Consider the following 57,671-nt stretch of genomic DNA (forward strand, 5'->3'; position numbering starts at 1 on the left):
AGAACAGTAAAGTTAAGAATCATCATGGCAAGTTGGTACAGATTAAAGAGTTATTGCGCCATGTTAGCCATCAAGAAACATATCGACATGGACGAATACTGACTGTCGATGGTTGTTTGGTTCGAGTATTTGCCAAGCGTGATAAAGACTACGGTTTAGTGATTGTCGCAACCAATCAACTAGAAACAGTGGATGCGATGACAAGCTATGCTAAGCGTTGGGAGATTGAGACTTTATTTGCTTGTCTAAAGGGCCGTGGCTTTAATCTTGAAGATACCCACTTAACCCATCTTGATCGGGTCAGCAAATTAGTCGCAGTGAACGCCTTAGCATTTTGTTGGGCTTATCATGTCGGTATTTATAAAGACAAAGATAAGCCGTTAAAACGCAAGTTGAAGTCAAACGCTCGACCTCAAGCCAGTTTGTTTGCGCTTGGACTGGATGTGTTGATTGAGGGCCTTCGCTTGGTGTTCTTTAACAATGATAAGACTGTACTTCGACAGTTAGTTAGCTTTTTAACCCCTAAACCTATGAAAATCGGGGGGGGGATGATTTTTTTGTCGTGTGCAGAGAAATCTTTTAAAGTATTAATAACCTATCAATCTTTAACACTCATCCCTTAGTAAGAATGCAACTCCCTACTTAAGTTATAAACCAACTGCCGCACTTGTGCAAGCCACGAATCTAACTTTGCCGTTTAAATGCTTTAGCCGTGCATAACAGCTTTGACGGTGCAATAAATATGCCACGATAAATGCTTGGCGATAATTGGCTCATGCATAGCAACTAGAGCAACTGTTTTAAAGAACAAGAATTATAAACTGACATCTTGCAGCGGATAGCTAATATTAGTAAGAATTTTTTTATTCATGATGCTGCTTTGGATGTCGGCACTTTGACCAAAATAGGCGCGCAGACGTTGCGCCTGAATCATAAAATCCATATGTTGGCGTAAGTCATGGTTAATCAACAAGGTTTTTTTCGGCAGCTGCACGCTAATGGTAATGTTGACCCGATGCTGCAACCAAGTGACTTTTATATCAATATAAATGGTTTCGGTGGTCATCCTAATGACGTTCACTAGCATTTTTTCAATCACGCTTTGTAAGGTTAAAGCGGTAATCACCATGTCATACATGACGTCTTCTTTTGGCAATTGCCAGTTTACTACCAATTTATCTGCTAAGCGGATGGATTCAATGGCCAAATAATGCTCACACAGGGCAATCTCTTCTTCAAAGCTGATCTCACGCGCGCCATTAAAACTGGCACGAAAGAGCGCTGAGACGTGCTGCAATAAAACAGCGGCGCGCTGCGGCTCAGACTCAATCAGCGACATCAAAGTATTGATAGTATTAAAAAAGAAATGCGGCGCTAGGCGAGCTTTTAACACATCATTTTGGGCTCTCAATTTTTGCTCAAATGAGTGCTTTAGTGCATTTAGCTCACGATAACGGCGTAAAAAAAACAGCAAGGCGGCAATGGTAAATCCGGCGGCAATCACCGTATTAAATACAATGATTGAGATAAAGTCCGCCAAGTTATAGTTAAACCAGCCAGCGTTTATCATAATTAGCAAGGCCAACGCGACGGTCACCGCCGTGGCAGTGGTCAAAATGAGTAAAACATACATACTGACGGTCGTTACGCGTAAGCCTTTAAAAACTGGACGTAGATAATCGATGAGATAAAAAGAAGGAATCAAGGCCAAGCTGGTTTGGATAAATCTTGCCATAAACTTGATGATAAACTGCGTTTCATTGACCACGCTATGCCGATCGACAATCGCCACAAACAGCGACCAAAAAAAGATTGCCAGCAGCCATTGCCAAGGCTTCATCATCTCCATGAGCTTGGGCATAAAAAACTCTAAGCGCTCCGCTAGTAAGGCAACCTCATCATTTGCTATACTTGAGTTCTTATTCTCTTGACTTGTCTTGAACTGATATGAACGCCAACTCTTCAAATAGTATTAATCCTAATTCAAATAAAAATTCATCTACTCCTGATTCTAGCATAGATGCTTCTATAACCAACACTCCTGCGCTGCAAAGCGCTACAGGTGGTCAAGGTCAGCAGATGTGGGGCGGGCGCTTTAGTGAAGCGACTGATAGCTTCGTTGCCGCCTTTACTGCATCCGTCGGCTTTGACCAACGCTTTGCGCGTCACGATATCCAAGGCTCAATCGCCCATGCAACCATGCTGAAAGAATGCGGCATTTTAAGTGCTGATGAGGTTGCGACCATTATCGATGGCTTACAGCAGGTGCTGCGCGAGATTGAAGCTGGGGAGTTTAACTGGTCGATTGCGCTCGAAGACGTGCACATGAACGTCGAATCGCGCTTGACGGATATCGTCGGTGCGGTTGGCAAAAAACTACATACTGGCCGTAGCCGTAACGATCAGGTTGCGACCGATATTCGTCTATGGTTGCGTGAAGAAACCGACAATATCATCGCGCTACTGGTACGTTTGCAAAGCGGTTTACTAGATTTAGCCGAACAGCATACCGACACCATTATGCCGGGCTTTACCCATTTGCAAACCGCGCAGCCAGTGAGCTTTGGTCATCACGTGATGGCATGGTTTGAGATGCTCTACCGCGATACCGAGCGTCTGGTCGATGCCCGTCGCCGTATCAATCAGATGCCGCTTGGTAGCGCTGCCCTTGCTGGCACGACCTTTCCAATCGATCGTACCATCACGGCCAAATTGCTAGGTTTTGAAGGTATTTGCCAAAACTCGCTCGATGCCGTCTCAGACCGTGATTTTGCCATTGAGTTTACCTCGGCAGCTTCTATTTTGATGATGCATATGTCGCGTATGAGCGAAGAGGTTATCCTATGGATGTCAGCGCAATTTAACTTTGTGCAAATACCAGATCGCTTCTGTACTGGCTCATCTATTATGCCGCAAAAGAAAAACCCTGACGTACCAGAGTTGGTACGCGGTAAAGCGGCGCGGGTTTTTGGCCAATTGATGACATTATTAAGCCTGATGAAAAGCCAGCCACTTGCCTATAATAAAGACAACCAAGAAGACAAAGAGCCGCTATTTGATTGCGTCGATACTTTGACGGGTTCGCTACTCGCTTTTGCTGATATGCTACCGAATATTACTCCGAATAAGGAAAACATGCGCGCTGCTACCATGAAAGGCTATGCAACGGCGACTGACCTAGCCGATTATTTGGTACGCCAAGGGGTGGCATTCCGTGATGCCCATGAAGTGGTCGGCAATGCCGTTGCTTTGGGCATTCGTGAGGGCGTTGATTTAAATGACTTATCACTGGCACAGCTTCAGCAATTTAGCGACGCCATTGGTGATGATGTCTTTGACTTCTTAACGTTAGAAGGCTCATTGGCTGCTCGTGACCACTTAGGTGGCACCGCGCCAAATCAAGTCAAACAGGCGGTGGTTAATGGACGTGCGCGCCTAAAATCGTTTGCTTAAAAGCCTTTTTTAAAGCTGAAGCTAGCAATAAAACTGTGCTTTAAAACTAGCGCTTTTCTCTAACACCCGCCATTGTGCGGGTGTTTTTTTGTCATGCCTGATTTTGCCAGCACTGGATATAGTCAAGGAATTTTAAAATCGCTACAAGGCGATCTACCGCAGATAGTACACTGAGTACATCTAGGGCGAGCAACACCGTAGCGGTTTAAAAGTACGCCGACTATAGATTTGATGTTACCTTCTCTACACCTGATACGCTTTGCTAAATCGTGCAAGCGCGTTATGATAGATTACCAATATTCGACACGATAATTTAATACCACTAATTAATGAGGATTGCCTGATGACTGAGACTTTTAATCCACAAGCCAATACCGTATTTTGCCGCAAATATAAGCAGGAATTGCCAAAAATGCCGCATCCGCCATTTCCTAATAAAAAAGGTCAAGAGCTACAAGAAACCGTTTCTGACAAAGCTTGGAAAGAATGGCTTGAGCAGCAAACCATGCTGATTAACGAAAACCATCTCAGCATGATGGACCCTGAAGCCAAAAAGTTCTTAACTGAGCAACGCGAGAAGTTTTTGGACAATGAAGTCTACGAGCGCGCGCAAGGTTGGACACCAGAAAAATAATACGCACGGTGATTTTATTAATTAAAAAGAATGTCATTAATTGAAAAGCTGTCATTGATTAAAAGACAGTGATTACATTAATAACAGCAAGATTGCCTCTCTACTAACAAACGGCAAATGACTAGGCATCATCCCTATAGTTTGTTAGTATGAGACTGATTTACAACACTGACAGACTCGGGGTGCGGTGTATGACAAGCTTAGTTTAAGCTATTTCATACATTCGCTGAGAGATCACCCGCCGAACCTGATGCGGTTAGTACCGACGCAGGGAAGTCTTAAGACTATGTTTTATATACAAAGGGCGCGCAGAAATGCCTTTTTATTATTGCTCATACTTCATGTGCTAGCGTTTTTACGCGGCCATGAGGAAAGCAATAAAAAGCGGCGCCTACCAATCATTTAACAACGGCATTAGATTCATTTTCAATGAAAGTTGAATTTAATAATAGTGCAGACGTTTAATGATTGAATTTGTCTATCTTGCATCGTCTTGCCCCGCAGCTACTGGCGGTGTTGCTTTTATTCAAAAACCAACACGCTAGGACAGCATATGAACCTCACACAAAATACTTCAACTCCTATTGCCAAAACTTCTGACAAAAAAGCCGACGCTCTAAAAACGCCTGCCCATCGTACCGCAAATGATGCGCGTTTTGAAGAAGACGCTCGCGACTTACACCGCATCTTACCAGCTTCTAAAAAAGTCTATATCGGGGGCTCACGGCCCGATATCCAAGTACCGATGCGCGAGATTACCCTTGACCCTACCCCTATCCAAGGGGTAAGCGAGTACGATTGGGAGCAAAACCCACCATTTTATGTCTACGACACCTCAGGCGTTTACACCGATCCCAATGTCGAGATCGATTTGACCAAAGGCTTACCAAAGCTGCGTGAAGGCTGGATTGCTGAGCGCGGCGATACTGAACAGTTAAAAGGTTTATCTAGCTCATACGGACAAGCGCGCGCCCGTGATATCAGTACTGCTAACTTAAGATTTGCGCATATTGATAGACCACGTCGCGCCTTAGTAGGAAAGAACGTCACGCAAATGCATTACGCGCGTCGCGGTATTATCACGCCTGAAATGGAATATATCGCCATTCGTGAGACGCAAAAGCAGCACGAACTGACCGATATGCGCCAACACGATGGCGAAAGCTTTGGTGCCAATACGCCAAAAATCATCACCCCTGAGTTTGTCCGCAGCGAAGTTGCCGCAGGCCGCGCCATTATCCCCAATAATATCAATCACCCTGAATCTGAGCCGATGATTATCGGGCGTAATTTTTTAGTGAAAATTAACGCCAATATCGGCAATTCAGCGCTCGGCTCATCTATCGATGAAGAAGTATCAAAAATGACCTGGGCAACGCGCTGGGGCGCCGATACCATTATGGATTTATCGACCGGCAATCATATCCATGAAACCCGTGAATGGTTGATTCGTAACTCACCAGTGCCAATTGGTACGGTGCCGATTTATCAAGCCTTAGAGAAAGTCGATGGCGTTGCCGAAGACTTAACGTGGGAGATATTCCGCGATACCTTGATTGAGCAAGCCGAGCAAGGCGTTGATTACTTTACCATTCACGCTGGCGTACTGCTACGTTATGTACCGCTAACCGCCAATCGCTTGACGGGCATCGTCTCGCGTGGCGGCTCTATCATGGCGCAGTGGTGTTTGGCCCATCATAAAGAGAGCTTTTTATACACGCATTTTGAAGATATCTGCGAGATTATGAAGCAGTATGATGTGGCATTTAGCTTAGGCGATGGCTTACGTCCGGGCTGTTTGCAAGATGCCAATGATGAAGCGCAATTTGGTGAGCTACGTACCCTAGGTGAGTTGACGCAAGTCGCATGGAAGCATGATGTACAGGTGATGATTGAAGGCCCTGGACACGTGGCGATGAACCGTATTAAAGAAAATATGGACTTGCAGCTTGAGCTATGTAGCGACGCACCTTTTTATACTTTAGGGCCATTAACCACTGATATTGCGCCTGGTTATGACCATATCACCAGTGCCATTGGCGCAGCGATGATTGGCTGGTTTGGCACGGCGATGCTCTGTTACGTAACACCAAAAGAGCATCTCGGTTTGCCCAATAAAAAGGACGTCAAGGACGGTATCATCACTTATAAAATCGCCGCTCATGCTGCCGACCTTGCTAAAGGCCATCCGGGCGCACAAGCACGTGATAATGCCTTGTCCAAAGCGCGTTTTGAGTTCCGCTGGGATGATCAGTTTAATCTGGCGCTTGACCCTGATACGGCGCGTGAATATCATGACGAAACACTGCCAAAAGATGCGCACAAGTCTGCGCACTTTTGCTCAATGTGCGGACCGAAGTTTTGCTCGATGAAAATCACTCAAAACGTGCGCGAGTATGCTAAAGGTTTAGATGCAAAAGAAAACGGCGTTCAGGCTACTAGTGCGATGAGCCGCGCTGATATTAAAAAAGGCATGGACGAGATGACGCAAAAATATCATGCCGAGGGTCGCCAGTTGTATAAAGAGGTTTAAGCGATTAACGTTAATCCTTAATTCATAAAAAAGCGCTACTCATAAGTAGCGCTTTTTATTGCAAACAGTTTTATCTTTATAGTAGATTAAACCTTTGACGCTTCGTAAATCTCTTTAATAGAAGTATTAATCGTATCAGCAAACTCTGCGTCGCTTTGTTGCTTATTTAAGCCTTCGGTAAAAGCGCGCGAGAAGCTCGCAATCATACCGGGGTTTTGTTTAAGCTTTTCACAGGCGTCATGACGACTGTAACCGCCTGATAGCGCAACCACTTTGAGCACTTTTGGGTGATCAATCAGCTCTTGATAAAATCCGTCTTCTTCAGGCAAAGTCAGTTTTAGCATCACTTGATGATCATCGTCTAAAAACTCAAGATTGTGCAAAATACTAGTTTTAAGGATGATTTCGCAGTCATGCTTTTTGCTACTGTTGATATCCACTTCTGGCTCAACGATCGGCATAAAACCTTTAGAAAGAATTTGCTTTGCGACATCAAACTGCTGCTGGACGACAAGCTCGATACCATCGACACTTGGTTCATAAATGACTGAGCGCATCTTGGTGCCAAATACCGGATAATTTTTTGCTTTATCCAGCAACAAGTCTAGATTTGGCATCGGACGCATCACCTGTACGCCGTTCATGTGTTCAGCCAAACCCTTATCTACCTTTAAAAAAGGTACGATATTTTTATCTTCCCATAGGTAATTGGCGGTCGGTTTGCCATTAACCTCGCGCTCCATGGTATCTTCAAATAAAATCGCCCCGAGTACACGCTCATTATCAAAGGCATCACAAGTCATAATACGGGTGCGCATTTCATGCACCAAATCAAACATCGCTTCATCATTGTCATAAGCATCGCCGCTGACGCCATAGTTCTCTAATGCTTTTGGCGTGCTGCCACCACTTTGGTCAAGCGCGGCGATAAATCCTGAGCCATTTTTTATATGCTGTAGTTGTTTTTCGTATTCCATTGAATGGGTATCCTATCCTAATTAATAAGGGTCAAACGTTATTATAATAAGTCAATCAGCCCTCAATAGTATGAGCCTGACTGTCAGTTACCTTATCATAGGACATGCCACCTGCCTATTGTTGATAAGTTAAAATTTTACCTATTTCATAGTGGCATTATTAAAGCAAAAACAATACCGCTACACAGCCAATCGCCAATAATAAACCGACGATATTGATACGATTGAGGCGCTCTTTAAATACCCCAACCCCTATCAAGGTTGCCACCGCAATCACGCCGACGTTCATGCCTGTAAAGACGATACTTGGCGACTCAGACAATACTTGATGGGCGCGTACATAAGCATAGATATTGCCCATATTGAGCGCGCCAAGTAATAATCCTGCGCTAAGGGCATTGCCCTGCCAACGCACGCGCGTGCTAAGCAGGTAAACGAGTAGCAGCAAACCTGCCAGCCCAAAGGTCACAAATAAAGTTAAAGGAAACGCCGCGCCTTGCTTGGCAACTTGTTTGAACAAAATATCAATCACGCCGTAACCGAGCCAAACGCCAAATAACCAAAGTGGCGTCTGCTTTGCTTGGCTATTTATAAGCCCGTGCTGCGGACGATAAACCAAAGCAGCGAGTGCTAAAAATCCTAACAACAGACCATATATGCGCGTACCCGTTAATACTTCGCCAAATAATAAAAAAGCAGCAACGATAGGAATGATCAGTGATAAACGCTGGGCGGCATCGGTTGCTACCACCCCGACCGATTCAATCGCCCGCCCAAGAATAACAAACACTGCTGGCAACAAGATACCAAGCGCAATAATGATACCCCAAGCATTTCCAAGTGCGCCGATACTACTAACATCTGGTTTTAATAACAGCCAAGTTAATAAAAATGCCACGGGATATCCCGCCACGATGGTTTGGCGAATATCGATATTTTTTTGGCGTAATATTTTTAAAAGTACGGAAACAGCGACGCTACAGAGCACCGCTATCGTTAAATACATCATCAACTTTATCCTTGTTAAGTCGCAACTTTGCGCGTTTATTATTCGTAGGAGTAAAAGAATACTCATTCATTAGCCGATTTTTCGATTATTAAAACGTATAAATAAAAGGAAGCAACAAACTAGAAGAAATGATGGAATGTAACAAAATATTTCATCCACAGCAATCTAATTATTGTGTGCTCTACCTGTCAGCTTACAATTAGCATGCAGGCATGAGGACGAATTTTGTTAAAATAACCAGCAATCCTAATAACAAAAGTAACGATTCACGATAGCGTTTGACGGCGTTTATCTTGGCGTACTGCTATGAATGCTCTTTGACTGCCTATGAACGCTTTATTTCGCTTTTTTGAAACTCGTCTGCCCGCCTTTCCTGAGACGCCTATGCCGCTGCCCTCGCCGCGCGATGGTATGCTCAAATTTATGTGGGCATGTACCAAAGGGCTACGCGGGTGGTTATTGCTATTTATGATTTTGTCTGCTGGTATCGGTATCTACGAAGCGATGCTATTTGCGTGGATTGGCAATATCGTCGATTGGCTTGGCGTTTATACGCCGCAAAATCTGTGGGCAGAAAAAGGCGATATGCTGCTTTTGATACTGGCCGTGATGATTTTAAGTCCGCTTTGGATTGCCCTATCGTCATTTATCCATTTTCAAACCTTGCAAGGCGTCTTCCCGATGCAGATGCGCTGGCGTTTTCATCAGCGTATGCTTGGGCAATCGATGCAGTTTTATCAAGACGAGTTCTCTGGTCGCGTTTCTGCTAAGGTAATGCAAACGGCATTGGCCGTACGCGATACCGTGATGACGGTCACAGACATGTTTATGTACGTCGCCGTTTATTTTATTACTTCTGGCATTATTTTATTTAATTTAGACAGCTTATTATTGATTCCATTTATTGTGTGGTTTGTCTTGGTGTGGCTGGCGATGTGGTATTTTATTCCCAAACTTAAACAAACGGCGATTGTACAAGCCGATGCCCGCGCGTTAATGACGGGCCGCATCACTGATGCGTATGCCAATATCATGACGGTTAAACTGTTTAGCCACTCGCGCCGCGAGCTCGATTATGCCAAAAACGCGATGGGACAGTTTTTAGGTACGGTCCATGCGCAAATGCGCTGGGTCAGCTACCTTGAGGTATCAACCCACTTAATCAGTGTGATTTTGGTCAGTAGTACGGCCGGTATCGGAATTTATTTATGGCAACAAAGCGCTGTCGGTGTTGGCGCAATTGCCGCTGCCACGGCGATGGCGCTGCGATTAAATGGCCTGACGCGCTGGATTATGTGGCAAACTGCTAGCCTGTTTGAGAGTATCGGGACAGTACAAGACGGGATGCGCACCTTATCTGCGCCGCAAACCATCGTTGATAAGCCAAATGCCGCTATCCTTAAAGTCAGCGATGGTCGTATCGTTTTCGACCATGTTGATTTTAGTTATGAAGGCGAAGACGATGCCACAGGTTTAAACAAGCATAAATCAGACAAGCCTCTAGATAACACGCATGAAGATGCTGTTATTCCTGCTGCGGATTCTGCAGCGGGAACTTCATACGCCAAGCTATTAGATAACTTTTACTTAGATATCAAACCGGGTGAGAAAATCGGTCTGGTTGGGCGTTCAGGCGCTGGTAAATCAACTTTGGTTAATCTACTCCTGCGCTTCTTTGATGTTGATAAAGGCAAAATCTATATCGACGGGCAAGCGATTGACGAAGTTACCCAAGAATCGCTGCGTCAGCAAATCGGTATGGTCACCCAAGATACCTCGTTATTGCACCGTACTGTGCGCGAAAATATCGCTTACGGTCGTCCTGACGCAACCGATGAGGAAATCATTACAGCTGCTAAGCAAGCTCAGGCGTGGGACTTTATTAAAGATTTATACGATGACAAAGGCAATACCGGTCTTGATACACAAGTCGGCGAGCGCGGCGTTAAGCTCTCTGGCGGTCAACGTCAGCGCATCGCTATCTCACGCGTGATGCTAAAAAATGCGCCGATTTTGTTACTGGACGAGGCGACCAGTGCACTTGATTCTGAGATTGAATTTGCCATTACCGAAAGCCTAAACGATATCATGACCGGCAAAACTGTGATTGCAATTGCCCATCGATTATCGACCATTGCCGCGCTAGATAGATTGGTGGTCATGGATAAAGGCCGTATCATCGAGCAAGGCAGTCATGATGAGCTACTGGCGTTAAATGGCGTTTATGCGCGCTTATGGCAGCGTCAAAGTGGCGGCTTCTTAGGCGAAGACAGCTAATTGCAAGTTAACAATAAAATGTAAGATAACGGTTAAAAAACCACCACAAGGAAGTGAAGTTTTTATGGAAACTTTTACCAAACGTATTAATATCAGTGGCAAGCAAGCGCGCTATTATGATTTAGAGCAGTTGAACCAAACTGCAAATCAAGCAGACAAACCGAACCACCATAAACGCCCGCCTGCTCATTTTTATGGTGGTAACAGCTTTACTGTTGGTACTTATGCACCATTATTAAATAAGCTCGCAACGGATTTTGATTTATCGGCGCTGGCGCTACGTGGTTATTGGTATGACAAGCCGCAAGCGCCGCGTCTGACCCGTGAGCAAGATGCCGATATACTGATTGAGTTTTTAGAGAAAACCCAAAACGCGCCTATCGTTGGTATTGGGCATTCGCAAGGCGCAACAGCGACCGCTATAGCAGCAGCAAAACGCCCCGATTTATTCTCGCAGTTATATCTTATCGAGCCTGTCACCTTTACTAAAAAACAAGCAACGCTTTATAACTTACTACCGCGCAAGATATTGCTAAGCCGTGAACCTTTTAAAAGCACCCTAACCAAGCAATCGACGTGGGCAAGTATCGATGACTATTATGAGCATTTGCGCGCGCAACGGGCTTATAAACGTATCAGTGATGAGCACTTAAAAGTATTTGCTGAACAAAGTTTGACGGCCAATAACAATGGCAGCTATAGCTTGATGTTTGCCCCCGAGCAAGAGCTTGCCAACTATTTTGGTGCGCCCCATATCGATGCGGCATTAAAAAAACTCAGCTGTCCTTATACCTTAATCACCGGCAAACCGACTTTGTTTATCAATGATAAAGTACGTAAACAATGGCAAGGATTTGTTCCCGCCGATAGCATTATCTCTTTGCCCGATTACGGTCATCTTTTGCCAATGGAAGCACCTGAACTGTGTGCGCAAATTATTAATGAGCATTATGAAAGCAATAAATAAGCCGAGCGATATGGAATGTAGGATATATGGGATATAAGCAATGAGCGACCTTTTTGTCCCTGCGCCAACCGATAATTTATTGCCTTATGATGGCAAAGTTAATGACTTAGGTATCGTTATCGATTATCCCAGTGCCTTATACTATGCCCTATTAACGACGCTACCTTGGCAGTCTGATATCGTGACATTATTTGGTAAGACGCATGTCACCACTCGCCAAATAGTCTGGATGGGCGACAGTGCTGCCAGTTATCAATACTCGGGGCACAGGCGGCAAGCCATTGAGTGGACAGACTCAGTGTTTCATGTGAAACATCATATCGAGCGGCAACTATTAAAAATCGGTATCAATACCCACTTTAATTCTTGCCTGCTAAATTACTATCCGTCCGGCGACGATGGTATGGGGTATCATGCCGACGATGAAAAAGAACTAGGCAATCAGCCAGTTATTGCTTCTTTGTCACTCGGAGCGACGCGCAAGTTTGTCTTAAAGCATAAAAAAACTCAAGATAAAGTCGAGCTTTATCTTGAGTCCGGTCAGCTTATCGTCATGCATGGTGAGACGCAAAAATGTTGGAAGCATACTGTTACTAAAACAAAAACGGTTTTAGAAGGACGTATTAGCTTAACCTTTAGGCAAATGATATTAGATTAAACTCGCTTAACTTAAATAACCTCGCTTAACTTAAATAACTCTGCCTTAGCTTGCTTTGAGCACAATCTTGCCAAAGGTATCGCCTTTTTCTAGCTCGCGGTGAGCAGCGACCACTTCAGATAATGGATAAGTTTGCTGAATTTGTAAAATTAGCGTGCCGTCAGCGACATCTTGTAAAACCTTTGCCATATCTTCGCCATTTGGCTTTACCGCATAACCATCGACGCTCAAGTTTTTATTACTACCGGCAGCTTTTAGTTTATCAACCCAAATGGTCGGTAACACTTTAACGCGACCTCCAGATTTGAGTGTGCTCAAAGCGCGCACGCCGGCATCGTCACCGACCAAGTCCATCAGTACATCGGCTTGTAAGTCAGGAAAATCTTGGTCTTTGGTATAATCTATCCAACCTTCCAACTTGCTTTTATCTATCAATTTATCAAGTTTGGCGTATTTTTCTGGTGAGCAAATAAGCGTGACTTTGATATTATCTGACGCTACCTTTTTCAGCAAAAACTGAATCGCTAAATGTCCAACGCCGCCCGCTGGCGCGTTTATCACCACATGCTCAGCGTTTTTTATGTTGGCAAATTCTACAAACTGTAGCGCCGTTTGCCCGATACAAGGCAATGCCCCTGCTTGCTCTAATGTCACAGACTCAGGTACTTTTGCCAGTAAATCAGCATCGATCGCCACGTATTCAGCGTAGCAGCTGCCATCAAAACTAAGGGCCGCGACGTCATCTCCAATCATAAATTTATCGCTATTACTTTTGACCACTATCCCTGCAACATCAAAGCCTAAAATAGCGGGCTCGCCTTTATCAAAGTTATTTTTTTGAATCGCATCGGCGCCCCAGCCTTTACCTTGACGGGTTTTATAATCGACGGGGTTGATACCGGCATAAGCGACTTGTATTAATACTTGGTTATCCTTTAATGCAGGCATAGCCACGCCGTCTTGATATGTCATGACTTCAGGTTCGCCAAACTCGCGTATCTGTACGGCGTGCTGCGTCGTTGGTAGGTGTTTATCAGACATGATTTTTCATCCTTGTATTATTCTAATTTCTCTTTTTTGGTTAGTTTCTTACTTGTTATCCATTAACTGATAACAGCAATTCATAACAATGCTAATTCTGCACTTAGCGGCAAATGATCCGATAGTGTTGACCAAGGCTTACCGGTATGTACCCACGCGTCTTTTACCCTTAGATTGCGCACATAGATACGGTCTAGACTGAGCACAGGCAATTTTGCTGGAAAGGTTGGTAGCAATTTGCCATGACAGTGTTTAAAAGCTTCGGTCATCCCCAAGCTTGAAGCGAGCCTGTCACAAGACATTTTTTTCCAGTCGTTAAAATCGCCCGCCAAAATCAGCGGCTGATTAGGCGCAATCTCATTACGCACATAATTGGAGATGGCTTCGTACTGCTTGATGCGGTCGCGCTCAAAGAGGTTTAAATGGGCGCATAATACCACAACCGGCATCTCCCACCCTAGCGGCTGCACTTCACAATGCAGGACACCGCGCTGCTCAAGTTTATTCACCGTAATATTGACGTTATGTTTAGGATCTAGCGGAAAACGACTCAACACCGCATTACCATGATGACCGTTTTCATACTCTGAGTTTTTGCCATAGCTGTTTTGCAGTTGCAAATATTCACCAAACCATTCGTGCTGTGATTGGTCGGGATATTCGTTATATTGCATATTACGCTTGAGGTTTTGACCCTGCACTTCTTGCAGGCAAAGGATATCTGAGCCAATGATATCAAGCGCTTGGGCGATACCCTGTATCTTCACTTGGCGATTCATCGGCGACATGCCTTTATGAATGTTGTAGCTAGTTAAAACGAAAGAGGTGGTATTAGTCATAAATTTATCAGTTATAAACTCAGTATGGATAGCGTAAGGGTGAACAGCGCTTTATTAGAAACTTATCAAATGACACCAGTCATCAGATAAACGTAAACCTAAGTTATTATAAAAAAGAGCATTGATTCATATCGAACCAATGCTCCCATATTATACCTATGTCGTAACGATGGCTAATTCATTAACGAATAGCAGCCATCACTTAGTAGCGTGTTACCAGAGCAATTGGCTGATCTGCACCCATCAGCTCCTGCGGCATGAATACGGCTTTGCCACCATTATGAATGACGTGTTCGATGATTTCACCAACGGCATCATCAGTAACGCCTTGGGCAGTCGCATCATCAGCCATGCTTAGAGTCTGCGCCGCTTCATCGATCATAGCCGGTTGCATGTAACCGCGGCGGACATATAAAGTCTCGCCAACACCTTGGAAGGCGCTGCGGTAAACTTCTTGCAAATCTGTTTGCAGCATATTGGCACCGCGCGCTTTGTCAATTTCACCCATAGCGGCTTGATGTAATGACGAGCGATAATTTTCAACCGCTTCTTGTACGCTATCAATGATATGCTGCGCGCTGCCTTCTTCTAAATTGGTGGCATTTGAAACGGTAGCAATGATATTATCTGGACGATCACAAACATCTTTATAGTAACCGATATTTTTGGCATCGCCAACGATCACTAACGGCATTTTATTCTCGCCCCATAGCTCTTGGACGCTCTTATCTACTTGGTTAAAAAATTCTTTTAGATAGCTACTCTCGTTGTTCGCTGAGCGATCAGAGCCGGCATCACCTGTTGTATATAAACCATTATTTTCTACAGGAAATGGAATGTTTTCCATATTATTTTGTGCATCGGTATCTTGGTCGAACTCTTTAACCACACGGTCGTTAGACGCTTCAATCAAGCGCGCCTTATCACGCGTCAATACCACCGTATAATAATGCACAGCACTAGCCATATCACGCACCAAATCACGTGTTGCAAATCTATCAGAGATTATCACGCGCTCTTTGGTATCAATAGGCATACGGACGATTTGAGCATCGTCAGTGCTAGCAAATATGGCTAAGGTATCTAAGTTATAGTTGTGATTCAGGTCACTGGTTTTATTCTGGATATTTTCTAAAATAGAGGTGGCGGTACTTTTGTCGTACTCGTTGTTTAGGCGCTCTTCGACGACTTTTAATTGATTTTTTAGGGCGATAGGATCTTTTTGATTGTCAGGATGCTCACGGTGCGTTTTGACAAAAATACTGACCGCTGGATTGGCTTTGGTCTCACGTAGACTTTTAAGAGTTGCTTTCATAAATACTGCTCCTTATTTTATTATCATTGGTTGGTATCGCAAAGTTTGTCATAGAATTTGAAAATTATTTTTAACAACTGCCTTGTGTTTAATTTATTATATTAAGTCCTTGTATTACTAAGATGCTAACAACTTGTCCTCACTCCCTGTAGGGTTAATTTGCAAGTAAATGATGACGCTTTGTAAGTGAAACTTAGCAAACTATCAGTCATATCGATAATTAGCGCTAGGTTATTATCCAATTGGACATTTCTAAAAATCCCATTTATAAAATGAACACTCTAAAACCAATTATAACGCTGGCTTGTATTTCAACCGCGTCATACCCATCTTTTAGATAACCTTTACTTTACATAACGTTTTAAACTACGTTTTAAATAACGTTCATAGCACTTTATCTAAATTATAATAATTTATTCATTACTAACAGACCTTGACTAACAGACATTGGATACCTTTCTTTATGAACTCTATTGCTCCAGACCTACACCTTGTTGATTTTTCCAGTACCACACCTGATGCCTTACAAAGCCAGGTCATCAGTGCTATCGATGCTGCCAACCGTTTTTTAGATGAGATGTCGGCAGATAGCAAGCTTAGCGCTGAGCAGGCGTTGGCAGAGGTGATGAGCTTTGACCATATAAATCTGGCGTTAGATCGTAGTTGGGGCATTTTGTCGCATCTTAATAGCGTGATGAGTAGCGATGAGATTCGTCATGTCCATCATGAATTGTTGCCCAAGCTGTCTGCTTATGGCACGCGTGTTGGTCAGCATCAGCCGCTATTTAGTCGCTATCAGACGATCGTCAATGATCAGGCTTTCTTTGCCGAACTAGACCCAGCAAGGGCGCGAGCAATTGAGCTTGCGCTGCGTAGCTTTGAGCTATCAGGCGTTGCGCTACCCAAAGCTGAGCAAGAAACCTTTGCTGCTATTCAAAGTGAGTTATCGACTTTATCAGCGACGTTCTCAGACCATATCTTGGATGCTACTCAGGCGTATGCCTTACCGCTTGAGCAAAGCCAATTAGCAGGGTTAACTGAGAGTGGTTTGGCGCTATTAGCGGACGCAGGCGAACAATATAAAGCTCGCGAGCTTGCCAGCGATAAGCTCACCCAAGCACAAATTGATGCGTTGCCGACGCCTTATTATGTTGCAAGCTTAAACATCCCCGTTTATCTTGCCGTCATGACCCATGCCGATGATCGTAATCTGCGTGAGACGCTGTACCGTGCTTATGTTACTCGCGCCTCTGAGTTTGATGCGCATACCAATGCCAAAGGTGAGTCGCTCAATAATGCCGATATCATGAGCCAAATTCTGCAATTACGCGCGCAAAAAGCCAAGCTATTAGGTTTTGATAATTATGCAGAAGTGTCACTGTCGACCAAAATGGCAGATAGCGTAACGGAAGTGGAAACCTTTTTACGGGATTTGGCGGCGCAAGCGACTCCAGCTGCTAAGCAAGATTTAGCACAGCTACAAAAATATGCGCAGGCTTATGGTATTACTGAGCTACAGCCGTGGGACAGCGCTTATATTGCCGAAAAAGTAAAACAGAGCGAATTTAGCTTATCGCAAGAGGAGATACGTCCTTATTTCCCACTACCGAAAGTGATTAGCGGATTGTTTACGATCGTCGAGCGTTTATACGGTATCAAGGTACAAGAGCACAGTGAGTCTGTATCACGCTGGCACGATGACGTACGTTTTTATCAATTATTTGACGCCGATGATCACTTGCTTGGTGGCTTTTACTTTGACTTATTTGCTCGTAGCGGCAAACGCGGCGGCGCGTGGATGAGCGGTTTTCAATCACGTTATACCTATGCGGAGCAAAACCATCAGCAGCTACCGGTTTGCTTTATGGTCGGCAACTTCACCCCTGCCCTCGATGGTAAACCAAGCCTATTGACTCACGATGAAGTACTGACCTTGTTCCACGAGTTTGGTCATGGTTTACATCACTTATTAACCCAAGTAACTGTTGGTGATGTCGCTGGTGTCAATGGCGTTGAGTGGGATGCAGTCGAATTGCCCAGTCAATTTATGGAAAACTGGGCGTGGGATGCCGAAGGGATTGCTTTAATAAGTAGCCATGTTGAAAGCGGCGAACCCTTGCCAAAAGACAAACTTGCCGCCCTACTAGCGGTCAAAAACTTCCAAAGCGGCATGCAAACCTTACGTCAAATCGAGTTTGCACTTTTTGATTTATTGATTCATGCGCAGACGCCAGCACTTGATTATGATGGTATCTTGGCGACGTTAAACGCCGTGCGCGATGATATTGCGATTGTGCAGACGCCAGATTACAACCGTTTTGCTAATGGCTTTAGTCATATCTTTGCTGGTGGGTATGCCGCCGGTTATTACTCGTATAAATGGGCGGAGCTATTGTCTGCCGATGCGTTTAGTAAGTTTGAAGAAGAAGGTATCTTTAACCCAACTACCGGCAAAGCCTTTCGCGAGACTATTTTATCGGTCGGTGGTAGTTTTCCTGCTAAGACCAACTTTGAGAACTTCCGCGGTCGCAGCGCCAGCATCGATGCTTTACTACGGCATAGCGGTTTTGACAATGCTAAAAATGACATTGCTAAAAATGATGCTGCCGCCACTGCTAAAGCCAATGTTCAAACGACGCGCGAGGTCATCTAAATGCGCTATCAATCATCAACGCCAAAGCGCCGGTTTTTAGCAGGCGTTCGCTGTCCTAAATGTCAGGCGATGGATGCTGTGATGCAAGTAAATATCGTCGTACCCGAACCTGATGAATACATCGAATGTACGCAGTGCGGACATACAGAGCACCGCCCCGATCCTGATACTATCAGTGCTAAAAACCATTTAGAGGACCAGATTGCTCGTGATGCCATGTCGACAGGTACCAGTGGTACAGTCAAATTCAAGCCATAAGAGTCATATTTGATAGTTAACGTTAATTTTTAATAGCACAAAGCCTGTCTAGCAATAGATGGGCTTTTTATTTTGAGTTTGTTATAGTATGGCTACTTATATTTTTGCCAGAAATCGACCATCGTATGAATAAAAAACGTCTACGTCCTTTATCGACTAAGTCAGCGCTGAAAAAGTCTGCCAAATCGCGTCAAAAATGGTGGCTTATTATCATAGTGGCGGCTTTATTGATTGGTTATTTGGTTTGGGAAAACAATTCGCCAGACACTGAAAAGGCGCCGATCGAAAGCACACCACCTACTGCCGATTCTATTGAGCAAGATAGTGCTGAGCAAGCAAATATCCCGTCATTAGATAGTAATGACAATATATCAGATGACAGCCAGCTAACTTTAGAGAGTGATGACTCGGCAATTACAAACAGCCAAATCCCTAATCCCGACGCTATTTTAAATGCGCCCTTGCCGGAAAATGATAGTTTAGCAAAAGAAGAAATAGATCGCTTGGAAGACGAGCGTCAGCGCTTAGCCGAACAAGAGAAGCTGGCCGCTGAGCAATTAGCAATGAATAAGCAGTTGACAGAGATGAAAGAAGAACAAATCGCCCTGCTGGAGGAGCAAATTGCCCAATTAGAAGCTGCGGAAAGCGCGAAAAACAGTGTAAAATAATATTCATTTCACAGAGGGGCAAATAGATAAATGGCAAGTCTACAACTTACCCACGCCCCTATTTTAAATAGCAGCGCCCAACTGCTGATATTGCCGGTGAATAACGCCGGTATCCTGCTAGATCCTATCCTTATGCGCAGCAAAAACTTATATCCAGACAATTACCAACGTTACTTTAGCGCCTGCCGCGAGGGTAGCCTAATGGTTGGTAGCTGTTTAATGCATAAGCGCGCACGTGAGCAAGCTGGGCTTGGCGTCAGTAGCAACGGTAGCCAACCAAGTTATATTGCCAACCTTGTCGTATCGGATCATCCCTATCATTCACCGAGGGCAAGCTGGTTAAGCGCAGCTCTAGTCGATTTACAACAGCAGCTAATACCTTTAATACGTTATCAAGGTATACGCCGGATTGCATTGCTATCGCGCCCGCTTATTGCTCATTATTCGCAAAAAAATTCTGCTCAAAATAATATTGCTGATAACGGTGAAATAACAACGTCAATTGCTTTAGATTGGTCTAGCAATATCTTGCCTCTTGTCACCCATCATCTACAAGATTTACCAAAGCTACGTATCGATATTCATCTTCCTAAAGACATCAATATATAAATCATTTTCTCATTGTCATTATTCTTTGTGCGCATAAAAAAAACCGCCTTGTTTGCCAATATCAGCAACCAAAGCGGTTTTTTTAAATCTAACTAATTCGAAAAACGAAGATTAGTTTTGCTCGATACCTTTCATGGTCAGCTTAATACGGCCACGGTTATCAACATCTTGTACCAATACGCTGACGGTTTGACCTTCTTTTAGGTAGTCAGACACGTTTTCTACGCGCTCATCGGCGATTTGCGAGATATGCACGAGACCATCGGTGTTTGGCAAGACGTTAACGAAAGCACCGAAGTCAACGATACGCGCAACCGTACCTTGATAAGTTTTACCGACTTCTACCTCCGCGGTGATGGCTTCAATTTTGCCGATAGCCGCTTTGGTTGCTGCTTTATTTTCACCAAAGATACGAATGGTACCAGCATCATCGATATCGATAACCGCGCCAGTTTCTTCGGTTAGCTGACGAATCGTTGCGCCGCCTTTACCAATCACATCACGGATTTTTTCTGGGTTGATTTCGATAACCGCATAGTTAGGCGCATGAGCGTTGATTTCCGTACGGCTTGCAGGCAGTACTTTATTCATCGCTTCTAGGATATGAATACGACCAGCGTGGGCTTGCTTAAGCGCTTGCTCCATAATGTCTGGGGTAATGCCTTCGATTTTAATATCCATCTGTAGCGCGGTAATACCGTCTTTCGAGCCTGCTACTTTAAAGTCCATATCACCAAGATGATCTTCATCACCTAGGATGTCAGACAATACCGCAAAGCGCTCGCCTTCTTTAACCAGACCCATCGCGATACCCGCAACTGGTGCTTTTAGCGGTACGCCTGCGTCCATCAATGCCAAGCTTGCGCCGCAAACCGAAGCCATTGAAGATGAACCATTTGATTCGGTGATTTCAGATACCACACGAATCACATATGGGAAGCGTTCGCTATCTGGCAACATCGCTTCAACGCCGCGGCGCGCTAGGCGACCATGACCGATTTCACGACGTTTTGGCACACCTTCACGGCCGGTTTCACCAACTGAGAAATGTGGGAAGTTGTAATGCAACATGAAATGGTCACGAATCGTACCAGCCAATGAATCAATCATGTTTACATCACGGGTGTTACCAAGCGTGGTGGTTACCAATGCTTGTGTTTCACCGCGGGTAAATAGTGCTGAACCATGGGTATATGGCAATACGCCTACTTGTACATCTAGCGCACGAACGGTTTCAAGATCACGGCCATCGATACGCGGCTTACCTGACAAGATATTGTCACGAACGGTGCGGTATTTTAACTCTTCATAAATCTCTTTTAATTCAGATACCGTATCGTTATACGTTTCTGCTTCGGCGTCACCTGCCAATGCTTCGATGATCGCTTGTTTGATTTCGTCAAGTTTGCTGTAGCGCTCTTGCTTATTGGTAATAGTATAAGCATCAGCCACTTGCTCACCAAACTGCTCTTTCATGCTGGTTTCTAACGCTTGATCGCGAACAGGCGCGGTATATTGCTGCTTAGCGGTACCAACCTCTTCTGCCAATGACGCGATATTATCAATGACGATTTGCTGCTGCTGATGACCGTATAAAACCGCACCTAGCATTTGGTCTTCAGACAATTCTTTCGCTTCTGATTCAACCATCAATACTGCAGATTTGGTACCCGCAACCACCAAGTCAAGGTCGCTGTCTTTGAGCTGCTCAAGCGTTGGGTTAAGAACATATTCGCCATTGATAAAGCCAACACGCGCTGCTGCTACCGGGCCATTGAATGGGGCATCAGAAATAGCCAGCGCTGCTGAAGCACCGATGAGTGCCGCGATATCTGCCGACTGAGTTTTATCAGACGAGACAACCGTCGCCGTAATTTGAATTTCGTTCACGTAGCCTTCAGGGAATAGCGGACGAATAGGACGGTCAATCAAACGCGACGTTAAGGTTTCATTTTCGCTTGCGCGGCCTTCACGTTTACCATAAGCACCAGGGATTTTACCGGCTGCATACATTTTTTCTTGATAGTTGACGGTCAATGGGAAGAAGTTTTGCCCTTCTTTAGCATCCGACTTTACTACTGCCGCTACTAGGACAGTCACGCCGCCCATGTGAACCAAAATAGAGTTTGCTTGACGCGCGATACGACCCGTTTCAATAACGACCTGCTGGTCGCCGTACTGGAATTCACGCTTAATGGTATTAAACATTGTCATATAATTTTCCTAATATTGACTGACGAAAGGGATATCAGCATCATAAAAAGCTGATATCTGTCATTAAAAATTCTTGGTAACTGGTTACTCGTGATTGGCTACTAATTGACGTTAACATAATTGGAAACTGGGTCGATTAGAGCAATTTTGTTACCTATTTATTTGATACATTTATTTAAATAACGATTTCACGTTATTTGCTGACTAAAATCTGCTTTGCTAGCCACTGTTTGATAAATAATACTCATCACGATAAACCTTATAAATAATTAATCGAGCGCGAATACTACTCTCAAACTCATAAGGCATTATTTTACAGTGATTTATAGCCATTGACCAATGAAATGCCAAACTGTCTGTTTGCGCATTACCGTTATGAGCATTTCAGTATAAAAAAGTCGGTTAAAATAGGAGTTTGTCACATTAAACGTATGCCGCTAAGGCATAATTTTTTAACAGTCAAACTCATATAAATACGCATAAAAAAACGGCGTGAAACTATTCCACACCGTCTTTAGAGAAAATCTATTTTATCGAGCTTAGCAAGCAAATACCAAGTGGCTTAGCAAAAAATCTAAAATCTTGCCACATTCTGGCATATTCTATATTAGCGACCACTCGTACTATTGTCGCCAAATTAACGACGTAGACCTAATTGGCTAATAAGGGTGGTATAACGACCAAGGTCTTTACCTTTTAAGTAGTCAAGCAGTTTACGGCGCGTGTTAACCATACGGATAAGACCACGACGGCTATGATGGTCCGCTTTGTGCTCTTTAAAATGGTTCTGTAAATCGTTGATACGAGCACTCAATAGTGCTACTTGAACTTCTGGAGAACCAGTGTCGTTTTCGCCACGTTGGTATTGAGCAATGATTTGTTCACGATCAGAATTGGTTAGCATAAATCTCTCCGGCAATGCTAAATGTACTAAGATACTTTCAATTTAAAGCATCTAGGCACAATAGAATAAAAATAAAAAGTTTAACCGTCATTCAGGACAACCCTGCATTACTAGAGTTGACCTAGTGTACGACAAACTTATCAATTAGAACGTTTAGTTAAGAATAAAGCGAAAATTAAACGTGACAGCGATTATAACAAAAAACTGCTGAACTAGCAGCAGTTTTTATAGTAGTTTTACAATTTTTGCAGAGAAAAATTGATTAAGGTCTAAATTTATAAGACTAACGTTTCAGCAACTATTTATCCTTCTTAACGTCGTCCTGCGTAGCATTACCGCCAAGCTCATTATCTTCAAGGGGAGCCGTCGTTGCTTCCGCTAAACTATCTGGAATATTATCTTTTTTAGGATTGATATCTTCGGCTTGTTGTTTAATTTTTTTCTCTTGCGCGTCCATGTTGCCTTTTGAGTCAGTCATAAATACTCCCAGTTATCATTATTTTTGTATATTTTTACTAACTATCTTATTAATAATCAGCAGATTCAATAAATTACGGAGTTAACTATTTTTCTTCTTTAGCATTTTTTAAATTATCAGCAATACGGTCTGCAGCCGCTTCAGTATCTTGCGTATGATTATCTTCTGTTTGACCCTTTAGGGCAGCAGTCGCTGATTCTGAACGTTGTTGCTCAAGCTTGGTATCGTTCGGATTAGGATTTGACATAATAATTTCCTTTTCTGTAGTTATGAATTCTGTAGTTATGATTTTAAAGTTATGGTAATTTCGTAAAATCAATATAAATAAAGCGTTAATAAATAGTAGCTGCTTCTTTTAGGTTAATCTATAAAATTTAATTGGCTTATTAATCTAAGATAGCGCTTTATCAATAGCAGCGACAAAATCGTTAATATCATCTGGATTACGTGAGGTAATTAAATTACCATCCACTTGCACGCTTTTATCGACGAAATTTGCGCCCGCATTTTCTAAATCGGTCTGTAACGAGTGATAAGCTGTTAAGGTTTTACCTTTAGCAATGCCTGTATTGATTAATACCCAAGGCGCGTGGCAAATGACCGCTAATGGTTTACCTGCATCGTTAATAGCATTAATAATACTGTGCGCTTCTTCGTTACCGCGTATGGTATCGGCATTCACCGTGCCACCTGGCAAAACCAGTGCCTCATAATCAGCAACGTTAGCGTCTTTAGCAAATATATCTGCAGTGAAGGTATCACCCTTATTGACGTCCTGCTGCATGCCTTGGACTTCTTTGTCTTTATTGGTCGTAATGAGGACTGTTTTATAACCTTTATCTTTTAATTGGTTGTTAACTTCTTCATATTCAGCTTGTTCGAAGTTATTATGTAATAAGAAAGCAATGGTTTTCATAATAATCCTTATACTTTAGATTTCAACTTTAGGTATGAGTATTTTTAAAATACATTTTTTATTATTAATCTCAGATACTTTTTATATTAGTTAATGTCTTTTTATTTTTATTTATACTGCTTTTTTATAATTCTAATATTTAATAAAATCCCATTTTTATGATTTTTATTTCCTTATATTTTTTATATCCTTGTCACACTTTCCGTAGCTGACTTAACTAAGGTACAAAAAAAGCAGGTTTCACTATAGGTGAAACCTGCAATAAAATGTGATGATATGTGATTAGTGTAAACTCTTAGTAAGTTTTACCCAATTTCAGTTATGGCTACTACCGCTTATTTAAGCATTAACGCTACAACTGGATAAGCTTTTTGGGCTGTAAGCGCCCGTTTAGGCTTACCGCTCCTAAACCTATAAACTGCCCTTGCTCATCTATAAGACGAATATCTACGGGCATTTCATGAGGTAATAAGGTTTCACTATCTTCTTTGTCACCGTCATTTTCATAATGCTGTTGTTCGATAGCCGTTGTAATATAGCTTCGTATATCGTCCGTCAGCTGCTCGGTGACATTTAGGCGCTGTCCCATATGAACACGGGCGCACTGCTCTGTGGTTAAGGTAAGCTCAGTATCAAGGGTGATACAAGCATCAACGGGTAATAGGTGGGTTAGGCGACTCTCAAGCGACAACGCTTCTAGATTGGCCAAACCAATCGCATTATCAATCTTAAAACTACCAACCTTTAGGCGCCGTAAAGCGGTGAGATGCCCTAGCGTGCCAAGGGTTTTAGCGATATCTTCTGCCAATACTCGTACGTATGTACCTTTCGAGCAAGTCACTGTCAACTGAATTTGTTGCGCATCGATTGCGGTTAAATCAATGGCTTTAATGACAATATCTCTTGCGGGCCGCTCAATCTCAATACCTGCTCGCGCATATTCATACAATTTTTTGCCATCTTTTTTTAGCGCCGAATACATCGGAGGAATTTGCTGCTGTGGCCCTAAAAATTGCTGAGCAATGTTTTCTAATATGGCATGATCAAACTGTGGAATAAGTGCTTCAGCAACAATCTGCCCGTCGGCATCACCCGTATCGGTTTGACTACCCAAAAGAATGGTTGCTTGATAAGTTTTATCGGCATCGAGTTGATAGTGACTAAACTTAGTGGCCTCACCTAAGCAAATGGGCAATAAACCCGTTGCCATCGGATCGAGTGTGCCTGTATGACCAGCTTTTTTACTGTCATGGTTGGGTGATTTAAACAGGTATTTCACCTTTGACACTACTTGTTGCGAGGTCATACCTTGCGGCTTATCCACTAATATTACGCCCGAGACTTTGATTTTCTCAGGCGTTTTAAGCGTTTTTGCAGCGGCTAGCGTAGAGGTGTTAGTAGAGGCGGTCGACATAATAGCTATTACTCGTTAATTTCTTGCTCATCAGACTCGTTTTGCTCAGTTTTGGTCACAGCCTTATTGATAAGATCCATCATATAGTTGCCACGCGCCGTCACTTCATCATAATGAAAGCGTAAACGCGGTGTGGTACGCGTTTTTAGACTGTGGCTTAATTCGGTACGCAAAAAACCCGCCGCTTTATTGAGGACCTTGATGCTGTCTTCATGGCTAGATTTGGTCATCGCATCGTTAAGCTCAGGCTCCATGATGGTGACGTAAATATCTGCGTAACCCAAGTCTGGGCTGACTTTAACGCTAGAGATAGTGACAAAGCCCGTCAAACGCGGGTCATTGACTTCATCACGGATAAGGACCGCAAGCTCACGCTGAATCTGATCAGCCAAGCGTTGTAAACGTTGATTCATGTTATTACCTTACTTTAATGTAGCTTATTTTTTATTGATGAGTAGGTTTGCTTAGTAACAAATTTTAGGACTAGCATTTGCTAAAAAAGGCCTAGCAGGGTGTACCTGTTAGGCCTAAGTACAGCTGAATATTAAGAATTGTCAAACGACTGCTTTAGATAGTACGAGCGAATTCTTGGATTTCAAAGACTTCGATTTTATCGCCCGCTTCGACGTCGTAACCACGAACCGCTAGACCACACTCCATACCGGTACGTACTTCATTAACGTCTTCTTTATAACGACGTAATGATTGCAATTGACCCGTAAAGATAACTTGGTCATCACGCAAGACGCGGATAGGTTTGTTGCGATAAATCGTTCCTTCAACCACCATACAACCGGCAGCAGCACCAAACTTACTAGAACGGAATACTTCGCGAACCTCAGCAACACCCAAGATTTTCTCACGATGTTCTGGCGCTAGCATACCACTCATTGCCGCTTTGACATCATCAATCAAGCCATAGATAACGCTGTAATAGCGGATATCCATTTTAGCAGCGTCCGCTTTACGGCGTGCGGTTGCGTCTGCACGGACGTTAAAGCCTAATAATACCGCTTCGCTCGATTCAGCCAATGTCACATCAGATTCAGAAATTGGACCAACGCCTGAGCTAATCACTCGAACTTTAACTTCATCCGTCGATAACTCATTTAAAGCCGCAAGTAACGCTTCAAGCGAACCACGCACGTCAGTTTTTAAGACGATATTTAAGAATGACACATCGCCTTGTTCCATCTGATCAAACATGCTCTCTAGACGCATGGCGTTCTGACGTTCAAGCTGGCGCTCGCGCTCACGGTTGGTTCTAAAATCTGCCACTTCACGGGCTTTTTTCTCGTCGGTTAAGACTAAGAACTCGCTACCAGCAGCGGGTGTTTCAGGTAAACCTAATATCTCTACAGGGATAGACGGACCAGCAGATTTGATTCGTTGACCATTTTCATCGGTCATGGCACGAACCTTACCATAATGCTCACCTGCTAGTACTAAGTCGCCCTGTTTTAAGGTACCTTTTTTAACTAGGACACTGACAACTGGCCCGCGACCTTTTTCAAGTCGTGATTCAATAACAACGCCTTGGGCAGCACCATCTAGCGGTGCTTCTAGCTCCATTAGCTCAGCTTGTAGACTGATAAGCTCTAGTAGCTCATCAATACCGTCACCCGTTTTGGCTGAGATACGCGCCATTGGGGTATCACCGCCCCATTCTTCTGAAACCACTTCTTTAGCAGTGAGTTCATTAAGTACGCGATCAGGATCGGCGCTTGGCTTATCCATTTTGTTGATAGCAACGATGATAGGCGTACCAGCAGCGCGCGCATGATCAATCGCTTCTTCGGTTTGTGGCATCATACCATCATCGGCAGCGACAACGATGACAACGATATCCGTCGCCTGTGCACCGCGCGAACGCATCGCACTAAAGGCGGCGTGACCTGGGGTATCAAGGAAAGTGATAACACCGCGATCGGTCTTCACATGGTAAGCACCGATATGCTGAGTAATACCGCCAGCTTCACCGGTAGCAACTTTCGTTGTGCGGATTTTATCAAGTAATGAGGTTTTACCGTGGTCAACGTGACCCATGATAGTCACAACTGGTGGACGCGTTTGCACGTTACTGCTACGCTCATCTACCGCATCTTGTAGATCGTCTTCAACTTTGGTATCACTAACCGGTACTGGGTTGTGACCCATTTCTTCAACAATCAGACTAGCTGTTGCTTGATCAATAGTGTCGGACTCGCGTGCGATTTCACCCATTTTCATGAGCAATTTGGTCACTTCGCGAGCTTTAACCGCCATACGCTGTGCTAAATCAGAAACCGTAATGTGTTCACTGATTTCAACATCGTAAACGATTTTATCGACTGGTTTTTCAAACTTATGCTGTGAGGCTTGCGTTGAGCGTAAACCGTTTTTACGGTTTTTGATTTCACGCTCGTCTTGATTCTTACGGCGACCACGACCGCGAGCACTGGTGCTACTGGTACCGCGTTTGATTTCGCGACGTTCTTTTTCAAACGATTCTTCTAAAGCATCGCCGACCAAACCTTCGGCTAACGGCTCATCTTTACGCACTTCAGTAGCCGGCTGATCGGTATATTTACCGGCCATTTTACGCATTTGCTCAAGGGTACGCTTTTGCGCTTCTTCGGCTTGCGCACGGCGGGTCTCTGCTTCGATTTCACGCAGACGCGCTTCCTCGACTTCACGAGCTTCGCGAGCTTTACGCTCTGCTGCCGTTTCAACTTTTGGTTTCGTCGCGGCAACTTTTTTCTTCGGCTGCTCTTTCGGTTTAACTTCTACCGCCGCTTTACCGCCTTTTTTCACCACTACTGAGGTTGAGATATCGTCATTCTTATCGTCTGACTTTTTGCTCGAACCTAAGCTTGCACGCATCGCTGCCAACGTAGCCGCTTGACGTTCTTCCGCTTTTTTCTTAGTAGCGGCACGCTCTTCTGCTTCTTTAGTTGCACGCTCTTGTGCTTCAATCATGGCTTGTTCGCGCGCTGCCAATTCTTCCGCCATCTTTTCTGGATCAGGCTTCTCGAATACTTTCTTTTTGCGCACTTCTACATTAACGCTCTTAGATTTACCTGAAGAGCCGGTCACGCGTGCGGTGCTGGTCGTCTTAGATTTCAGGCTAATACGTCGCTTTTCTTGCTGGCCATGACTTTGCTTTAAATACGTCACCAACTTCTCTTGCTCAAGCTCGGTGACTAGGTCATCCTCTGCGCGAGCAGGCAGTCCAGCATCTACCAGTTGCTGTTGTACAGCACTTGCGGTTTTGCCTACCATATCTGCCAGTTCTTTGACGGTCTTATCTGCCATTTATTATCACCTACTGTCTATTATTTGCTATATGTTCAATTCAGTTGTTGGCTACAAATGATTGGGTTAAGGCTAGTATTTGTAACGCATTTGATTGGGTTACGTCATACCAGCCCTTATTATCGATAGCATATCACTAAAAGACAGCGATATGCAGTTACCGCTTATTCATTGAACCAAGATTCCCGAGCTTTCATGATGAGTTTTCCTGCGGTTTCACTATCTAAACCTTCGATATCTTCTAGATCGAAGACGGCTTGTTCTGCCAAGTCATCGACAGTAATGATGTCTTTTTGTGCCATTTTATAAGCCCAACTGACTGTCATTCCTTCAAGATCTTGTAGTTCTTGACTTGGCTCTTTCATGTTCTGTTGTTTGACCAATTCATCGGCAATGACCACTTCTTTGGCACGCTCTTGAATCATGTCAATCGCTTCGTCGTCTAGGCCTTCGATATCATAAAAGGTTTCGACTGGTACATAAGCGACTTCTTCAATACTGGTAAAACCAATATCAACCAGCGCTTGGGCAAGATCTTTATCGACCTCTAAGCGCTCATAAAATAACTCAATAAAGGCCTTGCTTTCGTTTTCTTGACGTTGCTGATATTCTTCCTCTAACATCATATTGAGCTTATAGCCGGTTAACTCAGAGGCTAAACGTACGTTTTGACCTTGTGAGCCAATCGCCCGCGCCAATTGATCATTGGTGCTAAAGATAATATCCGCCGTTTGCGTGTCTTCATCGAGAATAATACTGCTGACGTCCGCTGGCTCTAGCGCACTGATGATAAATTGGGCTGGGTCATCTGACCACACCACCACATCAATACGTTCGCCATCAAGCTCTTGTTGTACCGCTTGGATACGCGTACCACGCATACCAATACAAGCGCCAACGGGATCAATACGATGATCGTTGGTTTTAACCGCTATTTTAGCACGCGTACCCGGCAAACGCGCGACATTGCGAATTTCAATAATTTGTTCGGCAATTTCAGGCACTTCTTTTTGCATCAATGCTGAGAGCATTTCAGGGTGCGTGCGTGATAACAATAACTGGGCGCCGCGGTTTTCGCGGTTAACATGGTACAAAATGGCATTGATACGAGATTTTGGGCGCAATTGTTCACGAGGTAGCATCTGATCACGTGACAAATAGCCTTCAGCGTTGTCACCTAAATCAATGATATAACCATCGCGCGTTTGTTTTTTAACTTCGCCATACATCATCTCGCCAATACGTGGCTCAAAAGCGTCGGCTACTAAATTGCGCTCTGCTTCACGGATTTTTTGAATGATAACTTGCTTGGCTTGCGTAGCTGCAATACGACCAAATTCAATCGATTCAATCTGCTCTTCTTTAATATCACCAATTGACCATTCGTCTTGGTCAAGATCGGTAATCGCCAGCTGACACGCAGGCATCTCATGGTCTTCATCTGCAACCACTGTCCAATAACGATAAGTATCATAATCGCCCGTCGCACGGTCAATAGCAACCCGTACCGCTACTTCTGGCTGATCGGTATAGACTTTTTTCTTCGTGGATACCACCAAAGCATCTTCGATTGCTTCAAAGATGTCTTCAGGATTTAAGCCCTTTTCATTACTGACAGTTTCTACTACCGTTAAGATTTCACGACTCATGCTATACCTGTCCTATCGTTTTATAATTGACTTAAACTTTATCGTTAATGTGTTGACGTTATATTTTCACCATAAGCCAAAGGCTGTTTGGAGAGTAAAATATTCATTTATCAAGCTACTGTTTTTAAACTAAGCATCTTCATAAATCAAGTTGGCTTTGTCAATATTGCTTAATGCAATCTCAAACTGCTCACCATCAGTGGCGGTCAGTTTTAAAGAAGTGTCATCAATACTGTCTAAAGTACCAGTTGCTTTGCGGCGTTTTTTATCGCCTTCACCAATCGCTTGGATCAAACGCAAGCTAACGGTTTGACCGACATAATCACGCATTTGCTCATCTGAGAAAAAGGCACGATCAAAACCTGGCGACGATACTTCTAAAATATACTCACCAGCAATCGGGTCATGAACTTCAAGAATACCGCTCACTTGATGATTTACCGCGGCGCAGTCCTCGATGGTCACTTGCTTATCTTGGGCTTGGTCTTCTGGCAATGCCTCAATATAAATGCGTAACAACGAGCGACGACCTTGTGGCGCAAATTCAATACCCCATAGCGCCACATCACAAGCAGCAACTGCAGGAGCAATAATATTGGTCAGTTCTGTAACTTTTGTCGAAAGCTTCATAATCTATTTATCTTTTCCTATTCACTTCTCGAACATAGCGAGTTAAGTGTTTTTAATTTTATGCATCGAACTTTTATAAGTTCAAAATTTATTAAAAGCGCTTTATTAATCAAAATCTTATGAATCAGAGTCTTATCAATCAAAGCTTTGTTAAGCATTGTCTTATATAGACAAGAATATTACTTCAGCAATAATTATCATTCTATTCTTAAAACGTAACTATTATGCCTGGCCTTATATACTAGGCGTTTTATGACTCGTGCTTTTATATAGGGATGAGCATAAAAAACATCAAGCTCAACCAGACAATGCCTTTATTATTTATAAAGCAGAACTATCGATAAAAGCGTGAGGAGTAAAGGATAGTATGCTTACCAAGCATCGCGCCGGTCGCGGCAGATGATGGTTAGTAACGAATAGCATCGCACTCTATAGAGATAGAGCTTAGCATAAGTAGGATAGATATCGCGATAACACCGACCATCAGATACAAAAAAACCCACAAACATAATGGTGGGCTAATCGTTACTGACAAATTTAGTGTACAAAACATCAGTATAAAAAGTGGTAGCGGGGGCTGGATTTGAACCAACGACCTTCGGGTTATGAGCCCGACGAGCTACCAGACTGCTCCACCCCGCATCAATCTAGAACGCATATTATAGAGAGGTTTTAGAGGGCTGTCAATACTTATTTTAGATAATAATCAAATTAAGCATTAATGACGATGAACCCTGCTTTCTATAATGTTTGAGTACAACAACGTTCAAGTAAAACATCATACAAATAAAGCTTGGTGCGATTGGGGGGACTTGAACCCCCACAGCTTGCGCCACCACCCCCTCAAGATGGCGTGTCTACCAATTCCACCACAATCGCATTTTTCTTACTACTCTGTTTTTGAGCTTTAACCTTTTATAACCGATGCATAAGGAAAGCAACGAAAGTTAAAGACCACTAAAAACAGAGAAGCATTGTAAATCTAACATCTTAAAATAGCAAGTACTGCCTGAATTAAAAGATAACTGCTAAAAATATCTGTCAAAACAATTAAACAGATACTAACGCCAATATAACTACTGAGGATTTTGTGTCAGCGGGCGTGGCGTTTGCGGCGCTGATACTGGCGCATCTAAACGAAACTGGTCTTCTGCTTGTTTACGTGCATGTACGGCAAGCGTCATACTGGTGATAAAAAATATCACCGTTAATACTGCAGTGGCACGCGTCAAAAAGTTTGCAGTGCCGGCGGCGCCAAATACGGTACCTGATGAGCCCGCACCAAAAGAAGCTCCGGCGTCTGCCCCTTTACCATGCTGTATCAAAATCAAGCCAATCATGGCAATCGCCACGATAATGTGCAGGGCTAATATAAACGTAAACATGGTGGCCTCTTTTGCCGCGTAATGACGACTGATAACGTAAAATAAATCGTAGGATTAAATAATGTAAATAACTGGCGTTTAACGATTGACCTCTAATATGGCCAATAACGCCAAACCAGTTGTGTAAATAAAGCAATCATCTAAATAAGGCGCATTGTACACGATTGCAAGGTCACTGTTAAAGCCACTTTTGCCAACTGCGAAAGACATTTTTTGAGCAAAGTTATTGTTCAATATGGATTAAATTGTAATTTTACTGAATACGACTACGCTTTATTGCCGCCAAAAGCCTTAGCAATCGCTAAAAAACTTTCTGCTTTTAGCGATGCGCCGCCAACCAATGCCCCATCAATCATGCTATCAGCAGCAAAACTGTCGGCATTGTCAGCATTGACGCTACCACCGTATAAAACCGTTATGTTGTCTAATTCGCCATTGAAGCTCGCAAGGGTTTGCTTAATATGTTGATGTGTCGCACTTACTTCAGCGACGGTTGGTACTTTGCCCGTACCAATTGCCCAAACTGGCTCATAAGCGATGATTAAACGCTCTGACAAGTTTGTAGCAAGTTCAGGATTTTGTGCAAGTAAATCTTTAATCACCGCTAATTGCGCATCAATGACTGCCAGCGTTTCTTTGGCATCATACTGCGCTTGGGTTTCGCCAATGCAAAATATCACGCCTAAGTTTTGTGTGAGGGCGTGAGCCATTTTTTGCAATAAGCAATCATGAGATTCTTGATGGTATTGACGGCGCTCAGAGTGTCCCAGTATCGTCCATGTTGCGCCAGTATCAGCAATTTGCTGCGCTGAACAATCACCGGTATAAGCGCCGGTACTGGCACTATAGGCGCTTATATCTTGAGCGGCGCTCAGTATTGAACTACCTTTTAGCCGCTCACTGACAGCCGTCAAATGAATCAGGCTCGGGGCGATCATCAATTGACAATCAGCGTTATCAGGCTGCTCTTTTGTGCTAACAGCCATTAATAAGTCATCTAGTAGCGCCTTGACGTCATGGCTCGTCGCTGGATTCTGCTTCCAATTTCCAATTACCCAAGCTTGCATACCTATATACCTTATCTTATCTATTGCTGCCAATATGGCTTATATGCGCGCAAGTATAACAAATATTTCCTAAGTGCTATAGTTATAGTATGAGGCGCTCAAAGTTGGAACTGATTTTGCATAAAATTATTTTAAATAAGTATTTGGCACATTGACGTTTTTAGCAGATTAGTCATCTTATACGCTATATAAAGTCTTTTAACTCTAAAAAATTCCTATATCATTCTATTTATAGAAAATAAAACCAAGGCAATCAATCATTTGTTTTTAGAATAAATGTTACTAATCAATGTAGCGATTATAAATAAGCTACTGGTGTTATATATAGTAGATGCTTTGGTTTCGGTAAAAAATACAGCCCATTTGGTATCACGCATAGAGAGGTCTTAATGTCTATCACAGCCAGTAAATATGGTGGTTTAGCGTAGCAGTTAATTAGCGAAGGCATCGTCAGCGAAGCGCATATGAAAACCGCGCAAACAGAATCACAACAGCAGAAAATGGGCTTGGTTCCCTATTTGGTTGACAATAAGCTGGCCAATGCTTATCAAGTAGCGCAGATGCTATCGCAAGCGTTTGGTGATCCTTTGTTTGATCTTGATGCCTTAAGCTCAGATGTCATTCCAAAAAACTTGGTCGATGAAAAAATCGTACGTAAGTTCAACGCCCTACCACTGTTTAAACGCGGGCAACGCTTATTTGTGGCATTGAGTGACCCGACCCGTATCGATGCCATCGACGCTATTGCCTTTAACTCGCGCCTGTCTATCGAGACTGTCGTCGTTGAAGAAGATAAGCTCAAAAAGCGTATTGAGAATCTGTACGCTGATACCATGCAAAGTTTTGATAGCTTTTCTGACAGCGATTTAAATATTGGCTTTAATGAAAGCGAAGAAGACGAAGGCGAAACCAAACTTAGCGACGGCGTCGATGAAGCGCCCGTGGTGAAGTTTGTTAATAAAATGTTGGTTGATGCCATTCGTATGGGCGCCTCGGACCTACATTTTGAACCTTATGAAAAAACCTATCGCGTGCGCTTTCGTGTCGATGGCGTCATGCAAAAAATGGCCAGTCCGCCGGTACAACTTGCGGGTAAAATTGCCGCGCGTCTAAAAGTCATGTCGCAAATGGACATCTCTGAGCGCCGTGTACCGCAAGATGGTCGTATTAAGCTTAAAATCTCTAAAGACAAAGCCATCGATTTCCGCGTAAACTCCCTACCTACCTTATTTGGCGAAAAGCTGGTTTTACGTATTTTGGATCCATCATCTGCCATGCTTGGTATTGAAGCATTAGGTTATGAGCCCGACCAAAAAGAGATGTTTTTAGAAGCCTTACATAAGCCTCAAGGTATGCTGCTGATTACTGGTCCTACTGGTTCAGGTAAAACCGTCTCCCTTTATACCGGTATTAATATTTTAAATACTGGCGAGACCAATATCTCAACCGCCGAAGACCCCGTTGAGATTAATCTTGAAGGTATCAATCAGGTCAACGTTAACCCGAAAGTCGGTTTAACCTTTGCCAATGCGCTCAAATCATTCTTACGTCAAGATCCTGATATCGTCATGGTCGGTGAGATTCGTGACCTTGAAACGGCTGAGATTGCGATTAAAGCAGCACAAACTGGACATATGGTGCTGTCTACCCTGCATACCAATTCTGCCCCTGAAACCTTGACGCGTTTGCGCAATATGGGAGTTGCCTCATTTAACATTGCAACGTCAGTGAACTTGGTTATTGCCCAGCGATTGGCAAGACGTTTATGCAAAAATTGCAAAAAACCCATCAATATACCGCGCCAAAGCTTGCTTGAGCTTGGTTTTACCGATGCTGATTTAGACAACCCAGACAATGTCATTTATGAACCTATTGGCTGTAATGAATGCCGTGAAGGCTACAAAGGCCGTGTCGGTATTTATGAAGTGATGAAAGTCAGCCCCGATATTTCGCGCATTATTATGGAAGATGGTAACGCCATAGATATCAAAGACGCTGCCCTTAAAAACGGCTTTAGAGATTTACGCCGCTCGGGTATTTTAAAGGTGCTGCAAGGGGTAACCAGTATTCAAGAAATGATGCGCGTGACTTCTGAATAACGACCGTCGAAAAACAAAAAGTTCCAACTCGTGATTTTGAGCCTTTATGTTTATGAATTAGTAATATTGTTTAACAGATATACTTAGATATAAAACAGATATATACTGGCTTTTTTCGCTAGAATAAAGTAAGCCAAAGGGAAAGTTGCTGAAATTATCCTGCTTTTATAGGTTTGCAACTTCTTGTTGATTCTTTCCATGACAAATTACAAGGGTAGTAACATGGCCAAAGCTAAAACCGACATGCTATTAGACTTTGTCTATGATGGAGTCAATCGGCGTGGGCAAAAAGTAAAAGGCGAAACCACCAGTCGTAGCTTGGAGTTGGCAAAAGCAACCTTGCGCAAACAAGGTATCACCGTTAAAGCCATCAAGAAAAAACCCAAGCCTTTATACACCTTTAAAAAGTCTATTAAACCGATTGATATTGCTATTTTTGCGCGGCAGTTGGCAACTATGATGAAAGCTGGCGTGCCATTAACCCAGTCTTTTGAGATTGTTGCTGATTCTCTTGATAACCCGAGCATGAAAGATTTGGTCTTACAAATAAAAGCCGATATTGAAGCTGGTGGTACCTTTGCTTCAGCACTGCGTAAACATCCACGCTATTTTGATGACCTTTTTTGCTCGCTTGTTGATTCTGGCGAGCAGTCCGGTTCGTTAGAGACCATGCTAGAGCGGGTTGCAACCTATAAAGAAAAAAGTGAGCTGTTAAAAGCCAAAATTAAAAAAGCGATGAAATATCCTATCGCCGTTATTGTCGTTGCCATTATCGTCACTATTATTCTACTGGTTAAAGTTGTTCCTGTATTTGCCGATTTATTTGGTTCATTTGGTGCCGAACTACCTGCGTTTACTCAGATGGTAGTAGGGATGTCAGAATGGATGCAATCTTGGTGGTTTATTTTAATCGTACTGATTGGTGGCGCCGTCATTGGCTTTTCAGAAGCTAAAAAACGCTCTAAGAAGTTCCGTGATTTCTTAGACCGTGCGGTATTAAAAGCACCCATATTTGGCAATATTGCTTATCAAGCGGTTATCGCTCGCTTTGCGCGTACATTATCGACCACTTTTGCTGCTGGTGTACCCCTGATTGATGCTTTAGATTCTACCGCTGGCGCTGCAAATAACGTAGTCTTTTATAACGCCATTCAGCAAATAAAAAACGATGTTTCAACCGGTCAGCAATTGCAATTTTCGATACGCTCAACCAACTTATTCCCAAGTATGGCGATTCAAATGGTTGGTATTGGTGAAGAATCAGGTAGCTTAGAAGAGATGCTCGATAAAGTTGCGGTCTATTACGAAAACGAAGTCGATAACGCTGTTGATGGTTTGACCAGCTTAATGGAGCCGTTAATTATGGCGGTGCTCGGTGTATTGGTTGGCGGCTTAGTGATTGCCATGTATTTACCAATCTTCCAAATGGGCTCAGTGGTAGGCTAACAGCCACTGCAAGGAAAACGATTTCATGCAATTTCTTCAGTTATTACAAGAAAATATGACACTCGCTTTAATTATTTTTGGTCTACTTGGCCTCTGTGTCGGCAGCTTTTTAAATGTGGTAATTCATCGGACACCGCTTATGATGTTAACGGCTTGGCGGCAAGAATGTAGCCAGTTTATGGCTGAGCAAGCAGACATGCCACCTGAACATACGCGACCATTATCAGATATCGTCGCTGCTGATACTCCCATCACACTAAGCACACCTGCTTCACGCTGTCCGCACTGCGCCCATAAAATAAAGTGGTATGAAAACATCCCTTTAATAAGCTGGCTTATATTACGCGGGCGCTGCTCAGACTGTAAAGCTGCTATCGGACTGCGTTATCCTATTGTTGAGCTGGTAACTGCTCTGCTATCTATGTTGGTCATTTATCAGTTTGGCGTCAGCGCCGCAGGATTATCAGCATTGATTTTGGTCTGGACGCTGGTTGCTTTAACGGGTATCGATTTTGATACCCAGCTATTGCCTGACCGCCTGACCTTTCCTTTAGCGGGCTTAGGATTGGCGGTAAATTCGCAAGGCTGGTTTGTCTCACCTACGCAGTCAATCTGGGGACTTTTACTTGGCTTTTTATCTTTGTGGGTCGTGGTAAAAATCTTTTATTTCATTACGAAAAAACACGGCATGGGACAAGGCGATTTTAAATTACTAGCCGTCTTGGGTGCTTGGCTTGGGCCTATGATGTTGCCACTCATTATCTTGCTCTCCTCCCTATTAGGTTCTATCGTCGGGATTATTCTGATGAAAAAACAAGGAGAAAGTCGTCCTTTTGCTTTTGGTCCTTATATCGCCATTGCTGGTATCATTGCATTATTATACGGCCCAGATATCGTCAATTGGTATTTAGGAATGTACGCTTAAACCCCTATACTGACGCAAGTAGACGCGCAATTTCTCAAAAATGCGCTTTAACCTGCTAGAATAGGCTATTGGTATATTGTAGCCTCCCTCTTCTATCGGTTAAATAAGTCATTACTATGTCAAATTATGCCTCATCTTCATCTTATTCCTATCAGCCACAGTCGCCCCAATCCAAAAGCAAGACGTTAGTTGTCGGCTTGACCGGCGGTATCGGCAGCGGGAAGTCGGCGGCAAGCGATTGGTTCGCGCAGCAAGGGATTGATATTATTGATGCAGATGTGATTGCTCATCAAGTGGTCGCTAAAGGTAGCGCTACTTTACGTAAAATCAAAAGAAAATTTGGTGATTGGGTATTAAATGATGATGGGGAAATGGATCGCGCCGCCGTGCGCACTCATGTCTTCACCCATCCTGAAGCCTTAATTGAGCTTGAAGCCATCACCCATCCAGCCATACGCGAAGCGGCAAAGCTGCAACTAGCAGCCAGTACGTCGCCATATGTCGTGCTATCAGCGCCACTACTGATTGAGGCAGCAGAAGCGGGCCTTGCCAATTTATGCCAGCGTATATTGGTGATGGATGCCACCGAGGAAACTCAGCTTGCCCGTGCCAGCCAGCGCGATGAGCAAAGCGTGCAAAAGATTAAAGCCATTATGATTAATCAGCTCAGCCGCGAAGAGCGTAATCGTCATGCAGATGATGTGGTGCTTAACGAGAGCGATCTTGCGGCGCTATATTTACAGCTTGAGCCATTACATCAAAACTATCTTACGCTTGCCCAGCAGCTAAAGTTCGCTGCCGATTAATCTCATAGAGCGCCATACCAGTCGCCACACTCACATTTAAGCTTTGCAGGTTACCATGCTCGTTGCCTGACATCGGAATATAAACCAGCTCATCGCAGCTCTCCATCGTCAGGCGACGCATGCCCTCGCCCTCAGAGCCCATAATAATCGCAGTTTTACCCGTCATATCAGCAGCATGTATTGGCTTTGCCTCTGCATTTAATGCGGTGCCAAACACAAAGACGCCAGCATTTTTAATCTTGCTTAACGTACGAGCCAAATTGGTCACACTAACGATAGGCATCATCTCGGCAGCTCCTACCGATACTTTCGCAACCGTTGGCGTCAGGCTTGCCGCATGGTGTTTGGGGCAAATAACGGCATCAACGCCCATGGCCACTGCGGTACGTAAACACGCACCAAAGTTATGCGCGTCGGTAATTTGGTCGAGCACCAATAATAAGCATTGCTCACGCTTAGCAAGGGTATCCAATAAACCTTCGTCAGCGAAACCTAACGGACGCGCATTCAGTACCACGCCTTGATGCTGCGGGCTACCGCATAGCTGAGTAAGCTTATCTTTTTGTGTCGGTTGAATACTAATACCATTATCACGTGCTTGCGCCATAATCGCTTGTACGTGGCTGTCGCTCTCACGTCCTTGTTGGACAAATAAACTGAGTCCATCAAGCGGGCGATATTCGAGTAAGGCTTCAATCGCGTGAATGCCATAAAAATAGCTAGGTTTTGCCATAGTGGGTCTACAATATAAAAGTGGTATCGCGTACGGCGATAAAAAATAGGAAATATAGTCAGTCCTAAATAAAATCAGTACAAGTATGATGACCCGCTACTGGTATTCATTTTGCGCAGCCTCTGTCTGCGTAGGCACAGCAAGCAAGGAAAATGAATACCAGTAGCTCTATGTTCATCTTATAGCGGACTGCCTATATAACGATAATTGTAGCAATTAACGCGTGGCGAAACGAAAAATTATTAAAATAATTGCAAAAAAAAGAAATAAACCTTGGCGTAAGATTTATTTCTTCTAACTTGTTTATTTAAAGGGGTGGCAAGTTGTCTTGTAACACCTTTAATCGTATGATTTTTTAGCCAGCTTAACCTTCTAAATGACAAATATACTGCACGATTTCTTCTGTACGCAAATTAAAACCACTATTGCCTTCGACTACGAATGACTGTCCTGCGCGGTAGTAGCTAAATTCTTCCTCACCGTTTATTTTGACCTCACACTCACCGCTGATGATTTCGATGCGCTCCGAAGTATTGGTGCTAAAGTGATAGTGCTCAACCAAATTGTCGCAAGGCAAAATAACCCCGAGCGTTTTATGGCGACCGTCCTCAAACATAATGGTATGGCTTGAGCAACGACCATCGTAGGATATCGTGGCTTGAGCATTGACTGTTACATTGGTAAATTGCGCCGCTGTCATAGTGGCTTCCTTATCAAATAATTATTGCCAAACTAAAAGACCAAATTGAAAAACTAAATAGCAGAATAACTCATCGCTTAACTGACAGTTCTATTACAACTTTTTGACGATTCACTCTATATTTAGCTCGATATAACTGTTAACCAAATAAAGACTCGCATAGAGAATACACTATGAAAAGTAATGATGAAACGCTTACTTTGTCTAGCATGAACTCACCTCTCGTCTTTTACTAGAAACATCATAGATAGCAGATTGTATGAAAATCTGGTGGTAAGAGTTTATCATTATGTGAGATTATGCTACCACATTATATCTATAAAGTTTGTTACAGCGACTAGGAAAGTTGCGCTTATTGTTAAATGAATACCTAGCTTTGATTACCTTTAAAATTTGTATTTCCTACCTTTTGCCACCATAATATTTGCCAATTATCGTTATCTTATTAACACCATTTACCAAAGCTGTTTTTATTTATTTATCCTATTGTAGACCTAAAAATCAGCCTAATTGCTGATATTTATTGTCTGCCATGAGAGGCGTTGATGCTCGTATCATTAACTTTACAGCAGTTTGCATTGATTGCTCAGCATGAGCTGAGCATGGCTGAAGGCTTCAATGTCATCACCGGTGAGACAGGTGCTGGCAAGTCATTATTACTAGATTCGCTGTCTTTGTGCGTAGGTGAGCGCGCTGATAGTGCCATGGTCAGGCACGGCGCGGCGTATGCTGATATCTATGCGCAGTTTGATGTAGAAAATAATGACGTCGTGGCAGAATGGTTTGCCAAGAACGAGCGCCCTTTAGAAGAACCTGAAGTCTTGATTCGCCGTCAGCTTAGTAATACAGGACGCTCTAAAGCCTGGTTAAATGGCACGCCGGTCAGCTTAGCGGAACTTAAAAGCTTAGGCGCTTTATTGGTAAACATTCATAGTCAACATGCCCAGCAAGCCTTACTAAAGCCACAATTTGTGGTGCAATGGCTTGACGAGATGGCACAAATCACGCCACTTGCTGTACAAACGACCAGCAGCTATCAAGCTTATCAGCAGCTCAAACGCCGCGCTGATGATATCGCCAGCCGCGAAGCTCAGCGTCAAGATCGCATTCAATTGTTGCAAAGCCAGCTTGCTGATATTGCGCCGCTACTCGCGGTTGATTATGCAGAAGTAGAAGCGGAGCACGAAGAGCTGTCTAATATCGAAGCGTTGATGACGGAAGCCAGTCACGGTTTACACCTGCTCGATAATGACACCGATGAGCCGGATGTCATGACCTTGCTCGGGCAAGCAATTAAGCTTTGCGACAATCAAATGAGCGTCAGTCAAACCTTTGAGCAGGCGTCCGAACAGTTGCATTTGGCGCAGCAGCAAATCACTGAGGTCACAGGCTTGCTATCGGATTATGCGGAACAGCAATTACCCGACCCTGAGCGCTTGCAAACACTCGATAGCTTAATCAGTCTTGGGCACCGCTTGTCGCGTAAGCATGGCCTGCCCGCAAGCGATTTGATTGATGAAGCAAAGCAGTGGCAAGCGCAATTAGAACAGTTAGAAAACGAGCCAAGTAGTGATGCAATGGCAGCGCAAATCGAGCAAGCATGGCAAGAGTATTTGTCACTTGCCACTGAGCTTAATAAACAGCGCTCAAAAGCGGCGCCAAAAGTCAGTAAACAGCTGATTGCGCAATTACAACCGCTTGCCCTGCCAAATGCGCGCTGCGAGTTTGTCTTTACCAAAAAGACCGATCCTAGCCAGTATAATGGTCAAGGCTGCTATGATATCGATTTGTTGTTTAGCGCCAACGTCGGTATGCCGATGCAGCCGCTACATAAAATTGCCTCAGGTGGTGAGCTGTCGCGGATGGCACTGGTCATGCAAGTTCTGCAAGCGACCAATGCTAATAATAATGCTGCCAAGCCGATGCTCGTCTTTGATGAAGTGGACGTCGGTATCAGTGGCGGTACGGCGCAAGTGGTTGGTGAGCTGTTACGTGCGCTTGGGCAGACGCAGCAGTTATTGGCCATTACTCACCAAGCACAGGTTGCGGCGCAAGCGCATCAGCATATCTTGGTACAAAAACATCATGATGAGCAAACTGAGAGCGAGTTATTAATTTTGACCGATAGCGCGCAAGTCGATGAGCTGGCCCGTATGTCTGGCGGTGTGACCATCACTGATGTCACCCGTGACCATGCACGTAGCTTATTAAGTGATGTTAAATAATGATTATCGAGTGATGGCTACTAAATAGCTGGCAGGTACATGGTTAGTAGAAAATAACTCGCAAATAATGACCAGTCGAGAGTACAGTCTTTTAGCAAACAATCGCTAAATATTTGCTTTAGTTGATTTTTTACGCCTAAACGCCATATAGTGGTCTATCCTCTTAATAATTTCACCTTTAATATTAGGTTGCGTTTGTTTATATGTCTAAAGCCAATTTGACCCATCACTTCTTAATCGCGGCGCCCGAGCTGTCAGACCCACGGTTTGAGCAGGCGCTGATTTATATCTGTCGCCATGATAAACATGGGGCGCTTGGTCTGATGGTCAATCGTCCGATAGAGCAAGCGCGCGTCGGCAAACTGCTAGAAGACTTAGACATTGAGGTCACCGATCCGCAAGTAATGGAAGATATGGCGCTAGAAGGTGGGCCTATGTATCCAGAAGTCGGTTTTGTCCTGCATACCGGTCAACCAGAATGGGCGTCGTCTTTTGCCATCTCAGAAAACGTCTGTATTACTACCAGTCAAGATATTCTAAAACGCATCGCTGCTGGTCAAGGTGTCGGGCATTATCAGCTGTGCTTAGGTCATGCCAGCTGGGGTAAAAAACAGCTCGACCAAGAACTTGCGAGTGGCGACTGGCTGGTTTGTCCTGCGGATCTGAATTTACTGTTTGATACGCCATTTGCAGAGCGTTGGCAAATCGCTGCCGATAAGATTGGCGTTAATTTTGACTATTTGAGCAGCGATATTGGTCATGCCTAGCGTTATATATTAAGTGCTATATACTGAGCAGCATTTGCTTCATGAAGACAGAAACAGGAAGTACCCCAAATTATGGTCAATAGTATTCTTGCAGATAGCGCGGGCGCTATAACTACTGATAGCACAGACGCTATAACTACTGATAGCGCTACAGAGCCAACGATTAAGCCGCATCTAATTTTGGCGCTCGATTATGGCGTCAAAAAGATGGGGATGGCGCTAGGCAATTCTATTACCGAGACGGCGCGCGCCTTTGATATTTTGGCGATGAATAATGGTCAGCCGGATTGGGACAACCTGCTTGGTATTATCAAAGTTTGGGGCGTGGCAAAAGTGGTGGTCGGATTGCCACTCAATATGGATGGTAGCAGCTCAATGTTGTCCAAGCGGGCGCACAAATTTGCTCGTCGCTTAGCGCATAGAATTATGGAGCAGCGTTTACCCGTCATTGTCTCTCTCTGTGATGAACGTCTGACCTCAGTTGCGGCGCGTGAGATAGCTTGGGAGAATGGCTGGATTCAAAACGAGCGTGACCCGATTGATGATATCTCCGCCTGCATCCTGATGTCGACGTATTTTGCTGATCCGAGTAGCAGTCTCGCCATCGACGCCATTAAAGCGAATTAGTAGAAAGCGGTTGAATAGTACGCTAAATCCATGGCTAATATACCGCGCCTCTTCGCTATATCATCTAAACGAATAAATGACTGATTAATATGACCACTGTCTCAGATCCATCTTTGCAAAACAAGTCGCAACGTGGCTTTGCACCGCTAGCGATTGCGCGTATCAAAGGCGCGCAGCGAGCAAACCAGATAGCGATTTATCTTATTTATGCCGCTATTCTCGCCTTTATGGTCTTTGGCACCATTGCTAGTATCAAAGCCTTTCATAACAATCAGCTGCTTTATCAATTGTTCTATAACCTGCCCTACGCTTTGGTGGCGCTGACGATTCCTATTACTATTTATGATGCATTGGTGATTTATCGTTATCGCTTAAATCAGCCATCAATGATTGCCATGAGTATTGGTGTATCGACGGTTATATTACTTGGCGGGCTACTATTTGCCGATACTGCTTGGTTAGGATTGGCATGTTGGCTTGGGGTGGCGTTTTTATTTAAGGTGAGCTTTAAGCGCTTTTTTAACTTTTTAGACGCTGAAGAAACGTCTGAAAATGTTAAAGAAACATAAAACTTCCTGATAAAAATGCCATCACTAATAAAGAACTGAAAACATTCACCATATTTTATTGATTTAAAAAACGACTATGACAACTTCAACATCTGATAGTACCATTCAACATCATTTAGATACCCAAGGGCTGATTTGCCCTGAGCCGGTGATGATGCTACATCGAACCATACGTAATGCCGAAGCTGGCGCAGTGATTGAAATACTCGCTACAGATCCTGCGACCACTCGCGATATTCCTAATTTTTGCCGTCATTTGGGGCATGAGCTTGTAAAGCAAGAAACGCTTGCTGAAAATGTGCCGTTAAATATTGATCCTGATGAAATCACAATTACGGACGATGATGATGCACCTATTAACGCCACGCTTTATCGCTATTTGGTGAAGAAAAAGAATGCTTAAATGCATTTGATTGAGCTTAAAGCACTCATAGCATCAACGCACTAATAGCATCCAGATATCTTTGCTTTGTACGAAACATATCATTCACAAATTAAAGGTAGATAGCATGTTAGCGCCCCAAAAGCAGTATGTGCAGTGGCTCGAAAACAAAGACGGCAGCGAGACGTTACATCAAGCACTTTGGTTGTCGGAAAGCAATCATGCGCCGCCTGCGCGTATTGTGTTGGTCGATGATAAAACGACCGCCGATGAGGCTTATCGCTTGGCTTGCGGAGGCACTTCACTACTGTGGCGTGGTGACTTTCATAATGCACGGCAACTGCTACAAGCGCTCAATCGACGCATCGAGCGTACCAATGAGCGCTCTGAGCTACGTAAAATAAAAAAAGCAGCAAATCAATCTGCAAAATCCAATAAAAATGTAGATAAATCTTCAGAGTTATCCAAAAGTATTCCTAACTTATTTCATCAGCAGCGCCAATTGCAAGCCCAGCGTGCGCGCATATTAAGCCGTCTGCTACTCGAGCTTGATGCCAATTATGTCAGCCAATTACGCCGCGCCCCTGATATGAGTGCGGCTTGCATAGCTGCTTTTGGTCAGTTGGATAATGAACTGAATGAGTCGTATGTGCTGTCTTTTCGTGACCTACAAGGAGCGCTTGGTGCAGCGCAGTGGCGCGAAAAAGGCGTTCCGATTGATGGTTTAGATTTATCGATATTCCCGCATTATGGTGTCTTTGCCCCAACCCGCCATGAATATGTGCAGCTATTACTCGAGGCGCCACTGCCAGATACTTGTGATGTCGCTTATGATATCGGTACGGGCACTGGCTTGCTGGCTATTATCTTAGCGCAGCGCGGTGTCAAACAAGTAATTGCCACCGACTTAAATCCGCGAGCTTTAACCTGCGCCAGCGAAAATTTTACGCGATTAGAATTAGCTAATGTACAGTTGCAACAGGTGGATTTATATTCAACGGATGCGCCACTCGCTAATTTAATTGTCTGTAATCCGCCTTGGCTACCCGCTAAGCCAAGCTCGCCGTTAGAGTATGCCGTTTATGATGCCAATAGCAAAATGCTGCGTGGGGTTTTGCAGGGCGCGAAATCTCATTTAGCTAAGCAAGGAGAAGTCTGGTTGATTCTGTCGGATTTGGCTGAGCATTTACAATTACGCACTCGTGAGGAATTATTAGGCTGGTTTGCTGATAGTGGTTTGAAAGTAAAATACCGCCTCAATACCAAACCTAAGCATAGTCGCAGCCAAGATGAGTCTGATCCACTATTTGCAGCGAGGAGTAGCGAGATTACTTCATTATGGTGCTTAGAACCTGCCTAATCTTTAATAATTGATAATTAATCATTGAGTATCAAATTATGAGCCGCGACCGCGCCGTCCAACAGCGCCAACCTAAAGCGCTAGCCGTCGATGACGAGCCAGCTTACATCACCGAGTTTCGGCAAGCAATGCTCGCCCGCGGTTTAGCAACGCGGACGCGTAATGCTTATGTGCGCGATTTACGTTCTTGCGAGCTGACCAATCCTATCGCGCTGACGAAATGGCAGCCTGAAGACGTGCTGCACTGTTTATCAACCCTTACCATCGAGGGCAAAACGCCGCGCACGCAAGCACGTACGCTGTCAAGCTTGCGCCAGTTCTACCTTTGGATGATTGCTAGTAATTTGCGTGAGGACAATCCGTGTGAGCGTATCAAAAGCCCCAAATTAGGTCGTCCACTGCCAAAGGATTTGAGCGAGGCCGATGTCGATAACCTCCTCGCTGCACCTGATAGCAGCACGGCGCTCGGTCTACGTGATAAAGCCATGTTAGAGGTGCTCTATGCTTGTGGTCTGCGCGTCAGCGAGCTGATTAATCTGTCGCTTGAGCAAGTCAATCTAAACGCTGGTTGGCTACAAATTACCGGTAAAGGCAATAAAACCCGCTTAGTGCCACTCGGCGAATATGCAGCAGATGCGCTAGAAGATTATCTAACGCACGCTCGTGGCGATTTGATTGCGCATTTGAAATCTGGTAATTGCCAAGCGGTGTTTTTGACCGCGCAAGGCGGCTATATGACACGGCAGAACTTTTGGTATCTATTAAAGAAATACGCCAAAGTTGCCAGCATAGATAAAGAGCTATCACCGCATACCCTACGCCATGCTTTCGCCACCCATTTACTCAATCATGGCGCAGACCTGCGTAGCGTGCAGTTATTACTGGGGCACAGTGATTTATCAACCACACAGATTTATACTCATGTGGCGACGGCGAGATTGCAGAAGTTGCATGCCGAGCATCATCCGCGCGGTTAGAATTGAAATTAAAGATTTATTGATGATTGTAAAAGGAATAAAACGTGTCGCAAGCTCAGCCATCTACTTTGCCTACCCTAACAAAAGGGCAAAACTCTGCCCTCAAAAACCTGACCATCATGGGTTACTTAGAAGGCACGTCTTTTTTATTATTGCTTGGTATCGCCATGCCACTAAAATACATGTTAGGTATTCCTGAAGCAGTGAAATATGTCGGTATGGCGCATGGGGGATTATTTATCGCCTATATTTTGATGCTGTTGATTGCAACGAGTAAAATAAAAATGCCGCTATGGGCAATGCCTGCAGGTGTGCTTGGCTCGTTTTTACCATTTGGTCCGTTTATATTTGATCATTTATTAAAAAAGCGTTTGAAAAAATAGAATTAAGTATTTTTGGTTATCGATTAGACCTCTTGCAAAAGTCATAGGTTTAGCTCGAAATTAATGATACCAGCAAACAGCTTCATTCTAAGATCATAGCGCTGACGACGGTTACGATATTTATGAGCCACGATTTTGAACAACTTGATTAAGCCTATTTTGTGCTCAACCACAATACGGAACTTTGCCAGATAGTGATTGGCCTGTTTGCATATCTCCAGTAACTGACCACCACGTGGCTTTTTAAAAGGGGTGAAGGTTTGCTTATGTAGCTTTGCTAACCCTTGATAACCACTATCTGCTAGTAATTTAGCATTGTCAGGAAGCCAATCAGGACAAGTATCTTTATAGAGCTTAAAATCGTGGATTGACCCTTTGCAGGTTTGCACATCAAGTATCAACCCTGTTTGCCAATGAACGATAACCTGCGCTTTCAAGGTGTGTTGTTTTTTCTTACCGCTATAGTAGTCGCTTTGGTTTTTTTTGGACGCTCAATTGGGGTTTCGGTCGCATCAACAATGACGACGCTCCAATTGATGTCATCATCGACGCGACTAGGGAGCTTTTTGGGCAATTCAAACTTGCCAGAGTCAATCAGGATGTCTTCTACTTTACGGATGATACGACTAGCAGAAGACTCATGAATACCAAAGTCCATACTGATATGATAAAGCGTGCGGTATTCACGCCAATAAGTCAGGGCTAGTAGTATCTGCTCCTTAAGACTGAGCAAGCTTGGTCTGCCTGATTTGGTTTTAGATGCTTCATGCTCTTGCATGGCCTCAAGCATGTCATAAAAGGTGGCTTTATGAATGCCAGTGTAGCGTTTAAAACCAGCGTCACTTTGTTTGAGTAGCTTATCTATGTTTGGCATGGTTCCTAAAAAGTTATGAGCGTCTTCTTATTTTAATTCCCTTTGCTACTTTTGCAAGAGGTCTATTGTCTTTAGACTTTTGAGGATAGTGATCCGTCAAGAACAAGATAAAATAAGTTGGACACCCAGTATCATCCGCCTAGATAAACCAAAATGCTTACCTTATTTTGCTATCACTATACTAGGGTTACGCGCTTTTATTTCTTGGTAAAATAATCGTTTGTCTTTTGGCGATATTAATACCTTTTTATTTTTATAGTCTACCTCAAGTCTATCTAACGACAGAGCTGGTGCAGAAACCATATTTCGGGTTGGAGCAATATAAGTAATGTCTGTAAGCTCAATACGCTGCGTAGAAAAACCATTATTTATAAGAAGATGACCGTCTGATAACGTATATTTCGTACCAAAAAACGGCATAAGCATTAATACTATAAAAGGTAAGAAAATAAATGCCAAAAAAATAGCTTTAGCTAACGAGCCGTTTTCACTTTTCTTCCATTGCCAAAATGGAATGCCAATCATCATAAAGCTACCTCCCAAGAGCGTAAATCCAATCCAGAAATCAATTTTAGATGTAAATACAATGTCTGTCATAAAATACTCTATAGTTAGCTAAAGCGGATTTAAGTCTAGCAATAATAATCAATCTTATCTTTAACTAAGATAAATTTTAAATGAATCCCTAGCTGCAAACCTGCCCTTTTCTCGTTACAATACCTGCCATAGTATATTAACCTTCTATTTATTAAATAATCCGAGAATCCCATGAGCCATAGACCCCCTGCTGACCTGTTAAAAAGCGCCGAACACTGGCGTGAAGATATCAACTTTCGCCAAGATGTGCTGGGCAAGCCGTTTGATTTTGCGACCACATGGGGTATATTCTCGCCGCAAAAGCTCGATGATGGCAGTTTGATGCTGCTTGATTATGTGGATTTTCAAGCGGATGATGATTCGATAGATTTGGGCTGTGGCTATGGCGTGCTTGGTATGACGGCGGCGCGTGAATGTCCGAATGGACTGCATACCTTGATTGATAAAGATTTTATGGCGGTAGAATATGCGCGCCGTAATTGCGAGAAAAACGGTCTGAAAAATGTTGATGTGCATTTGTCTAACGGCTTTAATCATGTGGCAAAAGACAAAGACTTTAGCCTTGTGATGTCGAACTTGCCAGCCAAAGTAGGTAAAGAGCAGCATTATTTATACTTCCTTGATGCCTATGCGCGCATGCGTCAAGGTGGGCGTTTTTATGTGGTGACGATTAATGGCTTGCGTCAATTTATGAAGCGCTCATTTACCGAAGTGTTTGGTAATAGCGAAAAGGTTAAACAAGGTAAAACTTATACCATTACCATGGCGACCAAAGACTAAGCTTAAGCAACTTAAAAACTGAGCAAACAAAAATCCCGCTAACAAGATGATGTCTTAGCGGGATTTTTTATGGCTAAATTTTTAGAACTATATTTTTAAAGTTATATTTTTACAATTACATTTTTAAGGTTACATTTGCCGCTTCAACAAATAACCACCCAATATCGCACTGGCGATAATCGGTAATAACACCATTAATAATGGCGAGAATCCAGTCGCGAGCGAAACAAAGCCAACCAAGTCTTGCACATAACTAAACAGCAAGCCAAATAGCAATGCCACCACGATGCGTAAGCCCAAGCTATGCGTACGTAGTGAGCCAAAAACGAATGAGCAAGCGACAATTACCAGCGATAAAATCGATAATGGTGACAGCAGCTTTTGCCAAAAGGCCAGCTCATGACTTAACGAGCGCGTGCCTTGCTGGCGCATAAATTGGCGATGCTCATATAACTGGGTCAATGATAAATCTTCGGCCTTACGAGTGAGTAAATACACCGACTCAGGGGCAAAAGGCAAACTCAAGGTATCTGACGGTGCGATAGCTTGGCTACTCTCAAAGCCCTGACCAATCATCAGCTTGGTCATATTATTCAGCTGCCACTCGTAACGGTATTGCTCGCTCGGCTTGCTGCTATCGGTATCTATCGGTTCGCGGCCGATATATTTGCCGCCCTCAGCATGAATAGCAGATTGCAGATTGCCATTATTATCCAAATGCCAACGTTTAACTTCGCCGATATTGCCTTGCACATCGGCATAATCGATATATAAAATATCGCTGCCATCTGGCTTGGCACTGCCGTCTTTTGCACTCTCAAAGCGTGGCTGTACCGTCCAATAACCGCGTACCGAGGTGACAAGCGAGCTGTTATCTTCATCGTTAATCTCTTGCGCCAACTGATTCGAATGCGGTAGGACAAACTGATTAATCACCAATGCCAATAGCACAAAAATCAAGGCAGGCTGCAACACCCAGCCGACGATACGATAAACACTGACGCCAGCAGCGCGCATGACGACCAGCTCGCTTTTATTGGCCAATAAACCCAAACCGACCACGGCGCCAAGTAACGCGCCCGTTGGGATAAATTGCTCTAAAAAGTAAGGCGAGCGATAAAAGATATATTTAATCGCCTCGCCCATCGTATAGTTATCATCTAACGAATCTAGCTCAGACAAATAAGAAAATACCAGCTGCAATGCCCACAAGCCTATAACCGCGCCGATGATGGCAAGCAAAGCGTTTAGTTTAACGTAACGGCTCAGCACTTTTAGATTGGTTGGTTTAGGCGCAAATTTCAGTTTGGCTTTTGGCGAATTTGGCTTTGATGAATTAGACGATGATGATTTAGAGAATAAAGCGCTCATTAGGATTGTCCTCCTTGTGAGCCATTGCTTTTTTGGTCAATATTGCCTTGATGCTCGCTAACGGTTAACAGCTCATCTGGTTTGCGAAAGCGCAAACGATGTTGGACGCGGCTGCCCCAATTCATATAGAGCGCCAATGCCATAAAGCCTAATACCAACCATGCATACGCCCAAACGCTAACACTGCCTTTACTCACCGCATTTTTGAGGGAAATAATACCCAGCGCACAGCTGACAAATAATAAAATCGATGGGAACAAGCGCAGCCAGCGACCTTGACGCGGACGTACTTGCGCCAGTGGCACGGCCAGCATCGGTGCAATAATCATCAGCCAAGGCAAAGCAAGACGATAGCCAAGCTCCCCTTGTGCCGCTCGTAATGCTTTTTCGCTATTCACTGCTGTACTGCCTGTTGCGGCTTGCCATAATGGACCAATCGCTTGGGTTTCGATATTGGCTTCGGTGATGACTTCTTTAGAGGATTCGGTCAAGGTGATACGGTAGCGATCAAAGCCCACTTGATTGTATTTTAAACTGCCCGCGCCGACTTCATAGCGGCGACCTTGGAATAAGTCCAATTGGGTGACGCCGCTACTGCCGGTATCTACTTGCTGAGCGCGTTTGGCAAGGGTAATGGTATCTTTACTGATACTATTCTTGCCTATAAGGGCTTTTGGTAGCTCTGGAATATTGAGCTGCTCAGCAGTTTCTGGGTCGATATTATTATTTACATCAGCGGCCGCGTTTTTTGCTGCATTGCCTTTAGGCTTAGGCTCAGATTGTATCAATATCACATCTTGCAATTGCTTTTTATCATCACTCAAGCTGCCGACGTACAAATGATAATTGCCACTACTGATAAACTGATTGGGGCGAATCAAATCAAAAGCGCTGGTCAATGCCTGTTGCTGCCAAACACTTTCCGATGAGCGTACGCCCCACGGTTTTCCAACAATAGATAAGGCCGCCTCTCCAACAAATAATGCCAATATCAATGGCGTCATCAAACGTCCAAGCTTACCGCGCGACACGCCGCTGGCATTAATCACCGCCATTTCTTGGTCAACATACAAGCGCCCGAATACTAGCATGAGCGCGATAAAAAATGCCAACGGTAGGATAAGCTCTAAAAAGTAGGGTAAATTATAACCAATGATGGTAAATAATAAGCTGATGTCCAGATTGCCTTCTGCGGCAATGCCAAAGTAACGGATTAAGCGGCCGCCGAGCATCATCACCACTAAAAACCCCAACACCAAAGCGGTCGTTGAGGCAACTTGTTGAGTCATATAGCGGCGTAATATCACAATAGGCACTCTTTAAAAAAGGTTGGTATGCGCACAATTTAGCGCAGTTTGACTGGCGCTACGTTATAAATAGTAGCGATAAAGATAACCGCTAATCCTAGCATATTTTGCTCAAAAATGGCTGTGAAATGTGTTGGAAAACATTGTATGCATCTTGCTATAAGCCTTGATTGTTTGGTTCATAATAGCTAAAACTAACAAAGCCTACAGCGTATATAATTTATAAGAATACCTTAATCTAAGCGTGAATCTATTAACTATTTACGCCGTATGTTTGCTTTATACTATTTAGCAAAGTTTGTTTGTCCTTGGTATCCCTGAGCGCGCTTTTTTAGGTTTTGTTGCTAAACTACTGTTTCTGCCAAATTTAATTAGTATAAATACTTTAAACAGAACAAATAAATAGGCAGTCGATTCAAAAAATATAGGATTGCTATATTGATAGCGACGCCGCGCTCGCTGCGCACTCGCCTCGCAATATGCTACACTATTGTGCTAGCTGCATAAGCAACGGCGTTTAAAAAGTATTATTTTAAAAAGCACGAATACATTAATAAAATATGCATTTCATAACTCTAATAAGGATAATTATATGAATATTAAATTAACGCAAACCCTGCCAAAAACCCATACACAAAAAATACTTAAAAAAGAAGCCAAAAGTAAAGATGCCGCCTGTCTTGTGGTACTCATCGATGATAAGAAAAATATCTTAGCTGAAGCCACATTAAGCGATTATCAAAGCCGTATTAAGCAATTGATGGAAGTATCACATTTTAATGGTAAAGCCTGCGAAACCGTCGCTGATTATGCCTTGGCTGGTGATAAAAAAACGGCTAAAGAAAATCCAGTACAGCTGTTACTCGTCGGTGTGGGTAATATTGATAAGCTTAGTCATAGCGGCTTGCAGAAAATCGCTAATACCATTTATCAAAGCACGCAAAAACGTGTTGACTCTATCACCGTTGCTTTAGGTGATGCGCTAGAAGAAAATCATTTCAGCCAGTTTGCTTTGAATTTACTCGCAGCAAGCTACCGTTTTGACAAATATAAATCTGAGCAAAACACGCCTGTTTTAACCGACATCTATTTACTTGCCGACCAGTCTTTGCAAGCGGCATTAGACTTTGCTCAAGCGGTATTCGCTGGTCAAAGCTTGACCCGTGATGTCGCCAATGAGCCGGGCAATATCTGCTTCCCAGCTTACATGGCCGAACAAGCCGAAGCGCTTGCCAAAGCTTATCCTGACTTATTAAAAGTCACCGTCTTGGGTGAAGATGAGATGTCAGCGCTGGGTATGAACTGCTTCTTAGCGGTTGCCCAAGGTTCAGCCAAAGAAGGTAAATTGGTATTGTTAGAGTACCGCGGTAAATCTAACTTTAGCGCTAAAGCCAGCGCTAGCAAAATCGCTAATAGCGGTGCAAAAGTAACAGGCGGTCTAAAAGCCTTGGCAGATAAATTACCGACCAAAGCTGCTAGTAAAAAATCTGACAAAAACAGCGATGCAAAAACTGTCAATGATGATGCGCCTATCGTCTTAGTCGGTAAAGGCGTGACCTTTGATTCAGGCGGTATCTCAATCAAACCCGGTGCGGCGATGGATGAGATGAAATTTGATATGGGCGGTTCAGCCTCAGTACTCGGTACGATTAAAGCTTTATGTGAAGCGCGTCTACCAATTAATGTCGTTGGTGCGCTTGCTTGTGCGGAAAACATGCCATCAGGTGATGCCACGCGCCCTGGTGATATCGTCAAAGCCATGAATGGCAAGTCGGTTGAAATCTTAAATACCGATGCCGAAGGTCGTTTGGTGTTGGCCGATACGTTATGCTATGTACAGCGCTATAATCCAAAAGCCATTATTGATGTGGCAACGTTGACCGGCGCTTGTGTGGTTGCCTTAGGTCACGTGCGCTCAGCGGTATTTAGTAATGACGAAGACGTGTTATTTGAACTAGAAAACGCCAGTCATTTATCGGGCGATTTAATCTGGCATATGCCGTTAGATGATGAGTATCAAACACAGCTTGACTCGCCTATCGCTGATATGCAAAACATCGGTGGTAAAGGTGGCGGGGCTATCACAGCCGCTTGTTTCTTATCTCGCTTCGTTGAAGAAGGTCAAGCATGGGCGCATTTGGATATCGCTGGTACGGCATGGAATTCTGGTCAAGACAAAGCAGCAACTGGTCGCCCTGTTCCGCTATTTATGCAATACCTCAAAAACAGCGCAAACAATGCCTAATCTGTTATTAATAATCTATTGGTAAAATACCAATTTATGAAAATGAATTTATGAACATCAGTTTTTATATTTTAAGTGAGAGTAAAGCCCAAGATATCTTGGGCTTTATTTGTCAATTGACCCAAACCGCGCTGAACAAAAGCAGCCAACCGCTCTTGATTCTCATTGATAAAGATGATGAATTGCTATCGACGCTTGATGAAGCGCTATGGTCATATGATGGCGCAAGCTTTATACCGCATCAGCGACTTTTGCACGCTACTATTTCTGAGCCTAAAGATGCTAGTAAACCTGTGCAAGATAATAATGAGGCATTAGCCCCTGTTTTACTTAGCAGTTATATGCCAGCGGATTTTAAAGGTATTGTCCTAAATACCACCATCCATCCTGTCAATCGTTTTATGGCAGCGACCAATAATGCCCAGCCTACTCGGGTGCTTGAGCTGATAAAACCTGACCCTGAGAGTACGCAAGAAGGTCGGCATAAATACAAAGCCTATCAACAATTGGGCTACGAGCTGACCCATTTTAAGGTTTAATCGACAAACCTTATCTATTTTTTGTCTTAAAAAACACTTCTATTTTTTCACATTGTGCACTTTTACTTGACCTTATGTGCCTAGGTAGGCATGGGTTAAAGGTAGGCGTTTATCTTAAAAAAATGCTACCATCCTTCGATTACTTTTCCGTTCTATTATAAATTTTATATTTATTGACAAAGTCGAGGGTGTATAGATGCGTTCATTGATTGCGATGTACCAGCGTATAGGGCTGGTGCCGCTTATTATTATCGGTTTAATATTAGGCGTTTTGATTGGCTGGCTGGCGCCAAATATCGGTGTTGCGCTGGGCCTATTAGGGACGCTATTTGTCGGCGCCCTAAAAGCAGTCGCGCCGATATTGGTCTTTATTTTGGTCATGGCAGCGATTAGCCAACATCGCAGTGGCAATGAGGTGTATGTCAAACCGGTGTTGATTATGTATATGTTCGGCACTTTTTTGGCAGCACTGACCGCCGTTGGCGCAAGCTTCTTATTCCCAACCGAGCTAATATTGGTCAATGCCAACATTGAGCAAGTACCCCCTGCTAACCTGCAAGAAGTACTCACCAACCTGCTGATGAATTTGGTTGCCAACCCTGTGCAGGCCATCGCTGATGCCAATTATATTGGTATTTTAGCGTGGGCAATCATCATTGGTTTTGCCCTACGTCAAGCCAGCGATACCGCGCGGGCGGTGGTCAGTGATTTTTCTGATGCCATCTCGCAAGTGGTCAAATGGGTCATTGCGCTAGCGCCATTTGGTATTTTAGGCTTGGTTGCCAATACCGTCGCTGAGACAGGCTTTGCCGCCCTAGCAGGTTATGCGCGCATCTTGATGGTACTGGTCGGTTGTATGTTGTTTATTGCGCTAGTGGTCAACCCTATTATCGTCTTAGTTAAGACGGGTAAAAACCCTTTCCCACTGGTGTTTACTTGCCTGCGTGAATCAGGGATTACCGCGTTTTTTACCCGTTCATCAGCCGCTAACATTCCGGTTAATATGAACCTTGCACGTAAATTAGGTCTACACGAAGACACTTATTCAGTCACCATTCCGCTAGGTGCGACCATCAATATGGCCGGTGCGGCGATTACCATTAACGTCTTAACCCTAGCAGCAGCGCATACACTTGGTATCGAAGTAAGCTTTGCCTCAGCGCTACTACTAAGTTTGGTCGCAACGATTAGTGCTTGCGGCGCTTCTGGTGTGGCTGGTGGTTCGCTACTTTTAATTCCATTGGCAGCAAGCTTATTTAGTATTCCAAACGATATCGCCATGCAAGTGGTGGCAATTGGCTTTATCATCGGGGTGGTACAAGATTCCGCTGAAACTGCGCTAAACTCATCAACAGACGTCTTATTTACTGCTGCCGCTGATCCAAAATATGCGCGTTAGTTATTAGTTATTGACGTTAGTTTTATTGAAAAACCGTCATTTTTAAAGCGGTATTTTTAATAGTATAAAGGGTCTCATTTAGAGACCCTTTTTTATGGATAATAATAAGACATTGGCTATTATTTTAAATGCTCGACGTCTACTTCAATCACTGGCATCTGCATATCAAGCTGGCGCTTAAATTGACGCAGCTGCTCAACCTCATCTAGTAACTCCAGTATTAAACCAATCGCTGGTACGCTGGCTTCAAAGTCACGGCTGAGGCGCGAGGCACGGCGCACGGTCGTCAACTGATAGCCAGTAAACTGCTGACGCTCTGGTACATCATATTCGATAATATTTTCTTCAAGCAATTCGATGACCCATTGGCGCTCTTGCCCACAGGCAGATACGAGCTCATCTAGGCTCAAGATAATGTCGGTAAATTCAGGCGAGTGTTTCATAATGATTATCCTCGTTTGCGCTTTATTTTATCGTATGGTCTTTATCTCTATTACAAGGCGATTATTCATGATTCATCACAGTTAAAAACTGATAGCACCAATCGTTAATAATAGCTGTTAATACCCGTCGTTAACGGCTGATACTGGTATCAGCAAACGCTTCTTTAAGCTGTTCATACGCTTTTATAGCCGCCTCGCTGCTGACATCAGGATTGACGATATTTAAGGTTAAATATAGATTGCCCGCTTGCTTCGCAGGAATACCTTTACCTTTT

The 57,671-nt window shown here is 43.7% G+C and carries 54 protein-coding genes, 2 tRNA genes and 1 riboswitch (1 of these 57 running past the window's edge); of the genes, 27 read left to right on the forward strand and 29 right to left on the reverse strand.

Going from position 1 to position 57,671, the window contains the following annotated elements:
- The coding region (locus tag JFC07_RS05855; protein WP_198328642.1) for a transposase at positions 1–623 on the forward strand (623 nt) is incomplete at its 5' end.
- Positions 624–814: 191 nt separating this feature from the next.
- Here JFC07_RS05855 and JFC07_RS05860 read toward each other — a convergent pair.
- Positions 815–1,861, reverse strand: a complete 1,047-nt coding sequence (locus tag JFC07_RS05860; RefSeq protein ID WP_227678276.1) for a sensor histidine kinase — start codon at positions 1,859–1,861, stop codon at positions 815–817.
- A 218-nt stretch (positions 1,862–2,079) separates the two neighbouring features.
- Between JFC07_RS05860 and argH the strand changes: the two genes are divergently transcribed.
- The 3 genes from argH to thiC all read left to right on the forward strand — a co-directional run bounded on the left by argH (position 2,080) and on the right by thiC (position 6,620).
- The gene (gene argH / locus JFC07_RS05865) at positions 2,080–3,453 is read left to right on the forward strand and encodes an argininosuccinate lyase (RefSeq protein WP_198328649.1); all 1,374 of its coding nucleotides are present in this window, start codon (positions 2,080–2,082) and stop codon (positions 3,451–3,453) included.
- A 343-nt stretch (positions 3,454–3,796) separates the two neighbouring features.
- Positions 3,797–4,087, forward strand: coding sequence for an oxidative damage protection protein (locus JFC07_RS05870; protein ID WP_193029872.1), 291 nt, complete (start codon positions 3,797–3,799; stop codon positions 4,085–4,087).
- A gap of 168 nt (positions 4,088–4,255) precedes the next feature.
- A riboswitch (TPP riboswitch) is annotated at positions 4,256–4,378 on the forward strand.
- 262 nt (positions 4,379–4,640) lie between these two features.
- The gene (gene thiC, locus JFC07_RS05875) at positions 4,641–6,620 is read left to right on the forward strand and encodes a phosphomethylpyrimidine synthase ThiC (RefSeq protein ID WP_226928737.1); all 1,980 of its coding nucleotides are present in this window, start codon (positions 4,641–4,643) and stop codon (positions 6,618–6,620) included.
- 86 nt (positions 6,621–6,706) lie between these two features.
- On the opposite strand, the gene JFC07_RS05880 is transcribed toward thiC, so the two are convergent.
- Positions 6,707–7,597, reverse strand: a complete 891-nt coding sequence (locus JFC07_RS05880) for a fructose bisphosphate aldolase (RefSeq protein ID WP_102077747.1) — start codon at positions 7,595–7,597, stop codon at positions 6,707–6,709.
- Positions 7,598–7,757: 160 nt separating this feature from the next.
- Positions 7,758–8,606 (reverse strand): EamA/RhaT family transporter, encoded by an 849-nt coding sequence (locus JFC07_RS05885; protein WP_193029871.1) that lies wholly within the window; start codon positions 8,604–8,606, stop codon positions 7,758–7,760.
- Positions 8,607–8,933: 327 nt separating this feature from the next.
- Here JFC07_RS05885 and JFC07_RS05890 point away from each other — a divergent pair, with 327 nt between their 5' ends.
- The 3 genes from JFC07_RS05890 (at position 8,934) to JFC07_RS05900 (ending at position 12,508) form a co-directional block, all read left to right on the forward strand.
- Positions 8,934–10,883: an ABC transporter ATP-binding protein gene (locus JFC07_RS05890; protein ID WP_102077745.1), complete on the forward strand. Its 1,950-nt coding sequence runs from the start codon at positions 8,934–8,936 to the stop codon at positions 10,881–10,883.
- A gap of 64 nt (positions 10,884–10,947) precedes the next feature.
- Positions 10,948–11,850: an alpha/beta fold hydrolase gene (locus JFC07_RS05895; protein WP_102077744.1), complete on the forward strand. Its 903-nt coding sequence runs from the start codon at positions 10,948–10,950 to the stop codon at positions 11,848–11,850.
- A gap of 40 nt (positions 11,851–11,890) precedes the next feature.
- A complete protein-coding gene (locus tag JFC07_RS05900; RefSeq protein WP_102077743.1) occupies positions 11,891–12,508 on the forward strand; it encodes an alpha-ketoglutarate-dependent dioxygenase AlkB family protein in 618 nt (205 codons plus the stop codon).
- 45 nt (positions 12,509–12,553) lie between these two features.
- Here the strand turns inward: JFC07_RS05900 and JFC07_RS05905 are convergent, their stop codons facing one another.
- From JFC07_RS05905 to JFC07_RS05915, 3 genes are all read right to left on the reverse strand, one after another.
- On the reverse strand, positions 12,554–13,549 hold the full coding sequence (locus JFC07_RS05905; protein WP_068407878.1) for an NADP-dependent oxidoreductase: 996 nt from the start codon (positions 13,547–13,549) through the stop codon (positions 12,554–12,556).
- 80 nt (positions 13,550–13,629) lie between these two features.
- Positions 13,630–14,388 (reverse strand): endonuclease/exonuclease/phosphatase family protein, encoded by a 759-nt coding sequence (locus JFC07_RS05910; protein ID WP_068407879.1) that lies wholly within the window; start codon positions 14,386–14,388, stop codon positions 13,630–13,632.
- Positions 14,389–14,590: 202 nt separating this feature from the next.
- Positions 14,591–15,703, reverse strand: a complete 1,113-nt coding sequence (locus JFC07_RS05915; protein ID WP_068407880.1) for an AOC03_06830 family ribosome hibernation factor — start codon at positions 15,701–15,703, stop codon at positions 14,591–14,593.
- A gap of 463 nt (positions 15,704–16,166) precedes the next feature.
- Between JFC07_RS05915 and JFC07_RS05920 the strand changes: the two genes are divergently transcribed.
- The 4 genes from JFC07_RS05920 to JFC07_RS05935 all read left to right on the forward strand — a co-directional run bounded on the left by JFC07_RS05920 (position 16,167) and on the right by JFC07_RS05935 (position 19,891).
- Complete coding sequence (locus JFC07_RS05920; RefSeq protein WP_068407881.1) at positions 16,167–18,356, forward strand: M3 family metallopeptidase; 2,190 nt, start codon at positions 16,167–16,169, stop codon at positions 18,354–18,356.
- Positions 18,357–18,614: a YheV family putative zinc ribbon protein gene (locus JFC07_RS05925; protein WP_068407882.1), complete on the forward strand. Its 258-nt coding sequence runs from the start codon at positions 18,357–18,359 to the stop codon at positions 18,612–18,614.
- A 125-nt stretch (positions 18,615–18,739) separates the two neighbouring features.
- On the forward strand, positions 18,740–19,282 hold the full coding sequence (locus JFC07_RS05930) for a hypothetical protein (protein ID WP_068407884.1): 543 nt from the start codon (positions 18,740–18,742) through the stop codon (positions 19,280–19,282).
- Between the two features lie 30 nt (positions 19,283–19,312).
- A complete protein-coding gene (locus JFC07_RS05935; RefSeq protein WP_198328644.1) occupies positions 19,313–19,891 on the forward strand; it encodes a hypothetical protein in 579 nt (192 codons plus the stop codon).
- Between the two features lie 111 nt (positions 19,892–20,002).
- Here the strand turns inward: JFC07_RS05935 and pnp are convergent, their stop codons facing one another.
- From pnp to tpiA, 14 genes are all read right to left on the reverse strand, one after another.
- Complete coding sequence (gene pnp, locus JFC07_RS05940; protein WP_102077738.1) at positions 20,003–22,105, reverse strand: polyribonucleotide nucleotidyltransferase; 2,103 nt, start codon at positions 22,103–22,105, stop codon at positions 20,003–20,005.
- A gap of 637 nt (positions 22,106–22,742) precedes the next feature.
- Positions 22,743–23,009: a 30S ribosomal protein S15 gene (gene rpsO, locus JFC07_RS05945; RefSeq protein WP_068407892.1), complete on the reverse strand. Its 267-nt coding sequence runs from the start codon at positions 23,007–23,009 to the stop codon at positions 22,743–22,745.
- A gap of 298 nt (positions 23,010–23,307) precedes the next feature.
- The gene (locus JFC07_RS05950; protein WP_102077737.1) at positions 23,308–23,487 is read right to left on the reverse strand and encodes a hypothetical protein; all 180 of its coding nucleotides are present in this window, start codon (positions 23,485–23,487) and stop codon (positions 23,308–23,310) included.
- Between the two features lie 85 nt (positions 23,488–23,572).
- Positions 23,573–23,734, reverse strand: coding sequence for a hypothetical protein (locus JFC07_RS05955; protein WP_156508534.1), 162 nt, complete (start codon positions 23,732–23,734; stop codon positions 23,573–23,575).
- Between the two features lie 144 nt (positions 23,735–23,878).
- The gene (locus tag JFC07_RS05960) at positions 23,879–24,403 is read right to left on the reverse strand and encodes a type 1 glutamine amidotransferase domain-containing protein (RefSeq protein ID WP_068407895.1); all 525 of its coding nucleotides are present in this window, start codon (positions 24,401–24,403) and stop codon (positions 23,879–23,881) included.
- 352 nt (positions 24,404–24,755) lie between these two features.
- Positions 24,756–25,817 (reverse strand): tRNA pseudouridine(55) synthase TruB, encoded by a 1,062-nt coding sequence (gene truB, locus JFC07_RS05965; protein WP_068407896.1) that lies wholly within the window; start codon positions 25,815–25,817, stop codon positions 24,756–24,758.
- An 8-nt stretch (positions 25,818–25,825) separates the two neighbouring features.
- Positions 25,826–26,230 carry a ribosome-binding factor A gene (locus tag JFC07_RS05970; RefSeq protein WP_068407899.1) on the reverse strand — a complete coding sequence of 135 codons (405 nt, stop codon included), beginning with the start codon at positions 26,228–26,230 and terminating at the stop codon, positions 25,826–25,828.
- Positions 26,231–26,384: 154 nt separating this feature from the next.
- Complete coding sequence (gene infB / locus JFC07_RS05975; protein WP_068407901.1) at positions 26,385–29,111, reverse strand: translation initiation factor IF-2; 2,727 nt, start codon at positions 29,109–29,111, stop codon at positions 26,385–26,387.
- A 164-nt stretch (positions 29,112–29,275) separates the two neighbouring features.
- Positions 29,276–30,760, reverse strand: coding sequence for a transcription termination factor NusA (gene nusA / locus JFC07_RS05980; RefSeq protein ID WP_068407903.1), 1,485 nt, complete (start codon positions 30,758–30,760; stop codon positions 29,276–29,278).
- A 129-nt stretch (positions 30,761–30,889) separates the two neighbouring features.
- Positions 30,890–31,390: a ribosome maturation factor RimP gene (gene rimP, locus JFC07_RS05985; protein ID WP_068407904.1), complete on the reverse strand. Its 501-nt coding sequence runs from the start codon at positions 31,388–31,390 to the stop codon at positions 30,890–30,892.
- Between the two features lie 565 nt (positions 31,391–31,955).
- Positions 31,956–32,032: transfer RNA gene (locus tag JFC07_RS05990), tRNA-Met, on the reverse strand.
- A 152-nt stretch (positions 32,033–32,184) separates the two neighbouring features.
- A tRNA-Leu gene (locus JFC07_RS05995) sits at positions 32,185–32,269 on the reverse strand.
- 197 nt (positions 32,270–32,466) lie between these two features.
- Entirely contained in the window at positions 32,467–32,775 is a 309-nt protein-coding gene (gene secG / locus JFC07_RS06000) for a preprotein translocase subunit SecG (protein ID WP_025652589.1), read from the reverse strand.
- A 266-nt stretch (positions 32,776–33,041) separates the two neighbouring features.
- Positions 33,042–33,842: a triose-phosphate isomerase gene (gene tpiA, locus JFC07_RS06005; RefSeq protein ID WP_082894377.1), complete on the reverse strand. Its 801-nt coding sequence runs from the start codon at positions 33,840–33,842 to the stop codon at positions 33,042–33,044.
- A gap of 434 nt (positions 33,843–34,276) precedes the next feature.
- On the opposite strand from tpiA, the gene pilB reads away from it, so the two are divergent.
- From pilB to coaE, 4 genes are all read left to right on the forward strand, one after another.
- Entirely contained in the window at positions 34,277–35,941 is a 1,665-nt protein-coding gene (gene pilB / locus JFC07_RS06010) for a type IV-A pilus assembly ATPase PilB (protein WP_102076717.1), read from the forward strand.
- 222 nt (positions 35,942–36,163) lie between these two features.
- On the forward strand, positions 36,164–37,387 hold the full coding sequence (locus tag JFC07_RS06015; protein WP_193029866.1) for a type II secretion system F family protein: 1,224 nt from the start codon (positions 36,164–36,166) through the stop codon (positions 37,385–37,387).
- Positions 37,388–37,412: 25 nt separating this feature from the next.
- Positions 37,413–38,312: a prepilin peptidase gene (locus JFC07_RS06020; protein ID WP_068407907.1), complete on the forward strand. Its 900-nt coding sequence runs from the start codon at positions 37,413–37,415 to the stop codon at positions 38,310–38,312.
- 116 nt (positions 38,313–38,428) lie between these two features.
- Positions 38,429–39,118 (forward strand): dephospho-CoA kinase, encoded by a 690-nt coding sequence (gene coaE, locus JFC07_RS06025; RefSeq protein ID WP_068407908.1) that lies wholly within the window; start codon positions 38,429–38,431, stop codon positions 39,116–39,118.
- Here the strand turns inward: coaE and rlmB are convergent.
- Complete coding sequence (gene rlmB, locus JFC07_RS06030; protein ID WP_068407911.1) at positions 39,081–39,851, reverse strand: 23S rRNA (guanosine(2251)-2'-O)-methyltransferase RlmB; 771 nt, start codon at positions 39,849–39,851, stop codon at positions 39,081–39,083. The two genes, coaE and rlmB, sit on opposite strands and share 38 nt — an antisense overlap.
- A 364-nt stretch (positions 39,852–40,215) precedes the next feature.
- Positions 40,216–40,551, reverse strand: coding sequence for a pyrimidine/purine nucleoside phosphorylase (gene ppnP / locus JFC07_RS06035; RefSeq protein WP_068407914.1), 336 nt, complete (start codon positions 40,549–40,551; stop codon positions 40,216–40,218).
- 545 nt (positions 40,552–41,096) lie between these two features.
- Between ppnP and recN the strand changes: the two genes are divergently transcribed.
- From recN to JFC07_RS06075, 8 genes are all read left to right on the forward strand, one after another.
- A complete protein-coding gene (gene recN / locus JFC07_RS06040; RefSeq protein WP_198328645.1) occupies positions 41,097–42,776 on the forward strand; it encodes a DNA repair protein RecN in 1,680 nt (559 codons plus the stop codon).
- Positions 42,777–42,979: 203 nt separating this feature from the next.
- Positions 42,980–43,543 carry a YqgE/AlgH family protein gene (locus tag JFC07_RS06045; protein WP_068407919.1) on the forward strand — a complete coding sequence of 188 codons (564 nt, stop codon included), beginning with the start codon at positions 42,980–42,982 and terminating at the stop codon, positions 43,541–43,543.
- 72 nt (positions 43,544–43,615) lie between these two features.
- The gene (gene ruvX / locus JFC07_RS06050; protein ID WP_068407922.1) at positions 43,616–44,170 is read left to right on the forward strand and encodes a Holliday junction resolvase RuvX; all 555 of its coding nucleotides are present in this window, start codon (positions 43,616–43,618) and stop codon (positions 44,168–44,170) included.
- An 89-nt stretch (positions 44,171–44,259) separates the two neighbouring features.
- Positions 44,260–44,739, forward strand: coding sequence for a hypothetical protein (locus JFC07_RS06055; protein WP_068407925.1), 480 nt, complete (start codon positions 44,260–44,262; stop codon positions 44,737–44,739).
- 76 nt (positions 44,740–44,815) lie between these two features.
- Positions 44,816–45,142 carry a sulfurtransferase TusA gene (gene tusA, locus JFC07_RS06060; protein ID WP_068407927.1) on the forward strand — a complete coding sequence of 109 codons (327 nt, stop codon included), beginning with the start codon at positions 44,816–44,818 and terminating at the stop codon, positions 45,140–45,142.
- Positions 45,143–45,248: 106 nt separating this feature from the next.
- Positions 45,249–46,481, forward strand: coding sequence for a methyltransferase (locus tag JFC07_RS06065; RefSeq protein ID WP_068407933.1), 1,233 nt, complete (start codon positions 45,249–45,251; stop codon positions 46,479–46,481).
- 38 nt (positions 46,482–46,519) lie between these two features.
- Positions 46,520–47,458: a site-specific tyrosine recombinase XerD gene (gene xerD, locus JFC07_RS06070; protein WP_068407934.1), complete on the forward strand. Its 939-nt coding sequence runs from the start codon at positions 46,520–46,522 to the stop codon at positions 47,456–47,458.
- A gap of 44 nt (positions 47,459–47,502) precedes the next feature.
- Positions 47,503–47,841 (forward strand): DUF3817 domain-containing protein, encoded by a 339-nt coding sequence (locus JFC07_RS06075; protein ID WP_068407936.1) that lies wholly within the window; start codon positions 47,503–47,505, stop codon positions 47,839–47,841.
- Between the two features lie 41 nt (positions 47,842–47,882).
- Here JFC07_RS06075 and JFC07_RS06080 read toward each other — a convergent pair whose 3' ends face one another.
- From JFC07_RS06080 to JFC07_RS06090, 3 genes are all read right to left on the reverse strand, one after another.
- Entirely contained in the window at positions 47,883–48,278 is a 396-nt protein-coding gene (locus tag JFC07_RS06080; protein ID WP_193029873.1) for a transposase family protein, read from the reverse strand.
- Positions 48,275–48,715 (reverse strand): transposase family protein, encoded by a 441-nt coding sequence (locus JFC07_RS06085; RefSeq protein WP_198328646.1) that lies wholly within the window; start codon positions 48,713–48,715, stop codon positions 48,275–48,277. Before JFC07_RS06085 ends, JFC07_RS06080 begins: the two co-directional genes overlap by 4 nt.
- Before the next feature lie 162 nt (positions 48,716–48,877).
- Complete coding sequence (locus JFC07_RS06090; RefSeq protein ID WP_068407355.1) at positions 48,878–49,312, reverse strand: PH domain-containing protein; 435 nt, start codon at positions 49,310–49,312, stop codon at positions 48,878–48,880.
- 171 nt (positions 49,313–49,483) lie between these two features.
- Between JFC07_RS06090 and JFC07_RS06095 the strand changes: the two genes are divergently transcribed.
- Positions 49,484–50,092, forward strand: coding sequence for a class I SAM-dependent methyltransferase (locus JFC07_RS06095; protein ID WP_068407352.1), 609 nt, complete (start codon positions 49,484–49,486; stop codon positions 50,090–50,092).
- A gap of 129 nt (positions 50,093–50,221) precedes the next feature.
- Here the strand turns inward: JFC07_RS06095 and lptG are convergent, their stop codons facing one another.
- Both lptG and JFC07_RS06105 read right to left on the reverse strand, forming a co-directional pair.
- The gene (lptG, locus tag JFC07_RS06100; RefSeq protein WP_068407349.1) at positions 50,222–51,463 is read right to left on the reverse strand and encodes an LPS export ABC transporter permease LptG; all 1,242 of its coding nucleotides are present in this window, start codon (positions 51,461–51,463) and stop codon (positions 50,222–50,224) included.
- Positions 51,463–52,752 carry an LPS export ABC transporter permease LptF gene (locus JFC07_RS06105; RefSeq protein WP_068407346.1) on the reverse strand — a complete coding sequence of 430 codons (1,290 nt, stop codon included), beginning with the start codon at positions 52,750–52,752 and terminating at the stop codon, positions 51,463–51,465. Before JFC07_RS06105 ends, lptG begins: the two co-directional genes overlap by 1 nt.
- Before the next feature lie 610 nt (positions 52,753–53,362).
- On the opposite strand from JFC07_RS06105, the gene JFC07_RS06110 reads away from it, so the two are divergent.
- The 3 genes from JFC07_RS06110 (at position 53,363) to sstT (ending at position 56,953) form a co-directional block, all read left to right on the forward strand.
- A complete protein-coding gene (locus JFC07_RS06110; protein WP_068407343.1) occupies positions 53,363–55,015 on the forward strand; it encodes a leucyl aminopeptidase in 1,653 nt (550 codons plus the stop codon).
- 50 nt (positions 55,016–55,065) lie between these two features.
- Entirely contained in the window at positions 55,066–55,554 is a 489-nt protein-coding gene (locus JFC07_RS06115) for a DNA polymerase III subunit chi (protein ID WP_068407340.1), read from the forward strand.
- A 196-nt stretch (positions 55,555–55,750) separates the two neighbouring features.
- A complete protein-coding gene (gene sstT, locus JFC07_RS06120) occupies positions 55,751–56,953 on the forward strand; it encodes a serine/threonine transporter SstT (protein ID WP_068407337.1) in 1,203 nt (400 codons plus the stop codon).
- 119 nt (positions 56,954–57,072) lie between these two features.
- On the opposite strand, the gene JFC07_RS06125 is transcribed toward sstT, so the two are convergent.
- Positions 57,073–57,396, reverse strand: coding sequence for a chaperone modulator CbpM (locus JFC07_RS06125; protein ID WP_068407333.1), 324 nt, complete (start codon positions 57,394–57,396; stop codon positions 57,073–57,075).
- Between the two features lie 130 nt (positions 57,397–57,526).
- Positions 57,527–57,671 carry the 3' end of a DnaJ C-terminal domain-containing protein gene (locus tag JFC07_RS06130; RefSeq protein ID WP_068407330.1) on the reverse strand. The gene runs 872 nt beyond the window's last position, so 145 of the gene's 1,017 nt are visible here — the last part of the coding sequence; its start codon lies beyond the right edge, outside the window — the gene reads right to left on this strand; the stop codon is at positions 57,527–57,529.

Source organism: Psychrobacter faecalis (assembly GCF_016107575.1).
In the GTDB taxonomy this organism is placed as follows: domain Bacteria; phylum Pseudomonadota; class Gammaproteobacteria; order Pseudomonadales; family Moraxellaceae; genus Psychrobacter; species Psychrobacter faecalis.

Coding starts and splice junctions, on each gene's coding strand:
- JFC07_RS05860 (WP_227678276.1), bottom strand. CDS start 1,861: ATGCCCAAGCTCATGGAGATGATGAAGCCTTGGCAATGGCTGCTGGCA.
- argH (WP_198328649.1), top strand. CDS start 2,080: ATGTGGGGCGGGCGCTTTAGTGAAGCGACTGATAGCTTCGTTGCCGCC.
- JFC07_RS05870 (WP_193029872.1), top strand. CDS start 3,797: ATGACTGAGACTTTTAATCCACAAGCCAATACCGTATTTTGCCGCAAA.
- thiC (WP_226928737.1), top strand. CDS start 4,641: ATGAACCTCACACAAAATACTTCAACTCCTATTGCCAAAACTTCTGAC.
- JFC07_RS05880 (WP_102077747.1), bottom strand. CDS start 7,597: ATGGAATACGAAAAACAACTACAGCATATAAAAAATGGCTCAGGATTT.
- JFC07_RS05885 (WP_193029871.1), bottom strand. CDS start 8,606: ATGATGTATTTAACGATAGCGGTGCTCTGTAGCGTCGCTGTTTCCGTA.
- JFC07_RS05890 (WP_102077745.1), top strand. CDS start 8,934: ATGAACGCTTTATTTCGCTTTTTTGAAACTCGTCTGCCCGCCTTTCCT.
- JFC07_RS05895 (WP_102077744.1), top strand. CDS start 10,948: ATGGAAACTTTTACCAAACGTATTAATATCAGTGGCAAGCAAGCGCGC.
- JFC07_RS05900 (WP_102077743.1), top strand. CDS start 11,891: ATGAGCGACCTTTTTGTCCCTGCGCCAACCGATAATTTATTGCCTTAT.
- JFC07_RS05905 (WP_068407878.1), bottom strand. CDS start 13,549: ATGTCTGATAAACACCTACCAACGACGCAGCACGCCGTACAGATACGC.
- JFC07_RS05910 (WP_068407879.1), bottom strand. CDS start 14,388: ATGACTAATACCACCTCTTTCGTTTTAACTAGCTACAACATTCATAAA.
- JFC07_RS05915 (WP_068407880.1), bottom strand. CDS start 15,703: ATGAAAGCAACTCTTAAAAGTCTACGTGAGACCAAAGCCAATCCAGCG.
- JFC07_RS05920 (WP_068407881.1), top strand. CDS start 16,167: ATGAACTCTATTGCTCCAGACCTACACCTTGTTGATTTTTCCAGTACC.
- JFC07_RS05925 (WP_068407882.1), top strand. CDS start 18,357: ATGCGCTATCAATCATCAACGCCAAAGCGCCGGTTTTTAGCAGGCGTT.
- JFC07_RS05930 (WP_068407884.1), top strand. CDS start 18,740: ATGAATAAAAAACGTCTACGTCCTTTATCGACTAAGTCAGCGCTGAAA.
- JFC07_RS05935 (WP_198328644.1), top strand. CDS start 19,313: ATGGCAAGTCTACAACTTACCCACGCCCCTATTTTAAATAGCAGCGCC.
- pnp (WP_102077738.1), bottom strand. CDS start 22,105: ATGACAATGTTTAATACCATTAAGCGTGAATTCCAGTACGGCGACCAG.
- rpsO (WP_068407892.1), bottom strand. CDS start 23,009: ATGCTAACCAATTCTGATCGTGAACAAATCATTGCTCAATACCAACGT.
- JFC07_RS05950 (WP_102077737.1), bottom strand. CDS start 23,487: ATGACTGACTCAAAAGGCAACATGGACGCGCAAGAGAAAAAAATTAAA.
- JFC07_RS05955 (WP_156508534.1), bottom strand. CDS start 23,734: ATGTCAAATCCTAATCCGAACGATACCAAGCTTGAGCAACAACGTTCA.
- JFC07_RS05960 (WP_068407895.1), bottom strand. CDS start 24,403: ATGAAAACCATTGCTTTCTTATTACATAATAACTTCGAACAAGCTGAA.
- truB (WP_068407896.1), bottom strand. CDS start 25,817: ATGTCGACCGCCTCTACTAACACCTCTACGCTAGCCGCTGCAAAAACG.
- JFC07_RS05970 (WP_068407899.1), bottom strand. CDS start 26,230: ATGAATCAACGTTTACAACGCTTGGCTGATCAGATTCAGCGTGAGCTT.
- infB (WP_068407901.1), bottom strand. CDS start 29,111: ATGGCAGATAAGACCGTCAAAGAACTGGCAGATATGGTAGGCAAAACC.
- nusA (WP_068407903.1), bottom strand. CDS start 30,760: ATGAGTCGTGAAATCTTAACGGTAGTAGAAACTGTCAGTAATGAAAAG.
- rimP (WP_068407904.1), bottom strand. CDS start 31,390: ATGAAGCTTTCGACAAAAGTTACAGAACTGACCAATATTATTGCTCCT.
- secG (WP_025652589.1), bottom strand. CDS start 32,775: ATGTTTACGTTTATATTAGCCCTGCACATTATCGTGGCGATTGCCATG.
- tpiA (WP_082894377.1), bottom strand. CDS start 33,842: ATGCAAGCTTGGGTAATTGGAAATTGGAAGCAGAATCCAGCGACGAGC.
- JFC07_RS06015 (WP_193029866.1), top strand. CDS start 36,164: ATGGCCAAAGCTAAAACCGACATGCTATTAGACTTTGTCTATGATGGA.
- JFC07_RS06020 (WP_068407907.1), top strand. CDS start 37,413: ATGCAATTTCTTCAGTTATTACAAGAAAATATGACACTCGCTTTAATT.
- coaE (WP_068407908.1), top strand. CDS start 38,429: ATGTCAAATTATGCCTCATCTTCATCTTATTCCTATCAGCCACAGTCG.
- rlmB (WP_068407911.1), bottom strand. CDS start 39,851: ATGGCAAAACCTAGCTATTTTTATGGCATTCACGCGATTGAAGCCTTA.
- ppnP (WP_068407914.1), bottom strand. CDS start 40,551: ATGACAGCGGCGCAATTTACCAATGTAACAGTCAATGCTCAAGCCACG.
- recN (WP_198328645.1), top strand. CDS start 41,097: ATGCTCGTATCATTAACTTTACAGCAGTTTGCATTGATTGCTCAGCAT.
- JFC07_RS06045 (WP_068407919.1), top strand. CDS start 42,980: ATGTCTAAAGCCAATTTGACCCATCACTTCTTAATCGCGGCGCCCGAG.
- ruvX (WP_068407922.1), top strand. CDS start 43,616: ATGGTCAATAGTATTCTTGCAGATAGCGCGGGCGCTATAACTACTGAT.
- JFC07_RS06055 (WP_068407925.1), top strand. CDS start 44,260: ATGACCACTGTCTCAGATCCATCTTTGCAAAACAAGTCGCAACGTGGC.
- tusA (WP_068407927.1), top strand. CDS start 44,816: ATGACAACTTCAACATCTGATAGTACCATTCAACATCATTTAGATACC.
- JFC07_RS06065 (WP_068407933.1), top strand. CDS start 45,249: ATGTTAGCGCCCCAAAAGCAGTATGTGCAGTGGCTCGAAAACAAAGAC.
- xerD (WP_068407934.1), top strand. CDS start 46,520: ATGAGCCGCGACCGCGCCGTCCAACAGCGCCAACCTAAAGCGCTAGCC.
- JFC07_RS06085 (WP_198328646.1), bottom strand. CDS start 48,715: ATGCCAAACATAGATAAGCTACTCAAACAAAGTGACGCTGGTTTTAAA.
- JFC07_RS06090 (WP_068407355.1), bottom strand. CDS start 49,312: ATGACAGACATTGTATTTACATCTAAAATTGATTTCTGGATTGGATTT.
- JFC07_RS06095 (WP_068407352.1), top strand. CDS start 49,484: ATGAGCCATAGACCCCCTGCTGACCTGTTAAAAAGCGCCGAACACTGG.
- lptG (WP_068407349.1), bottom strand. CDS start 51,463: ATGAGCGCTTTATTCTCTAAATCATCATCGTCTAATTCATCAAAGCCA.
- JFC07_RS06105 (WP_068407346.1), bottom strand. CDS start 52,752: ATGACTCAACAAGTTGCCTCAACGACCGCTTTGGTGTTGGGGTTTTTA.
- JFC07_RS06110 (WP_068407343.1), top strand. CDS start 53,363: ATGAATATTAAATTAACGCAAACCCTGCCAAAAACCCATACACAAAAA.
- JFC07_RS06115 (WP_068407340.1), top strand. CDS start 55,066: ATGAACATCAGTTTTTATATTTTAAGTGAGAGTAAAGCCCAAGATATC.
- sstT (WP_068407337.1), top strand. CDS start 55,751: ATGCGTTCATTGATTGCGATGTACCAGCGTATAGGGCTGGTGCCGCTT.
- JFC07_RS06125 (WP_068407333.1), bottom strand. CDS start 57,396: ATGAAACACTCGCCTGAATTTACCGACATTATCTTGAGCCTAGATGAG.